The 57,671-nt window shown below is 44.4% G+C and carries 29 protein-coding genes and 2 pseudogenes (1 of these 31 only partly in view); 6 read left to right on the top strand and 25 right to left on the bottom strand.

All coding sequences use genetic code 11. From position 1 onward, the window contains the following. Positions 1–351: 351 nt before the first annotated feature. Together MHI37_RS06735 and lipA are read right to left on the bottom strand one after the other, a co-directional pair. Positions 352–618: pseudogene (locus MHI37_RS06735) on the bottom strand (YutD family protein); the annotation flags it as partial. A gap of 32 nt (positions 619–650) precedes the next feature. Further along, positions 651–1,631: a lipoyl synthase gene (lipA, locus tag MHI37_RS06730; RefSeq protein WP_256709376.1), complete on the bottom strand. Its 981-nt coding sequence runs from the start codon at positions 1,629–1,631 to the stop codon at positions 651–653. Between the two features lie 162 nt (positions 1,632–1,793). Here lipA and MHI37_RS06725 point away from each other — a divergent pair, with 162 nt between their 5' ends. Further along, positions 1,794–2,852, top strand: coding sequence for a M23 family metallopeptidase (locus MHI37_RS06725; RefSeq protein ID WP_256709378.1), 1,059 nt, complete (start codon positions 1,794–1,796; stop codon positions 2,850–2,852). 149 nt (positions 2,853–3,001) lie between these two features. Here MHI37_RS06725 and yunB read toward each other — a convergent pair whose 3' ends face one another. Further along, positions 3,002–4,147, bottom strand: coding sequence for a sporulation protein YunB (yunB, locus tag MHI37_RS06720; RefSeq protein WP_076334509.1), 1,146 nt, complete (start codon positions 4,145–4,147; stop codon positions 3,002–3,004). Positions 4,148–4,305: 158 nt separating this feature from the next. Between yunB and MHI37_RS06715 the strand changes: the two genes are divergently transcribed. The 3 genes and pseudogenes from MHI37_RS06715 (at position 4,306) to MHI37_RS06705 (ending at position 5,210) form a co-directional block, all read left to right on the top strand. Then, positions 4,306–4,521 (top strand): hypothetical protein, encoded by a 216-nt coding sequence (locus MHI37_RS06715; protein ID WP_076334510.1) that lies wholly within the window; start codon positions 4,306–4,308, stop codon positions 4,519–4,521. 188 nt (positions 4,522–4,709) lie between these two features. After that, positions 4,710–4,925: pseudogene (locus MHI37_RS06710) on the top strand (YiaA/YiaB family inner membrane protein); the annotation flags it as partial. Positions 4,926–5,009: 84 nt separating this feature from the next. Next, positions 5,010–5,210, top strand: a complete 201-nt coding sequence (locus tag MHI37_RS06705; RefSeq protein WP_256709430.1) for a YiaA/YiaB family inner membrane protein — start codon at positions 5,010–5,012, stop codon at positions 5,208–5,210. 433 nt (positions 5,211–5,643) lie between these two features. Here MHI37_RS06705 and MHI37_RS06700 read toward each other — a convergent pair whose 3' ends face one another. After that, positions 5,644–6,660 (bottom strand): HD-GYP domain-containing protein, encoded by a 1,017-nt coding sequence (locus MHI37_RS06700; protein WP_076334511.1) that lies wholly within the window; start codon positions 6,658–6,660, stop codon positions 5,644–5,646. Positions 6,661–7,013: 353 nt separating this feature from the next. Here MHI37_RS06700 and MHI37_RS06695 point away from each other — a divergent pair, with 353 nt between their 5' ends. After that, positions 7,014–7,544: a superoxide dismutase family protein gene (locus MHI37_RS06695; RefSeq protein WP_076334512.1), complete on the top strand. Its 531-nt coding sequence runs from the start codon at positions 7,014–7,016 to the stop codon at positions 7,542–7,544. A gap of 155 nt (positions 7,545–7,699) precedes the next feature. On the opposite strand, the gene MHI37_RS06690 is transcribed toward MHI37_RS06695, so the two are convergent. From MHI37_RS06690 to MHI37_RS06630, 13 genes are all read right to left on the bottom strand, one after another. Next, positions 7,700–8,695, bottom strand: a complete 996-nt coding sequence (locus MHI37_RS06690) for an S-layer homology domain-containing protein (RefSeq protein WP_076334513.1) — start codon at positions 8,693–8,695, stop codon at positions 7,700–7,702. A 94-nt stretch (positions 8,696–8,789) separates the two neighbouring features. Then, the gene (locus tag MHI37_RS06685; RefSeq protein ID WP_076334514.1) at positions 8,790–16,025 is read right to left on the bottom strand and encodes a putative Ig domain-containing protein; all 7,236 of its coding nucleotides are present in this window, start codon (positions 16,023–16,025) and stop codon (positions 8,790–8,792) included. Positions 16,026–16,254: 229 nt separating this feature from the next. After that, entirely contained in the window at positions 16,255–22,002 is a 5,748-nt protein-coding gene (locus MHI37_RS06680) for a carbohydrate-binding protein (protein ID WP_076334515.1), read from the bottom strand. A 274-nt stretch (positions 22,003–22,276) separates the two neighbouring features. Further along, positions 22,277–23,890, bottom strand: a complete 1,614-nt coding sequence (locus MHI37_RS06675) for an extracellular solute-binding protein (protein WP_076334516.1) — start codon at positions 23,888–23,890, stop codon at positions 22,277–22,279. 85 nt (positions 23,891–23,975) lie between these two features. Next, a complete protein-coding gene (locus tag MHI37_RS06670) occupies positions 23,976–24,845 on the bottom strand; it encodes a carbohydrate ABC transporter permease (protein WP_076334517.1) in 870 nt (289 codons plus the stop codon). A 28-nt stretch (positions 24,846–24,873) separates the two neighbouring features. Beyond that, on the bottom strand, positions 24,874–25,848 hold the full coding sequence (locus MHI37_RS06665) for an ABC transporter permease subunit (protein ID WP_083675999.1): 975 nt from the start codon (positions 25,846–25,848) through the stop codon (positions 24,874–24,876). Between the two features lie 218 nt (positions 25,849–26,066). After that, complete coding sequence (locus tag MHI37_RS06660; RefSeq protein WP_076334518.1) at positions 26,067–28,280, bottom strand: helix-turn-helix domain-containing protein; 2,214 nt, start codon at positions 28,278–28,280, stop codon at positions 26,067–26,069. A gap of 202 nt (positions 28,281–28,482) precedes the next feature. Beyond that, a complete protein-coding gene (locus MHI37_RS06655; RefSeq protein ID WP_076334519.1) occupies positions 28,483–29,943 on the bottom strand; it encodes a glycosyl hydrolase family 28 protein in 1,461 nt (486 codons plus the stop codon). A gap of 440 nt (positions 29,944–30,383) precedes the next feature. Then, the gene (locus tag MHI37_RS06650; RefSeq protein ID WP_076334520.1) at positions 30,384–31,244 is read right to left on the bottom strand and encodes a hypothetical protein; all 861 of its coding nucleotides are present in this window, start codon (positions 31,242–31,244) and stop codon (positions 30,384–30,386) included. Positions 31,245–31,255: 11 nt separating this feature from the next. Then, positions 31,256–31,951, bottom strand: a complete 696-nt coding sequence (locus MHI37_RS06645) for a hypothetical protein (protein WP_076334521.1) — start codon at positions 31,949–31,951, stop codon at positions 31,256–31,258. An 8-nt stretch (positions 31,952–31,959) separates the two neighbouring features. Continuing rightward, positions 31,960–32,991: a LacI family DNA-binding transcriptional regulator gene (locus MHI37_RS06640; protein ID WP_076334522.1), complete on the bottom strand. Its 1,032-nt coding sequence runs from the start codon at positions 32,989–32,991 to the stop codon at positions 31,960–31,962. 215 nt (positions 32,992–33,206) lie between these two features. Continuing rightward, positions 33,207–37,775, bottom strand: a complete 4,569-nt coding sequence (locus tag MHI37_RS06635; RefSeq protein ID WP_076334523.1) for a beta-L-arabinofuranosidase domain-containing protein — start codon at positions 37,773–37,775, stop codon at positions 33,207–33,209. Positions 37,776–37,808: 33 nt separating this feature from the next. Further along, entirely contained in the window at positions 37,809–42,566 is a 4,758-nt protein-coding gene (locus MHI37_RS06630; protein ID WP_076334524.1) for a LamG-like jellyroll fold domain-containing protein, read from the bottom strand. Between the two features lie 595 nt (positions 42,567–43,161). Between MHI37_RS06630 and MHI37_RS06625 the strand changes: the two genes are divergently transcribed. Then, positions 43,162–45,246, top strand: coding sequence for an RICIN domain-containing protein (locus MHI37_RS06625; protein ID WP_256709389.1), 2,085 nt, complete (start codon positions 43,162–43,164; stop codon positions 45,244–45,246). 616 nt (positions 45,247–45,862) lie between these two features. Here MHI37_RS06625 and MHI37_RS06620 read toward each other — a convergent pair. The 8 genes from MHI37_RS06620 to MHI37_RS06585 form a co-directional block, all read right to left on the bottom strand. Then, positions 45,863–47,956 carry a family 78 glycoside hydrolase catalytic domain gene (locus MHI37_RS06620; protein ID WP_076334526.1) on the bottom strand — a complete coding sequence of 698 codons (2,094 nt, stop codon included), beginning with the start codon at positions 47,954–47,956 and terminating at the stop codon, positions 45,863–45,865. Between the two features lie 329 nt (positions 47,957–48,285). After that, positions 48,286–49,980 carry a cellulase family glycosylhydrolase gene (locus MHI37_RS06615; RefSeq protein ID WP_076334527.1) on the bottom strand — a complete coding sequence of 565 codons (1,695 nt, stop codon included), beginning with the start codon at positions 49,978–49,980 and terminating at the stop codon, positions 48,286–48,288. Between the two features lie 99 nt (positions 49,981–50,079). After that, positions 50,080–51,474, bottom strand: a complete 1,395-nt coding sequence (locus MHI37_RS06610) for a family 43 glycosylhydrolase (RefSeq protein ID WP_076334528.1) — start codon at positions 51,472–51,474, stop codon at positions 50,080–50,082. A gap of 172 nt (positions 51,475–51,646) precedes the next feature. Then, positions 51,647–53,170 (bottom strand): ABC transporter substrate-binding protein, encoded by a 1,524-nt coding sequence (locus MHI37_RS06605; RefSeq protein WP_076334529.1) that lies wholly within the window; start codon positions 53,168–53,170, stop codon positions 51,647–51,649. 62 nt (positions 53,171–53,232) lie between these two features. Then, positions 53,233–54,117: a carbohydrate ABC transporter permease gene (locus MHI37_RS06600; RefSeq protein WP_076334530.1), complete on the bottom strand. Its 885-nt coding sequence runs from the start codon at positions 54,115–54,117 to the stop codon at positions 53,233–53,235. A gap of 14 nt (positions 54,118–54,131) precedes the next feature. Beyond that, a complete protein-coding gene (locus MHI37_RS06595; protein WP_256709393.1) occupies positions 54,132–55,037 on the bottom strand; it encodes an ABC transporter permease subunit in 906 nt (301 codons plus the stop codon). 100 nt (positions 55,038–55,137) lie between these two features. After that, positions 55,138–56,706: a response regulator gene (locus MHI37_RS06590; protein WP_076334532.1), complete on the bottom strand. Its 1,569-nt coding sequence runs from the start codon at positions 56,704–56,706 to the stop codon at positions 55,138–55,140. A 3-nt stretch (positions 56,707–56,709) separates the two neighbouring features. Next, a protein-coding gene (locus MHI37_RS06585) for a histidine kinase (RefSeq protein WP_076334533.1) crosses the window boundary here: on the bottom strand, positions 56,710–57,671 show its 3' portion. 775 nt of this gene lie beyond the right edge of the window; 962 of the gene's 1,737 nt are visible here — the last part of the coding sequence; the start codon falls outside the window, past its right edge — the gene reads right to left on this strand; its stop codon occupies positions 56,710–56,712.

The raw sequence follows: 57,671 nt of genomic DNA, 5'->3' as shown, positions 1-57,671 counted from the left end.
ATTGCCTTTGTAGCCGCCCTTGCGCTGCTGATTATCACGCTTCCCGCCGGCCGGTGGTTCAGTGCTGCGGCTTTCAACGGCGACTTGACTGTCGCTGCTGGTTTTCGTGTTGCTGCGATTGGAGCTTCTATGACGGTTTTCACGAGGCTGATAACGGCTATGCCGGTCACGCTCTGTTGATGGCACAGAAGTATTCTCTTTAGCGCTTGCAACCTCTTCGCCCGCTGCATCTGTGTCACCAGATAATTCGACTAAGCCCGCTGCTGCCGCGAGAAGATCCGCTGCTTCAATACGAGGCCGCTGATCCTCCGCGTCCAAATCGTAATCCTCAGGCTCTCGTTTAGTGCTTAAGGTTTTCTCCAGAATGAAATAAGCACAGCCAAAATTACAGTATTCATTAATGTAATCCGACATACTTGAGAAGTTGCTCTCTTTCGTTGCTTTCTGATGATTATCTCGGAAGAAGCCCTTCAGCCGAAGCTGACTGTAGCCCCAATCGCCAATAATGAAATCATAACGCTCAAGCACTTCACTGTATCGATCACGAAAAGCTTCAGGATTCCAGCCATTTCGATTCTCATGAACAATTTCGTATGATTTTCCGCCGATATGAATCAAAGCCATGTTCTCCACCTCATCTTGAGCGTCAGTTATACGCTGCTCGAGCAAGCACCGGAGGAAACCTCACGGTCAACTACGGTATCTGCAGCAATCGCTGCGTGTGCCGAATCGGTCTGCTCGTGCGCATGATAAGAGCTGCGTACTAGCGGTGCGGATTCCACATGCCGGAAACCGCGCTTCAGCCCTTCTTCTTTTAATTTTGCAAATTCATCTGGGTGGACATAACGTACGATTGGCAAATGCTTAGGTGACGGCTGCAAATATTGACCTAATGTCAAAATATTCACATCATTGGCACGAAGATCATCCATCGTTTGCAAAATCTCGTCCCATTCCTCGCCCACGCCAAGCATAATGCTCGATTTGGTCGGAATTTTCGGTTTCATCTCTTTCGCGCGCTTTAACAATTCCATCGTACGGCTGTATTTCGCCCTCGCACGAACGCGGTCTGATAGCCGCTCCACTGTCTCAACATTATGGTTGAGAATGTCTGGATTAGCATCCATGACGATTTGCAGTGCATCCTTATTGCCTAAGAAATCGGGAATAAGCACTTCGACGCGGCAAAAAGGCATCCGTTTGCGAATGGCGTGAACCGTTGCTGCAAATATCGATGCGCCGCCGTCCTTTAGATCATCGCGAGCTACCGAAGTAACAACACAGTGCTGCAAGCCCATTTGCTCAGCTGCCTCTGCTACGCGTTCTGGTTCATCCAAATCAAGCTCCGTCGGCATGCCTGTCTTAACCGCGCAGAAACGGCACGCGCGGGTACATATATCGCCCAAAATCATAAATGTAGCTGTGCGGTTCGCCCAGCATTCATAAATGTTTGGACAACGTGCTTCCTCGCATACCGTATGTAGTGTTTTAGAACGCATCATATTTTTAATTTCGGCAAAATTGCCGTCTGTAGCTAATTTTATGCGAAGCCAATCTGGCTTTTTGAGTGTTTCTTGTTCTTTCATATGAGGTGACCTGCTTTCAAGTTCATTTATAAATCCTAAACTCATGCGCTTATTATAACATGTTTCAATAAAAAATAGCACTTTCTCAGCATTTCGTTTCAGCTCCAAACGCAAGCAAGCTGATTTTATTACAGCCGTTTTCGAATAAAAACCAATGATTAGCTAATTATAACTTCATAGCCGTATGCTTTTGGAAGGGTGAGACGTTTGAAATTGACTACTACTATTGTTTCAGCTTTAACGACAGCCTTCTTGCTTCTTGCTCTGCCCGCCGATCTGATAACAGCAGCTCCTGCTTTCAGTCGGCAGACAGCAGCAAATGAGCAAGCAGCATCGGAGTCAGATCCGTTCCCTGCCAGAAGAGGCTTATATGAGAAGCTTAGCTTGTTTACTGAAATTCCTTGGTACTGGATCGCAGCCGTTGATCAATATGAGCGTTCTATGTCCAAGGTTCGCCCCAAGGCACGGCCTATGCTCGGCAGCACCGTAGGGGTGTTCATTGATCAAGAGCACTGGGCGGGCCCTCTCAATCCAAATACAGAGGACAGCTCTCCAGCGTCCATTCGTTTCTTTAACGGCATTGGACGTGACGGGGATGGAAATGGGCAAGCCGAGCGTACAAACGATGTTGATCTGCTATATTCCCTTGTAAGCCGTATTGCCGCTTATGGGATAGCTGAAGACGATTTTGCAATCGGGCTCTGGGAATATTATCAGAACAACCGCTCCGTTCAGCGTATTCAACAGTTCGCACGAATTTACGAAACATTTGGCAAGCTAGATTTGTTTGAGCATGCTTTCCCCGTGCCGATTGGCACTAACTATGCCTATAACAGCACGTGGGGAACCGGACGAAGCTGGGGCGGCAGGCGAACGCATGAAGGAACTGATATTTTCGCAAACCACGGTCTTCCTGTACGCAGTACCTGCTATGGGGTCGTTGAGGTCAAAGGGTGGAATCCTTACGGCGGCTGGCGAATCGGGATACGTGATCTCAACAACTTCTACCACTATTACGCTCATCTATCCGGCTATGATAAAACCATTAATATAGGTGATGTCGTTAAGCCGGGTCAGGTTGTAGGCTGGGTTGGGAGCTCTGGCTACGGCAAGCCAGGCACGCAGGGAAAATTCCCGCCTCATTTGCATTACGGCGTATACAGTGATCGCGGCTTAATTGAATGGTCTTTTGATCCCTATCCGATGCTTCGACGGTGGGAGCAGGCAGAACGCAAACAAATGAAGGCCAAGGGGAAACGACTGTAGCCGTTTCATTCCCAGAAATATAGAGAAAGTATAGCGAAAGGGTATACTTCCCTATATTTCGAAAAATAGTATAGCTTTCTCTTATTAAGAAGAAACGACTTTATTATCTTCTGCACATGAAGACTATAAAGTCGTTTTTATGTGAGGTGCTATTTTGTAGCGGCGTTGCCTGCATGGTTGGACGCGTTGCTCTGACCATTGGAATGGTTCGATCCATCCGCAGACGCCTCTGTCGATTCACCTTCATTAGTGGATTCACCATTCCCATTTTGCGGGCTCGAGCTGACTCCTCCTGAAGAACCCTGTCCTAGCGGCACCGAGATGTTCGGCGCTTGTGCTGCAGACTCCCCAACGGGCTTGCCCGTGTTATCGTAATAGTACATCGGCACATCGCCGACCACGAGCAAATAGGAGATCGGAATATCGGTCTCTACGATTTCCGGTTCGGTGTCAAAGGGGATAATAATCGTAACCTCAGCAATAATTCGAATGTACACCTCGACCAAAATCATATTGATGCCTGCGTCCTTCTGGCGTGTACTCAGATCGACCTTCACAGCACCGACAGGCTCGAACTTCACCGGCACTCTTGGACCAAAGGAGGAAATGATCGCGCTATTAAGCGCATGCCCAATTGGAATATGCTCTGGAATGCCCTTCATTTCATTTAATGTATTTTGAACGGTATTAATCGTTTGCGAGGTAATGCTCATATGCTCGGCATAATTGAGCATAAAGCCCGATATTTTCCCGTTGTTGTTCATTTTCCAGTCTATAAGCTTGTCGTTACCTGCTCGCGTCGCTACCTGCTCGGTGATTGCTTTATTGATCGCTTGTGTTGCCATTTGCTTCACTCTTATTTTGGCGATATTCATAAGCGGCGGACGCAAATTTTTCTCTATATACACAAAAGATTGAATCGAAAAAACCATCATGATAAGAAATACGATCAAAAAAATAGTTCGAAGACGAAAGCGCGGCTTCGCAGGCCGTGCTCCCCAGACGCTTCCTGCTCCGCCACTGCTGCCGCCCGGTCGGCTGCTGAATTTCGACGTTGTCCGCTTTGTCTTCCATCTTCCACCGCTGGCGCCGGCGCTCGATTGCGATCCCCATTTCAGTACGGATGAACCGGCTCCCGTTCCCCATTTTTTTGGTGCTGTACGGGGCGCAGTCGAGCTCCCTCGACTGCCCCAGCTGACCGTCTTTATTTTAGAGAATGGACGACCTGACCAGAGCTGCATCCGGCTCCCGCCAAACCCTCGAAACCGCCAGCCCCGTCTCCCCCACTTCGCCAAACCAATCCCCTCCCCTCCCGCAACAAGTTGTCTGCCTTCATTACACATACCTATGCAGAACTCGGCCAAATAAGAAGACGACCTGACTAGCCTTTGCAACACTATCACTCATCGGATAAACTATAATTAATCATTTATCGTATTAAAGGAGCATACCAATGTCCATAAACCGACGGCTTCACACCGATCTGGATTTTGAAGAGGTATTAGAGCAGCAGCTGCGCATTCGTGTTTTCCGTGACAATCTGCTCATCGATTCCAGCTCGCTAATCGTCCGGTTTGACGATAGCATCATTGTGACCCAATCAGGGGTAAGCGATATTGCCTATCATAACCGGAAGGAATGTGAATTTTTTCTGCTTAGAAAGCACTGATCCAAATGAATTCAAAATGGTGTTGTCCTAATCGCCTTCTTGCGAACGGATAACACCATTTTTATTGTTGAAGCTGTCTTCTACACTCGTTTGGAACCAGGTACTATATTAAGTTGGTACTTACATGTTTAGGAATATGTTGTAAACTAAGGACATCAACAACAACTCAGTTCGGGAGGGTTTCACAAATGGATAAAATGGAAACGATGCATGTACGCAAACCTGCAAATTTTTATCGTAGACGCAATACACCTACTTATACTTTTATGGCTTGGGCAGCGTTTATTATCGCCTGCGGCTTTGAGTTTGTTGGCATCTACACGCTTGAGCAGCCCATGTCCGTACAAGGCTATTACGCCGTAACCGGCGTTCTCTTAATCATCACCTCGTTCCTTCTCCAAAAGGTGGCGCGTGATAATGATGAGGATAAATTTCTCAAGGAATACAATCCCAGCTATAGAAACCGCAATACCTCAGCCTTCACATTCATGGCATGGGCAGGCTTTATTCTAGCCGTTCTTGCCCAATACATCGGGATATACGTTCTTGAGGAGCCGCTTTATGTAAAAGGCTATTATGCGATTGCCGGTGCGTTCTTGATTGTCGCTTGCCTTGTTCTTCAGAAAACGATTCGCGACAACGAGGAAGACAGCCTGCATACAAATGCTACTGAGGATTTTGAAGGTTAAAACCACAAAGGAGCTGTTCCAGAAGGCATCCGGCCTTATGGAACAGCTCCTTTCATTCGCCCTATAAAGTCTCCGCTAGATGAAGGAGAAGCGCCTACACTGCACTTTGTACAATGAAAACCTCACATGAGAGCTCTTTCAGACGGCCGCATTGTACTATTGCAGTAGAATGAGCGCCAAACCAACGAATATCACCCTAGAATGGACATTCTATTGCACAAACTTTGGGCGCTGTGCGAGTACAGCCAGATGCTGTGATTTCCTTAGACAGTTAAGGCAAGAATAAGAGCTGCAAAAGCGAACCGTTCGTTTCTCCACAACGATCTTCTCGCTTCGTCTAAACTTCATTTTTTAAAATTCAACTTCTATATATAATATGAAAAAATGCAGCTGATCAACGTGTGTTGGTCAGCTGCATTTTTGTTTATTGCTATTACGCTATAATAGATTTAATTTGTATGTCCCGCGCTTGACTCAAATCCAAAAAATAATCGGCCAGCTTAATTAGAGGTGTCTCAATATTATGCGGGTTAATATAGACAACCTCGCCTTCACGGCCGTCAGTCAGCAGCACCTGCTTCCCCACAAGCCTCTTCATTAAGTTTTCAATAAAAAGCGAGACAATTTGCGGGTTTAGTGCGCCAAATCGTCCTTCACTCATTTGACTAACAATTTCATGAAAAGACAACGGCTCATGATAAGGGCGTCTTGAAGACATCGCATGAAAAATATCTGCCACGGCTACAATCGAGCTAAATAAATCTATATTTTCTTTCTTTAGACCGAGTGGATAACCTTTGCCATCCTCACGCTCATGATGCTGGAGAGCTACGCGGGCAATCCTCATGCTAAGGCCGGTCGTTCCTTTCAGCAGCTCGTAGCCCAAAATCGTATGTTTCTTAATTAATTGAAACTCAACCTCGTTCAGCTTGCCTGGCTTATTCAGCACTTCAAGCGGAAGCTTTACTTTACCAACATCATGCAGCGTTGCAGCCAATGACAAAATCGAGAGCTCAGTGTCATCCAAATTCATCCACCTGCCGATGAGCGTCGATATAATGCCTACTCCTACGTTATGCTGGTAAACATAGTCATCCTTGGCTTTCACTGCTTCAAATAATTCGAAAATATCCGGGTTTTTGGACAGTTGCAAAATCGCTGGAAGCACCCCGTTGCGAATCTCGATCAAAGGAACCTTCCGAGATACAAGTATAGACTCAAATAAGTCCTTCGAAACTGTAACCGTTTGCTGTACGAGTTCACCTATTTGCATGCTGTTCTCTTCGACATGCTTCTTGTCTAGATCAAAATTTAATAATGATAAATCTATCCGATGGTTAATCAATACATTTAAAGATTCACGAGTGAGAATTGCACCAGCCGGAACTATCGTAACGCCGTATGTATTTAAAATATCGTTCTTCATTTTTTTACCGATCAAATGCTCCATCTTCTCACTCCTCGAGCTCGGAACTTCCAATTTCAAGTTTACCATATCCTAGTTAAGAAGTGATCAATTATAATATAAGAAATTACTATACAGTATGTAAAAAAGCTGGAAAGCAGGTGTTGCAATGGAATTATATTTTAAAGATAATTTTTTTAGCGCTGGACAGCTATGAGCTTATTGCAGTCGTGATGGGCGTTCAAAGCATACAGAAGGCGGCAAGAAACGCAGCTAATTAAGATTTTCCCTCCAGTTCTAATTTACACACGAAGTATAAAATATGGAAATAAGAACATCATATGGCTATTGCCGTTTGATTACGCAGTGAATTTAGATAACCATATTGGAGGGATACGATGAATAAAATTGTGATGCTAGTCTGCTTGATGTTTCTGACTCCATTGTATGGCTCCATTATGGCAGAATCAAGCCCTGGGCCTGCTCAATTGCTGATTCCGATCATCAATAGCGAAGGAAAAAATATAGGAGCCGCACAGATTATGCAAAAGGCAGATAAGGTCTATCTGCACATTGAGGCGCAGCAGCTCCCTCCAGGCAAGCATGGTGTCCACTTCCATGCGGTTGGCAAATGCGATACGCCTGACTTCACATCTGCCGGCGCTCATTTTAATCCGCTTAACAAGCTGCATGGTTTTAATAATCCCAAGGGCTACCATAACGGCGATCTACCCAATATCGAAGTGGGCAGCGATGGGAAGGTAAGCGTAGACATCATAAGCACGGATGTTACTCTTATTGAAGGCAAAGCAAACTCTTTGCTAAAGGAAGAGGGTACGGCGCTTGTCATTCATGAGAAAGAGGATGATTATGTAACCGATCCTTCTGGCAACTCCGGCAATCGCATCGCTTGCGGCGTTATTAAATAGCCTCGTCAATAATAGTAATGAGTTGATTCAAAGAAAGGCTGTTAAGCAGAAGGATTTCTGCTTAACAGCCTTTCTTTTCCGTATTAAAACATTTTTATCGGATCGCCAGCCTCAACATCGAAGACCGACCTATCTTTATCTGCAGCTTTGCTGCGCTATTTCTCTTCAAGAAGCTTCAGGATCACGGTAACCGCCTCGGCACGTGTCGCTTTGCCTTGAGGATTAAACCGTCCATTTCCGACGCCTTGAATGATAGATTTTTGTTGAGCCGTCGCTACATAGGTCCTTGCCCAGGACGAAATACTCTTATCATCAGTAAAGGACGTTACAGCTTCAGCAGCCGTGTCAAAGCCTCCAGCACGAACGATCATAGCAGCCATTTCCTCTCGCGTAATGAGTCGATTTGCATAAAATTTTTGATCCTCATACCCGGTAATCCATTTTTTCTTCGCTGAAGCCGCCACATATTCTCTAGCCCAGTCCGGAATAAGTGCTGCATCAGCAAACGCAAACTCCTTTTCCGGTGGGAGCTGCAAGGCACGTGCGAGCATAACAGCGAATTCCGCCCGCGTAACGCTGCGATTGGGAAGGAAGGTTCCGTCCGTATAGCCGTTAACGAATCCTAGCGCAGAAGCCTTGTAAATAGCAGACTCGCCCCAATGTCCCGCGAGATCGCTAAAGAGCTGCAGCTTATGAGTGATGCTTGGCTCATAGGTTTTCATATCCAGAGCAGAATCGACCAGCTGTATACGATTGAGCTTAAGCTCCGCAGCGCCTGCTGTAACTCTTTCAAAGGTCAGCGTAGCAAGCATTAGATCACCGTCTAGACCAGCAACAGGCCCAACCTTCGTATGAGCCATTTGTATTTCGCTGCCGTTGATAATAGGCGCTACAGTAAATCCGGAAAATCCACTAGTTCCTTGCTTAAGCTTCAGCTTCTTCGGATCAAAATTCAAATAAATATGGTAAGCATAAACATCTTTAAGTCCTTTTCCTGTTATCGCAACCGTTGCCTCTTTGCCGGAATATTCAACGTCCATAGCAAAGACAGGAGCTGCTGGGGTTTCTGCTGCTGCAGCCGTGGAAGGCAGCAGTAAAATAACGCATAAGAACAAGAGCAGGGCTGTCGTTTGAATTCGTTTGTTCATCATTTCATGATCTCCTTCTGCATCTGAATAGGCTAAATAGAGTTAGTTATAATTGCAGCAAAGGAAGGCAGCTCTGCCTTCCTTGCTCATTGTGATGTTACTCTGTTGCCCAATCGTCAAGAATCATTCTTGCGACGGCAGCAAGAGTTCGGATATTGATAATCTCGTCACCATAGATATCCGCTCTCTCGATCATATTCCAATTTGCGTCGTTCGCTTTGGTACCGAAGTACTTTGCGATAAACGATAAGTCGCGAATTGTAATTTTGCCTGCACCTTCTACCAAAGCTATAAACTTAGCAGAGAATGCTTGAACAGCAGCATCTAAAGTTTGAGCAGACTGATTCACTAGCGACTGACTCGCCGACGAGTTGTTTTTAACCAATACCGCCGCATCAATTGCGATTTTCAGCGCTGCTTTCGAACCGATAGCATATTGGCCGACTTTGACACCCTCTACCGCTTTATCATACTTTGCTTGAGCGGCAGCAATCGCAGCAATTAATGCTATTTTGTCCGCAGGATTACTGACTTCCGAATTGACGGAATTTCTGAACGTTTGCACGGCTTCGCTTAATGCATGAACAGCCGCGCTCACCTCAGCTTCGCTTGCTCCAGCATAGGACTGTACAGCCTTCGCATCTCCAATTGCGAGTGCTAGAGCTTCCTTGGCGCTGCTCGGATATTGTCCTGGCTGCGAGCCTGCAACGGAAGCTGCATAAAGCTGCCCAGCGCTAACAATCGATTCATTTAATGCTGCTTTATCCGCTAATTTTATTACTGTAGTCAGCGTTGCAGCTTCTGTATTGACCGTATTGAAATTACCGTTCAATGATACGTTAAAATCGCTTAACGATACGTTTGTCGCACCAAGCTCAGCACTCGCCCTCACCCTCGCGCGCAGCTCGAACAAATCTCCGTCCTGCATAATGGCGTTTGGATCAACAACGGCCATAATAATACGAATCTTCCCCTGCTCCGGCACAATCTTAGTTCCAATGACTTGCAATCCTTCTTGAAGCGGTACAATGACATTATCGTCTACGGATAGGAAGACTTCTACATCTTCTGCCTCCCCTGCTTCATCCGATTGCACTGCGAACTCCAGTCTGGAAGGATCATAGCTTACAATTAAATCAAGTGCGTTAAAGCCTTGCAGCAATCCTGCAATTCCGATGCTCATCGCGACTTCTTCCTGAATGACCGCTTGCTCTTGTCCGTTCAGTACGGCAGTTAGCGTCTCCTGAACAGGAGTTATTGTAGTCAATCCAACTAATGCAGCTTGCAAATTCGCTGCCGCCGCATCTACCAGCCTTTGCGGTGCATCTGAAAGAATCGCCATTGCTTCGTCAATTGCTGCAACCAGTCTGGAGTAGCTCTCTTCGGTGTACCTTGCAGCTTCTTTGCCCTCTGCTTCTTCAAGCAGAAGCTCAAGCAGTGTGTTGTCCCGCAATTTTTTGAACAGCTCCAGCTCTGCAACGTTCGCGTTGCCCGTTGGCGAGTAATAGCGGATATAACGGAAGGCAGATACATCCGTAGTATCGACCGTGTACCACTTGCCTTCGGTAATGCCGTTTATGGAATACAAATTCATCCAGTCTGTCTCGTTGTTCGAGCCTTGCAGACTTGATCCGTTGACACGTGCGATATGTTCTGCTTTCGTGTTTCTAGGATAGAAGCGGAAGGCTGCAATGCCTTTGGCATGCCCTTCGCCGAAATCGACGCTAATCCAAGCTGGATTCGTCTTCGCATCCGTAAACGTAGCTGTGTTTCCATCGTAGGCTTGCCATCCGTTCAAAGCTGCGGTTAATTTGTTGTCATAGCTTACAGAAGATGATGTCACCATATCAGAGGTCACAACAATTTTCTCAGAGAGTGTGCTTACTGGAACCAATAGTGCTACTGCTCTTGCAATATCTCCCGCAAGCTGCTCTCTGCTAGCTCCTGGCTTCATCAGTTCAGACTCGATTGGAGTCCATGCCTGATCGAATATATAATAGCTGCCCTTCGTATAAAGTACTGAAGGAATCGTTACGTTCAGCTGCACGGTTTGACTAACCGTAAACCTGCCATTGGTTACATGAAAAATAACAGAATGAATTCCCACATCTTTATTTTCAGGCTTCCATGACAGCTCGCCATTTACAGCATTAAACACAGCGCCCACCGGCAATCCTTCGACCGAATAACTTAGCTTCTCTCCAAGCGGGTCAGTTGCGTTCAGCTTCAGACTGAATGCCGATCCAGAGACAAGCTCTGTCGAAGGAGCTTGTGTAATGATAGGTCCTCCCAATACTGTAATCTTGACGATGCGGGAAGATTGCTTCTCACCGCTGGAGAGAGTAAACGTAATGTTATGCTCGCCACCTTGATGAATGCCAGGCGTCCAACTGAATGATTGCGTCTCGGCGTTAAACACAGCACCGCTCGGCAAGTTTTGCACGCTGAATTGCAGATTCTCCTCTGCTTTTTCCGCTCTTACCAAAAATGAAAGCGTACCTTCAGCCGTAATTGTTTTATTGCCGATCGGTGCGAGAACCGGAACGCCTTCCAAATATTTCAATTCCGCAAAAGCCGTTTGTAATCGATTAGCTGCATCATCCACGGCTGCTTGAAGCGCATCTGCTGCATCGAAAATCAGCTTGGCAGACGCAGCCTCCTGTGCAAGATTAGCTAAGCTTTCTTCCGTATAAATAGAGGCTTCAACCGCCTCAGCTTCATTCAACAAATAAGTAAGCAATGTTCGGTCCATACCCATTTCCAACAGCTCAATTTCCGCATAATTGGAGTAACCGGCATGGTTATCATAAACACGGATATACTGGTAGGCAACGGGACTTGAGACAATGCCCGAATACCACTGATAATCGACGGCACCGGCCATCGTATAAAGATCGGTCCAGTTGATTCCATCTTGTGAGCCTTGAACAATACTGCCATTCACACGGCTAATATAGCCTGTTCTTCCGTGGAAACGAACGGTATCTACGGTCTTCTCGTTACCCATTCCAAAATCAAGCGTGATCCAGCTTTCTGCTAGTCTCGTATTTGTAAAAGTTGAGAGAGTACTATCAAATGAATACCAGCCATTTTGCTCCGCCGATATATTGTCATTGCCGTAACCAAGCGTCGAAGCTTTCACCATCGATTGCTCGACCGGTATTCTGGTCAGCAAGGTTCGATAGGATACGAGCAGGGTATGCGCCTGATAAATATCCAGAATAAGCTGCTCCTCATCGAACTCCGGTTTAGCCATTTCTCCTTTAATACGATCAAGCTCCTGCACGAACAAATAGTAGCTTGCCTTTGTATAATCCTCAGAGGCAAGATTCTCTGCATCCGCCATGACGGTCAATATAGAATCCGCCTGAACCGATACCGTCTCGGAGAACGCACCGTACGTTCCATCACCATATACGGCTCTGACCTTATAATAAAAATTGCCGTATTTCAAGCTTGCTTCCTGGAAAAACGTTTTTGTATTGCCCTTCACAACAGCTGTCCAAGGCGATCCTCCTGCGAGCTCCGAGGTTGTCCCGATAAATACAGGATCAGTCGCGCCTGCAGCAGCATCGTTAGTCCGATACAATTCAAAGGAAGCTGCCTGCTTCGGTTTATTCCAGTAAAGAGCTACATTATCCTTTGCCTTTACGATATAAGGCGCTATGACGCCTCGCTCCGTCTCAACGACCGATACATCGCTAAAGGATGCTTGCTCCGCAGCAGCCACACCTGCGAATAAAGCATGTGCAAACGGCGTGAATAGTTGACGAACGAAGGTCCAGTCTTCCCCATCCTTCGAAACGAAGGCGGTAATAAGATGTGAATCGGCATCGCGCACGAGCCTTAAGTAAGGATAATCGTCCGCTGTTAAGCCTAATGAGCCGGCACTATATGGGCTCGCCGTTAGATTGGACCATTGGTGGCGGCTGTCTCTTGTTCTGTTTTGCAGCGTTAGAATGCCGTCCTCATCCGCTCCGAAATAAATATAGCGGGTATTGGAATCAAGGCTGTCACGCAGCATAATGCCGCTGAATGCCCCACTGTAGCTATTTACTTTAGCTGTTAAGGATACGCTGCCGGCAATTGCTTGATTCACGTAATGAAGCGAATCATTGATGTCGCGGCGCTCAATGATATAATCATCACCGGTGCCAAAGCCCTCGCCGTCTGCTCCTTCTATCGAAATCTCGTTTTCCGCTATAGAAGCCATTCCTGCCGTCACATCACCAATGCGGTCATCGCGCCATTTTGTTGCTGTTTGAGCGGTTATTGGCAAGTTCATGACGACCTCCGCACGATAGGAATCCCAGCCCGGACCATTCTTATTTACCGCAGTAACGATATAATAATAGGTTTTTCCGTTAATTGCCGTCTCGTCCTTGTAGGAGCTGCCCTGCACATCTTCCGCAATAATCGAATAAACTCCATTTTCCGTTTCTGAACGTTTAATCGTGTACGATTCAGCACCGGATGTTCTTTTCCAAGTCACGACTGCATAATTGTTGCCTGCCAATGCTTTGGAGAAATCAACATGAAACGGCTTCCGACCGATTTCGATATCCGATGTAAGCTTCAATACTAGTGCAGACATAGGAGATACAGAAACCTGGCCGTTAACGACTGGAATGTTTTGGCCGGTTACTAGATCTAGAACCTCAGCTCCGGTGTAATCCGCCGGAATTTCCACCTCAAAGGTTTGTTTATTACCATATTCATCCCGAGTCGAATTAAATATCATAAAGTATTGGCCATACCTTGCCGTTAACAAATCAGGATAACCGGCATAGGCATGGTCTACTTCAAAGTTGTCACGAATGACCTCTCCAACACCCGGTTGATACGTAATAGGGGCGATTTCGCCTGCTAATGCTTGCGGAAACCCGCTCGCGTTTGCCGCTTGATCAGACATATAATCAACATCGACATTATCCATCCGAAGATAATAATCCTCGTATTGGAATTTAGCATTCGTTGCAATTTGCACGATATGATCATAATTCCCATTAAGCACATGGAGTCGGCCATTTCCAACGAATCCGCGGTTTAGCTCGTTCAAAGCACCGAAAATCGTAGTGTCTCCATCTCTTAAGGCAACGAACATAGCATCGACGTCTACCCAAGCCAATTGCTCGTAATCAGCTGCTTCAACTTCTAGCGAAGCTAGCTCGTCCTGCGTATAGTAATCAAAATCCGTTAAAGGATGGACAACTCCTGCTGAAACGGAATCAAAACGGTCGTAATTGCTCCGCTCTTCCGTAATGTATCGATACGTATCCTCTACCTGATAATCCACCTTATAGCTTAGGTTTCCAAAATACTGAAAAAATTGATGATCCGCAATTTGCTGCTGCACGAAGCCAACAGCTGCACTCGCATGTTTCCATGCCGCTTCCCACTCTGGCCCGCTATAATTAGCCTCGTTTTGGATCATATATTTCTCTAATGAAGCGAATAGAAGCGCTCTTCCTTCCGAAACCCTAGTAGCATAAGCATATACGCCCTGCAGCCCCGGATTCCGTTCATCAATGACCTGCTCCATTCTCATAATACGTTTCCCATTATCATCAAGCTCTGTATAGCGGGTAAATCCGCGGGCATAAATATTTTTTAGAGCGAGCTTCAATATTTCATCGTTTAATTGCTCGTCACCTTCATGGTTAGCGGTTTTATACACATACTCCGGTAAATAGTTGGCAGCCTCGCCGTAGTTTCCTACGTAATTATTTTCTCTAGTTAAACCGGCATCCGTTATACCCGTGAAAAACTCACCAAACGGTAATCTCCTAACGACATTTCCGTTGTCGTCCAGCTTGCTTTTTGCTAATCCCTTACCGATAATATATACGTAATCATCCGTAAACTGAGCAGTAGCATCATGGTAGAACAACGAATGGTAGACATCCAGCTCCTCTCCATTCGGGCCTACAAGCACCTCTTCACCTAGAAACGGCCTTGCCCCAAGCGCTTCAAGTAATATTTCACGGCTTCTTTGTTTCCCTTCGTAATAGGAGGAATTAATTAAGCGCAAGCCCTCATGTGCCTCCCATGCTCCCTCATAGGTGTAAAGGATCTGATTGTAGATATTGGATAGACGTGAACGGGCAAAATCAAAATTCGCCTTCAGCACTCTCTCCCACGCTTCCCGGCGCGTCAGCTCCCCGCCAGCCCAATCGACTCCCGCCAGAGAGTATGGTCCTTCAACCGTTCCCGTGACGAACGCTTCGTCAAGAAAATCATTAAAGACTTGTTCTCCGTAAATGCCATCGTCTTTAATTAAATTTTCGACAATGTATAAAGCTTCACCAAGCGCGCCGTAGTAGCCTCCCCAGTCTCCTTGGTGGCCGCCACGCAGCACTAGTCTCGTATCGCCATAATAATCCTTTACATGGTTGTCTATTACTTTAAATATTCGTTTGATCGCTGCCTGCTTCAGCTCAGGCGAATTTGCCAGCGACCAGTCATAGCTCAAAGCATTTGCATAAAACCGCAGCTCATCCTGATAACGAACAATGGATAATTTTGCGTTTGAGCTTGCATCAACCTTAGATGAAAACCCATTAAATTGATTGATTTGCCCCTGTGTGTATCCAGCAAGCAGCGCCTGCTTCTCCACTTCCGTCGGTTCCGATGCCAAAATAGCAGCCGGATCACCCGCTGGTTCTTCGCCCTGTACTTCGCTCGACACGTTCAAGCTTGGCTGCGTGTGAGTATAAGCGTTGTAATACCCTCTTGAATCCGCTTCCATTTTACCGAAAATATTAAGCGTCTTAATCGTAATCTCAACCGTATCAAGTCCATTTGTCGACTCTATCGGAAGCATAACGGTGTTATAAAAAAACCTTCCAGGCAATGCTTTGGAATTACCCATATTAATAGCTTGGTAGTCGCCTTTGCGGTAATATCCAACTTGCTCGCCGTTAATATTTACTGTGCTGGTATAACTAGAAGAATCATCGCCCCAGAACTTTAGCGTAAAATAGTTCTGCTCATGCGGATCAACCTTCATCTTGAAAATGAGATCCCCGCCCTGCGCCTCGACAGGAGTCAGCGGCTTGGATACTCTCGCTTTTGCTCCTAAGCCGCCTGTAATAACGACGGTTGAAGCCCCTTTGAACACATGCTCATTCTCAGATGCTGGATTGCCGAATATAAGCTTATCCATATAATTTGCAGATAGATTCCCATCTGCTGCCTCCACATAGGTGCTTTGACCTGGCATCGGTATTAAGAGCGAGATGAATAATACGGCTGCCAGAATACCAGCTGTTAGCTTCTTAACCAGTGCCGATCGATTGCTTTTCTGATTCGTTTCCAATGACATACTGTTCATTTTTGAGAACATCCTCCTAAGTGTACATTTATTTGTAATGTAAACCTTACCATAATGAAAACGCTTAAAATATTGTAATATCATTCATTTTGATTCTAATTTTTTCAATTTGCAGAAACGAGATCAAACATAGAAAGAAGGATTAAAAAAACGCGGCCTAGCGCTTAATAAGAGCTAGGCTGCGTTCTGGTTCTATTCAGAATAAGTTGTGATTCATGGAAGGAAATATCTATTCCTCAATCATCCAATCCGACAAAATCATACGAGCGACCGCTGCAAGCGAACGTATCGTAATTTGATCTTCACCGTAAATATCAGCCTTGCTCACCTTGCTCCAGTCCGCTGTATTCTGGCTCGTTGTCCCGAAGTACTGCGCGATGACCGACAAATCACGAATCGTAATTTGCACGGCTCCCTCTACTAGTGAAACGATCTTTTTAGCATAGCTCTCTACAGCTTGATTCAAGGCAGTCACTGCCAAATCCACTTCACTTTGCGTGGAGGATGGATGATTTCGGATCACGGCAGCAGCGCTAATCGCAGTCTGCAGCACCGCTTTGGAGCCTATCTCGTAATGGCCCACCTTTTCTCCTTCAACTGCACGATCATACTTAGCCTGTGCTGCATTAATCGCAGCAATTAATGCTGTTTTATTAGCTGGATCAACCGGTACGGTCGGATTCACTGCCCTTGTAAATACGCTGATCGCCGAGCTGAGTGCGGCGGCGGCTTCGCTCACCTCTGTCTCATTTGCTCCCGAATCCGCGCTTACCGCTTCCGCTGCTTCGATCGCTTCCTCGAAGGCGTCTTTTACCGTCTGTGAATATTGACCTGCTGCTGTGCCTACCACTGCAGCTTGATACAGCTGCTTGGCTTGAACAATGATGGCGATGAGCTGCGCCTTGTCCGCCACTCTCACCTCTATGGTCAGAGAAGCGCCCAACGTATCCAAGACACTAGCATTTTCGTTAATGGAGACTGTGAAATCGGTTAAAGAAACCGTCATGATGCCCGCTTCAGCATCTGCCTTTATTTTCCCCTTCAGCGTAAACAAAGCTCCTGCCTCGTCCACCGCGTACTGCTCCCCTGCCGCTGCCATAATAATCCGTATTTGCCCTTCAGCCTGCTTCACTCTTGTGCCAATCACCTGTAAGCCGTCTCTATGCGAGATGATTGCTTCATCCGCTAGCGCAACCTCTCCATCCTCCCAGCTTTCAGTTACAAAAGTCAGCTTGGCTGGATCATAATGAACAATGGCATCCATGACCGTAAAAGCATCCACACTGCCTGATAGAGCAGCCGTCAGTTCAATTTCCTCTCCTGTAAGTGCTTGCTCCGTTCCAGTTAACGTTACTGCTGCTGGAGCCGCAGGTTCCTCGACAATCGCTAATCCGGCAATAGCCGTTCCGATCACCGCTGCTGCAGCTTGAATAACGAGATCCGCTGGATCAGCCTCTTGATGTACAGCTTCGGCTTGAGCAACTGCCGCTGCAAGGGCAGCCCAGCTCTCGGCTGTATAGGCCGCTTCGTTCAAAGCCTTCGCTTCTGCCAGCTTTTGCGTTAAGGCGGCTTTGCGATCAATTACCTGACCGTATAGTTTTACTTCACCGAGATTGCCAAACCAAGAACCGTTTGAAGGATTGCTCAGCTTCAAATAACGATAGGTCGTGGAATCCGTCACAGCAAAGCTTTGCCAGCTTGCCATGCTTTGCGCGCCTGCTGTTAAGTTTGTCCAAGTCAAATTGTCATTCGATCCTTGGAAAATAACACCATTCGCACGGACGAGCTGATCCTGCCGCGCAAGCAGCTTAATCATATTCAGCTTCACGCCAAAGCCTGCTTTAAAGTCGAATACGATCCAGCCCGCGCCGTTAGTACCGCCGCTGCCGTTATTTCCCCGGAAATCTGACGTATTCAGTGGATCATTATCAAACAAGGCCTGAACTTGTGAGGCAGACGCTTCCTGCGTTCGGTTAGGCGTTGAGTCGATAAACACTGCTTTGCTCACAACGTCCTTGATGAGTCCGTTTTCTTCGATAAGGGTAACCGCGGATGCATCTGTTGTTTGCGTAACTGGCTTGCCGTTTTTATAAGCAATTGAAAAATTGATCTTTCCTTTCATATAGACCTCTCCAACCACATAATGTGCCTGCCAGTTCAAGCCGTCTGCCGATTCGGCATGGATCACATTGCCGTTAACTGTAGCCGTTACCCCTTCAATGACCTCGTTAGAAACAAAGGACAAGGTTACCGTATCGCCAAGAGCAGCAATAGTGGAATTCGAATGATTAGATGAAATGGAAACCTGTTTAATTTCATCCAGAACAATGATTTCATCATAAATGCCATAAAACCTAATCTCGCCAATATTGCCATACCAGCTGTTTCCGGGATTGCTCATTCGAAGATAACGGTATGTCTCCTGATCCGTTACCGGGAAGCTTTGCCATGCCTCGGTGTTAGCCGCTGCCGTTGTTAGCTGCTTCCAAGTGACCAAGTCATTAGATCCCTCGATTCGAGCCCCATTTATCCGTCCCGCGAAGCCTGTTCTCGCCGCCAGATCCACCTTACTCAAGCGAACCCCGTAGCCCTCCTTGAAATCCAGCACCATCCAGCCTGCACCCGTGCCATTAAGACGCATATCAGGCGAGGTATTCAGATCGTTATCTTCAGCGATAGCAAATGTTGATTTCCCTTCCTTACCGTCAGAGGTCACAATATCGGTAAAGCCTACTATATTAAGAGTGCCGTTTTCTCTTTGAATAGCATCGAGCGACCAAAGAAGATCTACCTTTTCCTTCAAAATAGCCAATGCTTCATAGAAGCTTTCATCCAAGTCTCCCTTTATACTATTTACTAGCGTGAGCGCCATCTGATATGGCTTCAGCGTACGATTCGCATATTTTACAGCCGGATCATAGCCCTCTGTTATTTTGGAAATGACTGCATCCGCATCCTCGAATACATAAAGTTTTCTCTTAACGACCGAAGTGGCTTCACCGTCATTTGCAATAATGTAAATAGATTGTCCTTTGTTCGCTTCTTCGGCTTGCGGCGTCCAGGATAGCGTATTGCTCTCTTGGTTGAATTCAGCGCCTGCCGGTAAATTTTGCACTTGGAACTCAATATGGTCATTCTCTTTGTCTAATGCAGAATAAGTGCTCCGATATTCATTTCCTGCAATAAGATAATCAGTAACCACGCCCTCGCTGTCCGGTGGCAAAGATAAAATCCCGCTTTCAAAGCTTGGATTCTGAATAACAGGAGCATGATTGTCAGCATTAAATTGCATATAATCCAGATCTACTTGCGCTCCGTTAACCGTCACATAAATAACCTGTGTGCCTGTAGGGTTAGCTTGTGATTCGCTCATATCATAAGCAACCGTCGTCCATTCACCTTCTGTGTTTGGAATAAGCAATTTTGCGTACGGCTTAAACACAATCCCATCATTATTTCCAGTTTCATTGGCAATTTCAATCGTTGCTATACCATTGCTTCTAAGCCTAATACTGAAAGTATCAATGCCTTCTCCAAAGCTGTTGTTAAAATAAACTAAAGCAACAGGCTGATTCCCTGCAGCTGTGCGAACAAAAGAAATGCTGCCTTCTGCTTCTTTTGCGGCAAGCCCTTCTCTTAGCGTAGTGTAGCTTTCTGATTGGATTTTCGGAAAGACAGCCGATTGAACTAATCTAAAATTCCGATACGTATCGAGCTCTAAAGCACCTTCTCCTTTGTAGACAAGATAAACATCGTTTTTCCCTAGCAGCTTAATGATATCGTCTGATTCCGTCGCCGCAAGCTGTACTTTTCTAGAAACTCCATTCGTATTTGGAAGACTATACGAGGCTGCCAACGGCCCATCGATGGCGTCTTTTCTAACCTCAAGCACACCCGCGCCTGTTGTTGATAAATTTGCCTCCAGTGCCGCCGTCCCATAATCAAAATCCATCATTTTGTAAGAAATGGCTGATCCGTTTGGCATGATTGCTTTGGCTGAGCTTCTGGTTGCGCCATTGACAAACTCATCCGCAGCTTCCGCCTCATTTGTTTCATGTGCATAGGAACGCGCAAAGCTTATCCAATCCATATTGGTTTGCAAGCCATATACATTGGTCGAGCCTAACATAAGGAGGGCAAACGAATGTGTGCCGCTTAGTTCTTTCAACAGCTTTTCGGACTTGGACGAAAGGGTCGTCCACCAACCAGTTGCTCCAGAGTAGAAATCTGCTACAATTTCACCTTTAGCCAAATCAGCGGCAGTCACATTCGTATAATCAATGCCTTCTACTTGGTCAAGCAGAATCATCTGAACATGAGATCCTGCTTCTGAGTTAGATCCTGAGTTCAGGATGATCGAATTTACCGGTTCATTTCCAAAATCGAAATCTTTGTACCACATGTACTCATTTTTCTTAAAGCCGCTAGTTATTTGGCGCAGCCCATATTCATCCCTATAATCCTCCAAAATACCCTGACCGGATTTCCCGTCAAATTCAGATGCTTGGAAACGGTCGAATCCAGCTATATTATCTAGATAACCCGCTTCTATAATAGGTCTGGGAGCTCCTAAAGGCTCACCCGTTTTTGCTTCAATGGGAGCAAGCAATAAATCTGAATTCGCAATATTGTCCTGTCCTGATATTTCAAGGCCATATAGCTCTTTAGCCTGCTTAATATATTTAAAGTCAGGATCATTCTCATTAACGCCCAGCTTATATTTGTAGTGATAATAAACGACACTCTCCAGGCCTAAGCGATAGCGACCATTTGTCGCAACTACGTTATAAATATCACCACTCGCATTAACCGGATCTTCCCAATTGGTCCAGCCTGCATATACAGGCGTCCAGTCGATAGCATAGCCCAAGTTGTATTTGCTGTACTGATTGGTCGCCTTCATGATTCGCTTGTCTAAAAATTCGAATAAAGTAGTACCATCCTCGGCAATTTCACCATTTTCGTTCACTAAGGTTCCTTGTGCATACGCGATTTGTGCTGCGTTTGACAATCCAGCAACATCGCCCTCCGCATGCGGCTGATCGCGGCCCATCTCAACGAGCTGTACATGTGGCTCAACCGCTTCGCCGGTTGCCGCATTATAAGTGACCATGCGCATTTGATCTTCTATGCTAAAACCGCGTGCTGAGTTTTGGCTGGCAGAGTTAACCGTCGCACGGTCGATTGCCTTCGCATAATCATCAGCATCGTCACGGAATACAGCGCTTGACATGAAGCCCATAAGCGCAACGCTGCCTTGGTTCATAAACTGCTCATCACGGTTGTACATCGGCCATAAATAATCCAGATACTGTGTAAACCCTACTGTATCCTCCTCAGTCCAGCCTGAGCCTGGCGTGTATCGCAATATTTCAGCAGCAAAGCTGAACTTGTTCGTGGACATGCCCGCTGACAGTACATCCGCGCTCCAATCATATCCTTCTGCTTCGGTCACTTGTCTTAGGGAAGTGTACCAAGCACGAATAATTTTTATCGCATTGTCTCTATAGGCACTGTCTCCTGTTACATACCACATAATCGTTTGTGCATATGCAGCATCAGCGTCAAAACGAACAGGCTTCGAGCCTGTGCCTGGCGGCAGAAAATCGATATAGGGGTTGCCGTTCCCATCTTCATTTTGCAGCTTATAATCCTTTTGTGCGCGTGAGTCTCTTCTAAACTGCTCAAAGGCGCTTGCCCATGGCTCGTATCCTTCACGGACCATCTCTTGCATGACATTCAGATTTTCTGCCGTTACATAAATACCTGGATGCGTAAAGCCTTCTTCACTGACGACAGGTACCGCTTGCGGCTTAAAATCAGTGATGATCGTATCAATCTCATGACTGGACGCATCGTTTCCGGCTATACTTTCTTGTGCAAAAATAGTGATTGAAGGAATAGAGGATACGAGTATAAATAGGCTTAACATAATCATGTACAGCATTCTCATTTTTCCGGTCCTAAAACGTTTCATATTTTTTCTCCTTTAAAAAATCAGATTGGCATGACTCTTTTGAAATAAATGTATTGCCTAAAATCAACACTAGCACGTTGAAAACGCTTTATATATTGCAGATTTATTCATTTTCTTCTTCTATTTTTCATTTTCGGCTCAAAATAAAACTTCGATTGGGTTCTCCGCATAGGAGATGGGAGTTACTCTCCTATATGACAAAAATGATCGCCCTGCCTGGTATATCTCTCCAGGCAGGGCGACCATTTAACTAAGATTATTTTTTATTTACTTGTTACAGGTTGCGCTCCTTATATACCTTATTAACCTCGTCTTGTACCTCTTGGCCACCGGATTTCAGCCACTGTGCTTTAAAGTCATCAAAACCTTTGTCCGTATCCACCTCGCCGCTGATCGCTTTAATGAAGAATTGATCCTGCATCGAACGCAAAATTTCATCATACTTCGGCTTCGCTTCCAATACGGCAGGTCCCAGTGCATCAGTGATAACCTTAATTCCCTTCGTATACTTATCGCGGAATGCCATCTTCTCAGGCGAAAGAGTAAATTTATCCATTGCAACAACGCGGCCGTTAAGCGCATTATAGAAGCCGCCTATGCCCAGTTCAGCTCTGACATCTGCATTGCTGTACTTATCTGTCCACACGGCCACATCACCGTTAAAGGTGTAGGAAACCCCTTCTTCACCAAATGCTGTTATTAGATAGCCTTCTTCATTCGTGGCCATAAACTCTAGCATTTGCAAAATACGAGTTCTTTTTTCTTCATCCTCCTCGAGCTGAGCACCGAACAGCATCGGCGCTTGCAGCGCCCCGTTCGACATCGAGTAGCCTTCTCCGCTCGCTCCGATGATTGGAGTTCCTACAACGAGCTTCCGGTTTTGTTCAATTGAAATGAGGCCAAAGTAACCATCATCATACAGGTGATGCCACATGCCCGTATCCAGCATGCCCGTACGTCCGCTTACGAATTTCTCTTGAATCTTACCGTTGTCATCCGTAATGAATTCTGGATCGATAATGCCTTTTTTGTACCAGCTGTTAAGCAGCTTCAACCCTTGACGAGTCTGCTCCGATAGACCGGAATAAGCGAGAGTTCCGTCTTGAGCAACCGCATATTGATAGGGATTAATGCCGAAAGCGGAGAACACAGAGTTGAACATTTGGTTCGTTGCATCCTTGGCTCTGCCTGTCATGCCGTAAGTATCTTTTTTGCCGTTTTTGTCCGGATCCTCGAAAGTGAATTTCGTCAGTACATCCTCAAGCTCTTCCAGGTTTTTTGGCGGCTCTGTATAACCGATCGCTGTGAGCCAGTCCCCATTATACGCTGGTAGAAAGCCTGTTGCGCCATTCCCCCAAACACGCGGAACTCCCCAGTTCTTTCCGTCAATTTTGCCGACTACCCATGCATTTGGAGCAACGGATTCGAAATCAGCCACGTAATTAGGCATATATTTTCTAATATCATCCTCAGAAATACTTGCGATAATCCCTTGTTTAGCCCATTGCACCATATCCGTATCTACTGCGTCACCTGGTAAAATGTCAGGAATATCACCGGAAGCAAGCAATACGTTGATTTGCTCTTTCCAAGTCGCGCGTTCAAATTTCACGTTTTTGATTTTGACGTTGAACTTTTCCTCCAAGTACTTCTGTACAAAATTGTTATCCGCTTTCGGTGGATCAAATGTATTTGCTATCGTAATTTCAATCGTTTTCCCCATCGGATCATCCGATGCTTTGACCTCCGGAGCATTCGTGCTTACGTTCTTTCCACTATTTTCAGTCTTTACGTTATTGCCATTGTTCCCGCTGCATCCTACAACCAGCAGCGACATGGACAACAAGATGCTTGATGCTGTCGTTAACATTTTCTTTCTGTTTTTCACTGTAAATCCTCCCTTTTTCTATTCCATCATATTTATTCAAACAGAAAGCTGCAAGAGCCTCTGAATAAACCAAGCTTACGATTTCTTAGCCTTTGAGCGAGCCTACCATAATGCCTTTAACAAAATATTTTTGCAAGAAAGGATAGAATACTAGAATCGGAAACGCAGTGAACATAATGGTTGCTGCTTTAATGGGCTCCCCATAGCCGATTTCCGACTTCCCGGGGTTGGCAATCATCTGCAATTCCTCGCCGGTAATGACCAATCTTCGCAGGAAGGTTTGCAGCACCAGCTTCGAATTATCCTGCATGTACAGTACTGCATCGAACCATGCGTTCCAGTGACCAACAGCCCCCCACAAAGCAAGCGTAGCCAAGATTGGCTTCGACAATGGGATAACGATGCCAAATAAAATACGCATATCGTTTGCTCCATCGATTTTGGCCGAATCCTCAATCTCATCCGGAATGCTCATAAAGAAGTTCCGCAGGATCAGCATAGAGAAGGTACTAATAAGACCCGGAATAATGTAAACCCAGCGTGAATCGATCAAGCCAAGCCATTTGATCAACAAGTAGGTTGGAATCAAGCCGCCACTGAAAAACATCGTAAAGACGATAAACATCGTATAGAAGCTGCGATGCGGCAAATATTTACGTGACAGCGGATAAGCGACCATCGACATGAACACAAGCGATAACAGCGTGCCGACTATCGTCCGAAAAACCGAATTTCCGAGTCCGATCCATATATTCGAGTTTCCCAGCACTCTCTGCCAAGCATAAAGGGAGGTTTCCAGCGGATAGATGTGAACACCTAAGCGACGTGCTTCGACAGGCGTACTGAACGATATCGATAATACATGAATAAAGGGATAGATCATCGACACGCATAATAAGGATATAAATAGAATAAGAAAAAACTGAAATATTTTGTCGCCCGAACTCATTTTCATCTCAAGCACACTCCTTTCCATAGCTTCATCAGAAGATACCTTCCTGGCCCAGTTTTTTAACAATATAATTGGTCATAAGAACTAAACCAAGCGCAATGACATTTTTGAATAACCCCACAGCCGTCGTCATGCTCAGTTGGAAATTTTGCAAGCCGACCCGATACACGTAGGTGTCTAATATATCCCCGACCTCGTAAACGGCAGGATGATACAAGTTCAGCACCTGATCAAAGCCTGCATCGAGAATACCTCCCATGCGCAAAATCAATAAGATGGTAATAACCGGCAGGATCGAAGGAAGTGTTACATGAAGCATCTGTTTCCAACGGTTTGCGCCGTCTACGGTTGCTGCCTCGTATAAGGTAGGATCGATTCCCGCTAGCGCAGCCAAATAAATGATCATTCCCCAGCCTACCTCTTTCCAAATGCCGGACAAGATAAGGGTGAAACGGAAGTAAGCTTTATCACCCAAGAAATAAATCGGGTCAAGACCCACCAGCTCGATTAAATAATTAACGATGCCGACTGATGGCGACAGCAGCGTAACCAAGATGCCGGACAAAATGACCCAGGAAAAGAAATGCGGCAAATACGTAATCGTTTGGGCGAGCTTCTTAAACCTTGCCAAACGAATTTCATTAAACAATAGCGCCAATATAATTGGGGCTGGAAAACCGAACACAATATGGTACAGGCTGATAATGATCGTGTTCTTCATGATTCTTAGGAAGTCAGGCGATTGAAAAAACAAAAACTTGAAATGCGTCAAGCCTACCCATGGACTATTCCATATCCCTTGACGAATATTAAAGTCTTTGAATGCCAGCTGTACGCCGTATAAAGGTCCATAATGAAAGATCACATACCAGAGTAATACGGGAGCCAGAAGCAAAAATAAGTATTTACTCCTCTTATATTGCTTCCAAGTTTCCTTCAGCTTGGAGCTCCTTTGAATTTCGCCCCCATTCATTGATTTCAGCTTTGAGGCGTTTGCAGGGTTCATGCATGCTTGCTCCTTTCTGTAATAACGATGTTCGTACAGCGCTGCTTGTCATTCGTTTCGATATACCAACCTTACGATGATGAAAGCGCTTTTTCTATTGTAAATTCATTTGAATAACTATGTTTTCTTCAAAATCCTTATATAATTTCTTTCAAGAATAAAAAAACAACCCTCAAGAATTTCTCCTGAGGATTGTTTAGCTAACCTATTTATTCTGATTAGGAAGCTACAATCGGCTTCTTTACCGCATTTCGATATTGCACCGGCGTAATGCCGAAACGCGTCTTGAATTTGTTGTGGAAATACTGTGGATTCCGATAACCGACCAGTGTAGAAATTTCAGCTACAGATAAGCGAACATCGGACCGCAGCATATCCGCCGCTTTATCGAGCCTGCATCTTGTCACGTATTCTGTGAACGATTCCTTCATGACCTCCCCGAATAAAGTGGATATGTAGGCTGGGGCCAAGGATGCCAGCTCGGATAATACGTTCAACGATAAATCCTCATGCAAATGCTCATCAATATATTTCTTCAGACTCATAATAATTTCTGTATGCGCGTGGCTGCTTGATTCCTGAACATGCGTTACCATTTGCTCGGAATGCTTGCGAATGGCCATGACGGTTTCCGAAAGGCTCTCCTTCTTCAGCTCATCGAATAGCCGAGATGGCGGTACCAGCTTCTGGAGCTGCATATCGATGACCGCTTGGTAGAGGGAGGACACAAGCTGGAGCAGACTTAGCTCTATCGATTCAAGCTGCTGGCTTCCAGATTGCATTGCTGCTGCAAACTCGTCAAGGAATCGGTTTACCTTGTTTAGATCCCCTGCTTTCAAAGCGTTCGTATATTGATCGAATGCAAGCAGCTGCGGAGCAGCATTCAGCTCCGTTATATCCCTATGCAAAATAACGGCTTGCGAGCCATAAATGAAGCGGTAGCGATAGGCTTGCAGCGCATATTGATAGGAAATCGGAATTTCGTCGCTGCTGCCAACGAGCGACCCTATCGCAGCTCCGAAACACAATTCATCAACAGACGTTTCCTTAAAGCTGCTCAGATGATCAGCCAACAGTCGCTCAGCCTCGTGCTCCTCTCCTGAATTCACAAAGAAAATGACCGCAGCCTCCTCGTCATTTAAGCAGACGATTTCAACAGGGAAATTCAATGTAGATGCCTCATAAAGCTCTTTAAAGGTTAACATTTCTCCTTCCAGCAAATGAATATGCGCCACTACAAAGCTGGATTCATGCGGCAGGCTCCTCGTATGCTCCAAATTAAGATTTGCCCCTAGCACCAAATTTTTCATCTCGTTCGTTTTGGCGCTGCTCTCCAAGGATACGATTCTTTGCCCCATAACACTTAAGGCATTCCCAATAAATGTGTATTCGTTTCCTTGCACAAGGCCAAGACTCGGCTGATAGGAGGCTCTGACCAATTGAGTAAGCTTCTTCATCGGCATGTAAAACTGCTTGGACAGCAAATAAGCGATAATCAATCCAAATAATAGAACCAGACTGCAGCCGATGAATATGCTGGACTTGAATTCTTGCGTGGATAACGTGAAGGCCTTCATAGGGCGCATAATCGCATAGCTCCAGCCCATATCGTTCTCTTCTGAGGGCAGATAGGACAACACTGCCTTCCCTTGTCCTTCAGCCGACACTTCTTTTACTCTCGTATCCGCATTCATCATTCCGTTTACGAGCTCGATCTCCTTGGCCGTGCTGTCTCCTGTAGCCGCAAGCATCGACCCCGTTTCATCAAATACATAAAGCTTCTCAGAAGGAGAGCTCATAATCTGGGATACCGTTGCAGTCAGAACATCAAGCGTCACGTCTACGAAAATATAGCCCTTGGGCTCGAGGCTTGGCTGATTGTACGGCAGCTTCACGACATAAGTCAGCGCCTTTTGCCCGTCCGGAAGTACGCGGTAGAGCCATTGTTTATGATTTTCCGGCTTTAGCTGCTTAATAAATCGGGCATCCTTGGAGTTGTCTGGATCCATATAAAATGATGCGCTATCGACGACATAATATCCTTTTTTAAAATATACGGTCGTATTGTAAGCGCCTTCATTATCTAAGCCTAAAAATCCGATTCCTTTTCCAAGCAAAGCAATTCGACTTAAATTATTTTCCCAGGAATTATCCAATAAAAAGTTCAAATTAGCGTTATTTTGAGTAAAGCCAGTTGATAACATTATATTTTGAATATGATTCTCATATTTACGCAGCACGGTCTTCTCTACAAAATCCTTCGCCGTTTGCAGCCGACTTTGGCTATCTCTAGCTATTTCGTTAACCATAAGCCCGCTCGCGCGCGAGTACAAATAACCGCCAGCCAGTCCAATTAATACGACAGCCATAACCGTGTATGACAAGATTAAGCGAGTAAAGAAACTATTTTTATATTTATTTTTCGTTTTCATTACTTAGCCCCCCAATACTTTAACTCTTGCGATTTCTATAAAAATTGTAATCGCTAACAAGATATTTTACCAGTGTAATTATGTTAGAAACTTTAAGTTATTGTTAAATGAGTGCCATTATAACGGCAGAAATCCACTCCACGTGCAAAAAATAAGCCGACCTCTAAATCGCAAGGCCGACCTACCATTATGTAGATTAGAATCAACTGAAATGAATACGTTCCGCGTGTTTAACAATAATCAAATTGGCAGTGTCTGCATCATGCGCTTGCTCACCGTTAATCCGCAAATTAACGAATTGAATGCCGTCAACGATCCGTTTCTCATCAAAGCCCTCGATGATGGACGGATTGTCACATAGGCCATTAAAGCTGACGTTTTCAAAACGAATATTTTCGACCCGGTTTCCGGGAGCCGGGTTATACTTCGGGTTATGGAACACTCGGATATCAATTAAGCGGCCTAGCTCAAATTGCTCTACACGAATATTTCGAAAGAGGACGTCGCTGACTGTATTTTTGTCGCCAGCGTTAATCGTCATACAGCCCCAATACCCATCCTGCGGCTCATGATGCTCCAAAATGTCAATATTTTCAAATACGATATTTCTAATCATATCTCCGTTTCGCTCATAATCCCCGTGGGCCCCAATCATAATCGGGTGCGCAACATCCGCCCACAGCACGGAATTTTTGACGGTTATATTTGTTGTATCTCCTTCGTATGCCCAGCGTCTACCGTAAATCGCGATACAATCGTCCGAGGTGCGAAGAAATACATCCTCGATTGAAATATCGGAACAGGACATCATATCGATGCCATCGCACCAGCCCCGAGAGCTGAACGACTTGAAATTTCGGATAGTTACATGCTCCGACTTGCCGAGAAAAATACTGTAATGTGGCGGATCGACCAGTGTAATCCCCTCAACTGTGATGTTGCGAGAAAACTCGATTTCCACACCGCGATAATACGTCATTTTTTCAAACTCTCTCATATACAGCAGCCCGCGTCCTCGAATGATCACATCCTCCACATGGCTGCACACGATAGAGCCTGCAACGACTGCTCCAGCCGCCAAATATACGATCGTTCCGGAAGCGACATAGAGCTGTGGATCATCCAATACGTGCAAGCCAGCTCCAAAATAAAGCACCTCAAACGCCTTTCCTGTCCGCTCTTCTCTCCCTTCCTTTAAGGCTTGCAATCTCTCAAGCAGGTCAACCGATCTATGATTGCCCGGCTGCAGATTCACTGTTTCTTGTCCGTGTAAATCGGGGACATCCTTCTCCAACTCATTGGCGAACAGATGAAGATTGCTGAACCGGTCACCGTTTGCCTCAAGGGACAGCTTCGCTGGACGATCCAGCTTGAAGCAGACCTTGTTGCCTTCATGCCTGAAATCTATCTCCAAGCTGCTCGGCCGAATTTCGACTTGCTCTAAATTGCCTCCCAGCATCATTACCTCGATCTCCACCGTACCGTGAAAATCGAAAGCAACCATCGACGTTTCACGAACATTATGCATATCCACTGGTACGGAATAAACAAACTGCTGCTGCCACTCCCCATACTCCTTGCGAACTCTGACTTTATAAGTCTGATTTTCCAAGATGCCGCAAGGAACTGGATAAGTAACTAAATCCGTTATTTGGTCGATCATTACGCCTGCCTCCTTCTAAATAAACCATGTATAATGGCTACCTTAGCAGAAAGCAAACGTTCATTCTATTGCAATCTTATTCATATAGATGAAGATTCTTTAAATCATATGTCATCATACCTTTTCGTCGGTGAGCGGAACTACACTGCACTGTATACAGTAGATTTGATGCTTCTAGCGTTTCTTCAAACCTACACTGCACTTATTGCAATGGAATCCGATATTCGAGGAAAAAGTCGTTCGATTGAAGCCTTTTCTGTTGTATTTATGCAGTGTAGCCGTTCGAATCAGCTCATATGTGAGGTTCCTATTGTAATAAGTACAACGTAGATTACCTCGTTATCGTTAGTAGCAGCTATGGCGTATTACGGCAGCGCAGCTTTAGCCGAATGATCGAGTAACAGCTATGATAGAACCCCTTTATCCCTATCAAAGTAAAGTTATTCTTTAAAATAAACCTTATTCTCTATATCATCAAAGCTTACCTGCGCTATCGTAATCGTTCCTCCATCCATAATCAGCCCATCATCACCAAATATACAATCCGAGTTCAGTACCACCGTAAAAGAAGGTTTTTTCTCATCTGATTTGATCACAAGCGAGAAAATACCTTGCTGCTCTGTATCATGAGCTTTGTAATAGTAAAGCTCGCCGTCCTTGGCAAAGACCATTTCACCTGCATCATACATCAAGTAGTTCTGAGAGTTCTCCTGCTCGAGCCACTTTCCCGTCAGGCTTACTGCTACCTGCTGATAACTTACGTAATCAGAGCTACGAAAGCTGAAGATCCGCTGCTGCAAAGCACCCTTCTCACTAGCTTGATAAGTCACAATAGCAGTGTCGCCACTAATCCAATTTATTTTAAAAGAATTCTCTTCGATCGTCTTATATGTAGAGCTTCCCGTTAAAGCAGCAGTTTGTTTACCAAAGATAAATCCTCTGCGCTTTAATCTTACCGTCTCATCCTTCATTTTCTTATATTCCTTAAGGATCACTTCATGCTGCCCGTCCTCAGACTTAGATACCACCATATTCACATCACCCATATGATAAAAAAATGTAGTATTGGCAACGAGCAGTGCAAGGCCAAACCCCCATTGCATCCATTTCATAAATTGATTTTTACTGTGCAGCAAGAAAAATAAGAAAGCAATGATTACAAAATTGATCCCATAGAAAATCCAATCGTAAATGAGCTGATATTCCTTTGGAGCTGCGACACCGATGACCAATGCTTGAAAAATGATGAGTAAGACCGCCACTGCAAATAGTGTTATTTTAATGGGTTTATTTTTAATCATACAATCATCTCCTACAATCCGAACTGTGACAGGATTTCACCATAAAACGGGTCTCTGCTATCTACCTCGTCCCAAGTCACTCCTGTATTTATGCTGCGAAAAACCAAAATCTTAGCTTGAACTGATCCTTCGTTACGAATGGCAGCTAGATAACCCGTTCGATCATCATCCACGAAATCAATGTGCAGCTCGTCGTACCCCTTCTGCAAATCATGAGTAGCTGTCTTCGATATACTGCCTATACTCCAATGCTCACCCTTGCTATCTGAGGTCATTATGCTAATATTTTCCGAGCCGCGCCCACCGTATACAATCGTTATTTTTTCATTGGATCGATAAATATTGCTTTGCTGAATCGTATCCACATACTCAGATATACGGGCGTACCCTAGATAATCATCATCTGGAGCCTGTGCCCAGGTCTTACCTTGGTTGCTTGTAACATACAGCTTATTCTCATGTACAACATAGTTTTGATCTGATTTAACAGGCAGTGTTGTCGCTTTTGTCCCCGTAATACTATGCGAAATCATACGATCGATATCCTCCGGATATAACGAATCATCCTGTTTTTTCTCCACGACTAACGGATTTACTTGCACATATTTCAAATTTTGATCATCAATTATACTTTTACTCGCTTTGAACGCTGCAAAAATAATTAGCATGCCAACCAAACCTATTAAAACGGATTTCAGTGCTTTCATAAAGTTTCTTATCGCTTTCGAAACGGGCCGGTGCTTTGACGGATCACAAGCTCAGGCTGCAAAACCATATTCCGTTTTGTTTTATTGCCATTTACGATTTGATGGATGGTCTCTACTGCAAGGCTCCCTAAATCATTCGTATTCTGGGTCACTGTCGTCAGCTCAGGAATGACAGCTGTAGATAAAGGAGAATCATCAAAGCCGACAATAGAAATATCCTGTGGAATGCGCAAGCCATGCTCCAATGCAGCCTTTATGGCTCCAATTGCTGTAAAATCATTCACGCAAAGGACCGCACTCGGCCTTTGCTCTCCCTCCAGCAGTTTACTCATCAAATCGCGGCCCGCCCGAACAGAGAACTCTCCATAAAGCAGCCATTCCTTGCGCAATGATAATTGATACTCCGTTAGTTTTTTTCTTACTGCTTTTACCTTTTGGCTTGTCGTACTCATAAATTCCAATCCACCAATGAATGCGATATCCCGATGTCCAAGATCAATTAAATGCTGCGTAGCAATCGCCGCGCCTTCCGCTTCGTCAGTGTATATTCGATGCAAACCACTTTTAGGCAGGTTGCCGTTTACAAGTACGATTGGTATATGATTATCTACTTCAACTACTTCCTTTTGCAGCTCCGCTGGACAATTTGTTAAATTAATGCGCCCGCCTAAAAAAATGATGCCTTCGACTCGCTTTTCTCTTAAAATACTCAGATATTCCGATTCACGGCTATAATCGCCTGCCGTATTGCACAAGAAAAAAGTATAGCCCTTTTCTCTTGCTTTATTCTCAGCACCCCAGAATACTTCAGGGAAAAAAGGGTTTGTAATATCAGGCAAAATCATCGCTATCGTTCCAGTTTCTTTTTTTGTCAGGCTTCTAGCTAACGCATTTGGCTGAAATTGATGTTTCTCAATAACTTGCATTATTCTCTCTCGCGTACTCACTTTGACTGGCGCTGTTCCATTAAGTACACGCGATACTGTCGATACAGAAACATCCGCTTCCCTTGCAATATCATAAATGGTGATTGTTTTCATTAAGTATCATCCTCGTTATTGTCATTAATAAGTATGATAACAGATGTATCTTATGTATGAAACCCATTTCATCTTGGTAAACATATTATGACCGCTGTTATGAAACAGGAATATTAAATAACGCCCAACCTATGTGCTTAAGCTCAAAAAAAACACAACCCCGGCATTTCCATGCCAAGGCTGTGCTGAAAAATATTGATTGTTTTTATTTTTAATTATTCACCTAAAATCAAACGAGCAATAGCAGCTATATCTTCGATATCTATCTTACCATCCTTATTAAAGTCTGCTGAGTTGAATTTATTCCACTCGGGATCTGATGAGGTCATCCCATAATGCGAAGCTAAGATTGCTAGATCCCCGACTCGAACCACATTGTCTCCATTTAAATCTCCCAGCACTTGAGTATTAACAAGTGATCTAAACAGTTGAACCGCAGTACTTATTCGCTCAGCAGCTTGATTAATTTGTGCTTGGCTAGCAGTACTATCGTTTAATACCTCTTTCGCATCCTGAATAGCTGCAAAAAGCGATGCTTTTGATCCTGCTGGATATTGGCCGGTATGAGTTCCCTCTACCGCAGCATCATAGAGGCTCTGGGCAGCCCCGACTGCGTCATTCAAGGCATCCTTCGTTATACCTGCGATGATTTCAAATAGGTACGGATTTGGATTTGATATTGCACTTTCCATTCCGCTGCCATTAGCAAAAACAATATCTGACATCGTAATGCTGCTTGATTGTGCTTCACTAATTTCCTTTGCCTTAAATTGAAGCTTTAGCACGCTAAACGGGGATTCCGTATTTTTCTCAGGATGAAGATCTACCGTCAACAAACGTACTTTCCCTAACGTTTCCGATTGATCTACAATGATGAAATCCGGCTTAAGTGCTTCTGCTGAAACAAACTCCACTTTACTTGGGTCATAGCTGAAGGTCAAATCTTTCGCAAAAACATCAGCGGTTTCCATATTCAAACTGACCATCACATCAAAGATTTGATTGGATACGACGCTTGCTGCTCCTGAAATGGTGAGCGGATTCGATGCCGCCTCATCACTCTTTACAATATGAATTGCGTATTGCTTGGAGGTCGTATGATCTTCGGCTTTAGCCGTCAACACAATTTCAGTCGAATCGCCCGTCAACGATATATTGCGAGTTACCTTATCATTAATTAATATTTCACCATAATATACCAAGCCAAATTCGTCCATTGGCTGAGCATTCATCGTAATCGATTCCGTTGCGGTCGGAACAGTTAACGTATACTCAGTAACTTCAGGATCAAATTCCTGTGATAAATTGCCTTCTGTGAAGGTCAATGATTTCAAACTCGGATTTGTCTTATAGTCGGTTATTACCCGGAAGATATCGAATAGGCCGCCTACGAGACCTCCGCTGCTTGCAAATTTGACAGTAACATAATGAACTGTTCTTTGTACGGGATTACCGTACTTATCCGACTCTTGTACCGTCTTCGTTCTGCTGCTTTCTACCAATTGTTGCGTGATTTTCCGCGTCTGATTATAGAAATTACCCGGAATACGATTCTCAATGCTTTCAGACACAAGCTTAGTATCATCAATAAAAATATCAAACTTCCTGCCTGCATCGCCGCTATAGTACGTACTGAACAAATAGTTCGCAACACCCGGAGTTACTTCCATATCATAGCTAAACGAACCGTTAGCCAGCGCATCCCTGTACGATTTGCCATTGTATATGCCAACAGTAGATTGATTCGTCTGCCGGTTTGCGGCAAGCTCGTATTGATCATTAGCTACGATGACAAAGCTGACACTAGCAGCTTCAGCTCGGCCTGCTTCCTTCTCAGCAAGCAAAGATTGTTGATAGCTAAGAGAATCGGCAGTAATTAAATCGAAATAAATACCATACCGATCTTCATATCTTGCAAAATGCGGTGAAAAAGTTAGAATGCCATCATCAGCATCTGTGCCCTTCAACGTAAATTCCAGCTTACCATCCGTTTTCACTAGATTTTGAGCCACATTCTCTTTCCATAATTCAATATCATGTCCTAGAATGGTAATGAAATTTTTTGCTGAAGTATCTTTGTTCGGCTTCAAAACATTAACGCCATGGGTTTGGGTCTGCATATCTTTTGTACCTAAGCCAGCACTCAGAACAATTGGGCCATATTTAAAGGCTACCGTGTTTTTCGCATCCGGAAGGTCAAAGCCTATTACTTCCATAGGAAAATCCAATGTAATGGTAGTGCCGTCTGTCCAGTTTTTCGTGAATACAAGGTATCCTCCTTCAATCGCATAATCTTGGGAAACAGCTCCGTTAAGCTTCACACGAGGAGTCGTTTTCGCCCAATCAGGGATTCTGAACCGAAGAGTTGTATTTGTTGGCCCTGTCGTATTAATGGTGAAAGCGACGATTCCGGTTGCTGCATCACCAATTCCGGTATTCGGAAGCTGCGACTGCTGTGTAATTACCAAATTTTTATCGGACAGCTTTACGATTGAAGATAAATACTGATTCACATATACGCTATCTTTGCTTGTAAAATAAATACTATCGTTCAGCTTAGCAAAGTTCTCCATCCCCGTTCCTGTACAGCACCAGAAATGGAAAAACGCGCTGCTGAATACTTTAAAATAGCCTGTATCCATCGGTTGGAAGTACATGGTCATACCCGTTTCCGGATTTTGCGAGGATATGATCGAATTCGTAAATGCATTCTCATAGAAGTCCGCGTATTTTTTGTCCTTTGTAATTTTATAAAGCTCTCTTGTCAGCTTCAGCATGTTGTAAACATTGCAAGTTTCATCATTAACATTCGTAAGCTCCGCTTCCAAAACATCACTATGACCAAAATGCTCATTCTCGCTATTTCCGCCTGTCACATAGGAATGATGCTTCACAACCATTTCCCAGAAATTTTCTGCTACTTGCAGATAGTACTCTTCAATTTCCGATTCATCGAGGACGGTATAACGTTTCAAGGCGCCAATGACCTTAGGAATCGTCGTATTCGCATGCTTGCCATTTAGAATATCAACATTGTTATATAGAGAGTTAAACAAGCTGATCTCATCGAATTTCTCCGCTGCTTTCAAGAAATGATTATTATCCGTCAAGCTGTAAAGATCATACAGACTATCATTCATACCGCCATATTCAACACTAAGTACTCTGGATTTCATCGCTTCATTCCAAGTAGCTGTACGGTTATAAATATACTCCCCAAACTTCTCAGCAATTTGTAAAGCCTTTGGGTTGTCACCAAACTCAGCTGCACTAACCAAACCAGCCAAAATTTTATGAATGGTATACCATGGAACCCAAACAGCTTGACCATTCTCCACTTTATCTAGGAATGAAGTAGGAAATGCAGATATATAGCCGTTGCCATTCGCATCCTGGCAAGCTGCTAATTCATCAATGATGTAATCCATCCGTTCTTTAAGTCGAGCTTTATCAGCACCGGTCGCATTTACATAAGCCGTTGAAATAGCCGAAAGGTAATGCCCTAACGTATGACCACGAATTTCCGTGTTTTCCCAGCCATCATAAACTGCTGCTTTTGGATTGAGACCGCTAGTGGTTCGAAAGGCACTTAGCAATCTATCCGCCTCCAGCGATAATAAGTAATCAACCTCTTTTTTAAAGGCATTAGCATAGTAGCTGTCTGTTAGCGTAACATCAGCCATCGGTACAGCTTCCAAGGAATCTGAAGAGGACTTCATTGCTGGTACGATGACTATAAAATCTCTTGTAACGCTCTTACTTCCGAAAGAAACGTTAGCAGTTAAGATAACAGAAGCATCACTTTCACCAGCTGCGGGTCTTTGAACGCCACCGAGTAAATCGATCACGTCTACATTGCTGGATACCCATGAAATAGTGGATTCAGATTTCCCGATTAACGGAAGAGCGATATCACTGCTTGCTTTCTCGGGTAAAACGATGGCCTCAGCATCCGACCTAGCAACTAGTTCATAATCAAATGACGTTCCTGACTTATCTTCGTACAAAGCGACTATAGCCTCGTAGCTGGCAGCTGTACTGTATACGAAATAATCGTCTAACGAGTACTTAGCATAAGCCCCATTATATTGTGGGCCATTGTAGCCAAGTGATTTGGATGTCGTATCGTCCGATTTAATAACTCCATCAGCTCCGCTAACGCCAGTTGGATTTTCTATAGTTATTGTTTGTAAAATACCATTCCGATAAATTTTGACCGCTTTTGTCAGATTATTATAAGTAATAGCTACATGAGTCCAAGCATCTATCGGAAAAAAGTTATTTCTCGAACCCGTAATATTGACTTTGTAAGGCTGTCTATTCGCTTCCGAGGAGCCGAGTGAAATAGCAAGCGGCTTACTATCGCTTTCAGAAGTGAGATACCATCCATCACTATAATAAGAAGTCTTATTCCACATCAGCATTTGCTCGCCCGTCATCGTTTCATTAGGTTTGATCCAGAAGGACACGGTTAAATCAGCTGGCTGAAGTGTTCCGCTTTTTCCAAGATCAACAAATGTGCTGCCGCTGAGCTTTAACGCTTTTCCCCCGTCAACGTCAGGCACATAGGAATAATTAACACCGCTGATCGTTCCATTATTGCCTTTCGCTGAACTGTCCTGCACATTGTCCTCAAACTTAAGTGAAAGTACCTTAGAGGCATCCAATAGTGCCAAAGTATTTGAATTCACATTTGCTGCAAATAAAGTCTGTCCAGCTAATAAATTACTCGATAGCATGACCACAGTTAGCGCCCATATTCCTAGCTTTCGTTGATATTTCATGTTCTTTCCTCCTGATTATACTTTTGTAATCCATTATCCTAAAATCAATCTCGCGATCGTTGCCAGATCGATAATATCGATCTTGCCGTCATTGTTCATATCGATTTTCTTGTAAGCATCCCAATTCGCAGATGCGGATGTTAAGCCATACCCAAGTCCAGCCATACCCAAATCTCCGATACTGTAGCGGGAATCACCGTTGAGGTCTCCAATAATCGAAGTGTTAATCTTATTACGGAATGCTTGTATCGCAGCGCTTAATTGATCGATAGCAACCGTTATATCCTGCTGCGTTGCATCGTCTTTTTCGACAACCGCTTGAGCAGCAGCAATAGCTCCGTTAAGAGTTGTTCTGGTGCCTATTGGATATTGACCAACTTGATAGCCTTCCGTAGACGTGTTGTATAGGGACTGCGCGTCAGAAACCATCTGGGCAAGTGCTGCTTTATCAACAACCGTATGATTGATTTGCACTTGTAAAGTATTTCCGCTGCTCAACGTAGTTTCGATACCTTGACTATCTGCGACAATTACATCGCTCAGATATACTTTGCTCGTTATAGACTTGTCGCTTATTACAGCTGTGAACTTCAGCTTCAACAAATCCGCCGTTCCCTTGACCGCATTCGATTCCCCTTGGCTGGATAGCAGAATACGTACTTTTCCCTCAGAAACGGATTTAGTAGATGCCACTACCGATATGCCCTCGCGCAAAGCCTCCACAGTATTGAACTGCAGTTCTGCTGGATTAAAGTGAATGGTCAAGTCATTGGCGTACATCGTTGTCAACAAATTAGTCAATCCATACGTCACTTCATAGGTTTGACCACTATTCACATTTGAAGCTCCTTTGAGGATTGCTGTATTTGAATGAGCCTCCGGCTCATCCTCTCCTGCAATTTCAGACGCGGAGAGTGCGCGGTTATACACCTTAACATTATCGAAATAACCTTTGAAATAAGCGTCTCCTGCATAAAACGATTTGCCTAAGTAAGCTAATAAATTGCTGCCTAGCTCTGAAATCGCTATGCCTACATTGTTATTCTCTGCGATCAATACGCCGTCCTTATAAATTTTCATACTTGTAGGTGTAAGGATCAGCTTGATATTCATCCACTTGCTCTTAATAGATTGCGTTGTCGCTTTCGCTTCTTGCTCAGTAGAATAACTGCCTTTCGTAATCGCATTGCGAATTTCGGTGTCTCTCGTGCGAAGGAACATGTATCTGGAGTCATTTTGTCCTAGCGTAAAGGTGAAGAAATTACCAGAAACCGTTTCCGCTTTCATATCCATAGAGATCGATACCGTGCTTCTGCCATCAAAGAAGCCTGTTGGGAACGCAGCATACGTATTAGTCGTACCGTCTAAGTAGAGTACTTTGGAGTTCTTGTCAGCATCCGTCACATACGTCGCATTTCCGAACAATGTGCCATCGCGTTGGTTGCCCGATGCATCTTGGATCTTACCATTCGTGCTAGTTTCATCGAAGTTGTATTCCAGAACCGGATTTTTTTGTTCCTCTTCATCTGGTGCTTGCACAACCTTATAATATTTAGCCATAATTGCGTCGTATTCTTTTTGTGTGATGCTGAGAATTGAACCATGACGCTTCTTCGCCGAGTCTAACGAATATTCTGAAGCATCCAATTTTCTAAATGCTCCCGTTGATAGATCGGAAGTTACGATCGGCAGATAACCTTTACCAGTCGCATACTGATCGACAAGGATTGCCCATTCCTCTCTATCATTGAATTTAAAGATTTCCGGCCCCTCAACATTACTGCCGGTTAACCCCACTTCTTGGAGAGTTCGAGTCTTCTTCCATGTACCCAGAAGCTGATCGCTCTCCTCGAACGTAATCTGACCATCAGCCGAAGCCCGATAATACTTGTTGTTTGCTTTAATCACCGTCGTATCAATGATGCTTTGATTGTCCCGATCGATCCATTCTACAGCTGGCGTAAACGTATAAAAATCTCTTGTTTTAGCATAAAAGATTTTAGGCTCCGAGGCTTTTCCTGCCGGTTCTACATTAGAAGCCCAGAATACGATATATTCGCCGGTCATCTCGTCGTAGATTGCCTCTGGCGCCCACGCCATCCCTGCATTAGATGGTGCTACCTCCACGCTTCTTGGTTCAGTCCAGTTGACCAAATCCGTTGATTCCCAAATGATGAGCGACTTGCTTCCGTTTGTTTGTGTCCCGCTCCATCCGCCTCTATGATAAATACTCAAATCGGTTGCCAAGAGGTAGAACCTATCACCCTCCGGGGTACGCAGCAGGTACATATCACGAACACCTTGTTCTCCTATATTAGACGTCAGTACAGGTGAGCCATCATTCAAATCTTTCCAGTGCAAACCATCTAGGCTGCTTGCAAAATAAACCTGCTCTCCATTGTTGCCTTCACCAACAAAGTGGTCGAATAAATACGCTTTGTAAACCAATTCCTCTGGTTTGGCTTTAACTATAATCGGAATATCCTTTGTCTGACTTGCTGTCCCATAAGTAACGGTTGCCTTTAAGGTCACCTGTGTATCCGCAGCCTGCCTCGTTACAATCCCTCCAGGCATATCGTCGTAATTCTGATTAACGACTGGATTGACACTAACCACATCTGGTCTGTTCGTACTCCAAGCAATGCTCGCACCTTCTGGGCTGCTGGTTGGCAAGGTTAGATTGCCACGAACGTCATTCGCATTCTGAATTTTCAATTCAGCTATTGCACGGTCCACCTTTTCTGCATCACCAGGAACCGTTACTGGCTGATTATATACCTGACTAATCTGCGTATCTGTCAGCGCCCTGTTATAGACACGAACATTGTCATAAGAGCCCTTAAAGTAAGGGTCTGCGTAGAACGATTTGCCTAAATAAGCTTTAAGATTACTTCCGAGTGTAGACAGGTTGGCAACTAGATCGGTCACTTGATTAATAAGCACACCATCTTTATAGAGCTTCATCGTACTGTGCTTGCCATCTTCATTGCGCTGTAATACAATCGCGACATTCGTCCAAACATTTTTCATGGAAGTGCTTAGAGGCGCCGTAATTTTTTGTTCTTTCCCATTCGATTGGAAGGTTAACGCCGAATATAGTTCACTAGCCCTTGTGCGGAGGAATAAGTATTTGAAGTTGTCTTGCCCGATTGCTAATGTGAAGAAAAATTGACTGTCCATTTGAGAATGGACATCCATAATAATCGATACATTGTCTTTACCATCGAAATAGCCTTCTGGGAAAGCGAGATACGGGCTGTTCGTATTCGCATTTCCACCGCCAAGGCTGAGCACATTCCCTTTATCAGCATCCGTCTTATAAGCTGCACCATTATAAAGAGCTCCGTTATTAGCTGCACCTGAAGCCCCTGTATTGACTACAGTTGTTCCTTGGAGGATTTCGTCAAACTTATATTGCAGGTCGGGTACGATGACATCGCTTGTATCTGGCGTTACTGGCTGAACGACATCTTTTCCCCATTTCGCCATAACAGCGTCGTATTCTTTCTGAGTAACAGGCAGAATACCACCGTGCTTCGCACCAGTTGGCATTCTATATTCCGTACCTGCTAGTCTTGTAAAGTTACCCGCAGCTAAATCAGCTTCGCTATTCGCAATTAACGGGAAGAAGCCAACACCTGAATTGCTGCCCGTATATCCGTCTAATAACAATTGCCATTTTTCTTGCCCGTTGAGCTTGAAGATTGCTGGCCCTTCAACACCGCCTTGCCCTCCGACAGTCTCTTTCACTAATTGGAAATTACCAAGCGCAGAATCACTTTTTTCCAAAAATACAGTATTATCTTTTTCTTTTTTCGTGAATCGATAATATTTTCCGTTGTACTCGGTCATCGCCGTATCAATATAAGTAGAATCGCTTGTTTTGGCTTTATAAACGGCAGCGCTCGTAAAATTGTAAAAATCACGTGTTTTCACATAAAAAATTTGATGTCCCACTCCTGCTACATTGGATGCAAAGTATATGATATACTCTCCGGTTGAAGAATCATAAATCGCCTCTGGCGCCCACATATTCCCGGCCTCTGCCGGGGCGATCTCGATCATCCGCTCATCCGACCAATTAACTAAGTCATCTGATTCCCAGATCATCATCGATTTGCTTCCCTTGCTGCTGTAATCGCCCCATTGTCCCCCGTTAGCATCTAAATCCGTTGCAATAAGATAAAATCTATCATTCTCTGGGGAACGGATGAGAAAAGAATCTCGAGCGCCTTTCGTCCCTAATGTAGATGTAAGTATCGGTTCGTTCTTATTCAGATCATCCCAGAACAAAGCGTCTTTGCTTGACGCAAGGTGGATCTGCTGGCTCTCGCCTGTTCCATACAGGTTTGAACGGAAATAAGTATAAATATAGCCTTTTAACTCATCAAGCTGTGCCGCTTTCTTTACAGTTAAACCTAAAACCTTCTGTACCGTCTCACCGTTATATTCGAGTGTTGCGGTTAAGCTAATCTGCTGGTCTTCAGATTGCCGTTTGACGACTCCAGAGGGAATTTCTCCTTTACTGCCTGTTGCTTTGTCTGTAATAATCTCCTTGTTTGAAGACTCCCATGTCATATTCACCTTGTTGCCATCTACATCGATCTGGGCGGGTAATGTAATATTGCCTCGGATATTCTCGGAGTTAGGGATAGATAACTTCGAAGCAGCTGAAGTAAGTATTGGATTTACTAAAGTGGCTGCATTCGCGATTGTACTTTCACCAAAAATATTGACCATACTTCCGAGTGCTAATGTAAGGACTAAGAGACATATTAAACTTCGCTTCATTGGCTCATCTTCCTACCCTTCTCAACTTTAATTGAAATCGCTTACAACAATACTGAAACCATATTCTCTAATGATCTTCCCTTTCTATATTGGTATTTTCACTTCGTTAACACCACCTCCTATCCGTTTCCATCCCTCTTGTATGAAGAGCAAGGTTATTTATATTTAGCATAGAAATTTCGAACCTTAAACTCAATGGAATAATTGGTTACAAAAGTTGATTTTTTAATTGAGCGTTACTTTAAATAAAAGAGAGTGCCTCTTGGAGGCACTCTCTATCAACCCGATTCCTGATTAGAAGCTCAAACCCCATAAAAATCTAAAATATTTACACTCGCCTTAAAGGTTTAGCAATTTATTTCAAACTAAAAATCATTTAAAATACAAATGAAAACGTTTTCATTTATGTTCTCGAGTCCTCTAACTTCCGTTTTCTACAGTTGCTCCTTCTAACCAAGCTGAATGTCTATAAAGTGAGTTTGTGCATTAGAAAAAAGGGAGGTGGTGTATCCGAATTGAGAGCTAGAGATATTAAACCATAATACGGAGGTGAACAAACAGTTTTCCTATCAAAAATTAAGGAGACGATTAAATAATGAAGAAAGCTATTGCATATTCAATTATTTTAAGCCTTTGGGTGAGTATGATTGGGTTTGTTATGGATGATAATTCAGCAGCAGCAGCAGCAACCACCTTTGCGCATCCTGGCCTCTTGCATACACAGACAGATTTCGACCGCATGAAACTAATGGTAGACACGGGAACGCAACCGTATTTGAACGGTTGGACTCAATTGGTTAACAGTCCGCTTTCACAATCCGGTTGGAACCCGCGTGCAACTGCTACGATCTCTCGTGGCGGCACTGGAGACAATGTGGCTTTGTTGTTCAACGATATTGCCCGTGCTTACCAGAATGCCTTGCTATGGAAGATCGGCGGCAACACAGCTAATGGTGATACCGCCCGCGACATTCTGAACGCATGGTCGTCTACACTTACGACCATTACCGGTAATGCCGACCGCTATTTGGCTTCAGGACTTTATGGGTATCAAATGGCTAACGCGGCCGAGATTATGCGCGGCTATCCCGGGTTTAATGTGACCCAGATGCAAACCATGTTGTTGAATGTATTCTACAAGCCTCTTAACGAGCGCTTCCTTATCGGTAATGAATATGGCGGGGACCACAATGACGCATACATCCAAAATTACTGGGCGAACTGGGATCTGAGCAATATGGCTGCGACAGTTGCGATTGGGATTTTTTGCGACCGCCGAGATATCTACAATATCGGTATTGAATATTTTAAAAATGGCTCCGGAAATGGCTCCATCTATAATGCGATTCCATTTCTGCACCCAAATGGGCTTGCTCAGTGGCAGGAGTCTGGACGTGATCAGGCGCACACACAACTAGGCATTGGATTGATGGCCTCGATAAATGAAATGGCTTGGAATCAAGGCGATGACTTGTATGGATGGGCAAACAATCGCTTCATGCGCGCTGCTGAATACGTTGCCAAATATAACAATGGAGATAACAACGTACCGTTTGCTACGTACGAGTGGGGATCTGGCACTAACGGCGCGGTTCAAACACAAACCGTAGTTTCCGACGCCAGCCGTAATGAATTACGTCCAGTCTGGGAAATGATTTATAACCACTATGCAAACCGGAAGGGCCTGTCTGTACCAAACATTGCAGCACGCGCCAGCCTGATGAGACCTGAAGGCGGTCCCAACACTCAATATCCTTCGACCTTCGACCAGCTCGGATTCGGAACACTTCTTTATACTCGTCCCGCTGGCAGCGGAGGAACTGCAACTCTTCCTGGCGGAAATATTCCAGACGGCACTTATCGTTTCATTGTGCGCTTAGATGGCAAGGCAATGGATGCAGTCGGTACATCAAATGGTGCAAAAGTACAAAAATCATCATATCTTGGAGGGGCTAATCAGCAGTGGAATGTAACCCATCTTGGCGGGGGGCAATACAGCATCAAAAATGTGCAGAATGGACTAGCTCTGGATGTAGCAAGTGGGTCTCTGGATCATGGAGCAAAATTTCAATTGTGGAGCTATAATGGCGGGGACAATCAAAAATTCGCATTTATCCCTACAGGTGGCGGTTATCACCGTATCACCCCTGTACATTCGAACAAACCAGCTGACGTCGTAGATGTCTCCACCGCAGATGGAGCACTCATACAGCAATGGCGATACCTTCTTGCCAGCAACCAGCAGTGGAGACTAGAGCCATTGGCAGTCAGCGCTCGCTTGCAATCGTACAACTATCCGGACCGTTATATTCGACATAGCAACTATCGCCTACAGATAGATGCCAATATTACGCTAGCTCAAGACTCACAGTTCAAGATCGTTTCCGGATTGACCGATTTGAACGGAGTCTCGTTCGAGTCCATCAATTTCCCTGGCCGCTTCCTGCGTGTCCGCTCCAATGGAGAGGTATGGCTGGATCAGAACGATAGCACGACAGCTTTCAAAAATGATGCAACCTTCCGTCGTACCGCAGGATTGGCAGATCCTCAAAAATCTTCCTACCAAATGTGGACGGATTCGACCAAATATCTCCGCCACTACAATTATCTGATGTATGCTCAGTCCGGCTCAGGCTCCGCGTTTAATGCCGATGCGACATTCACTGAAGCAGCTCCGTAAGGATATATGGAAGTAATTTAAAATGATAGCGGGATGGCCAAGCATCTATTCAAAGTAAAGGAGAGAGCAGTATCGCTGGCTCTCTCCTCTTATGGGAATCATGATTAGAAGGCTATTTGGAGACATGGCCTGAGCAAATCGGCAATCAGCATCCACTCTTTGGTGGTTTAGGGACAGTTATTTAGGTTCGTGGACAGGTGTGAGTTATAATTCATCCTGTCACAAATCATGTTTATATCAGTCTCAACGCGACAGATTGGTAATAATTACAAATTTCTTTACTACAGCTGCCACTTTCCAACTAACTTTCCTCGACAGTTCAATCTCCTATCCAATCATCGATTTCGCTAACATATTCATCTGATTCCTATACATTATCCGTTAACTCTATCAACAGCCCAGAATTATCGTTTGGTTCTTTATATAATGGAATTCGCACTTTGAGTCAGTCTGTTGCTTATACTTCGCCTTCAACATTTCCTTGTTTCCAATTGCAGGCGTATATTGCATCCCGTTCTGCTGGAATCACAGCTCAATTTACTACAAGAATCGAACAAAATCTCTGTCCATCTCTCAAGATTAATGGCACTTTTTTTGGAGAATTTGAACCGATAACTTATTTAGTTGGTTGATAAGAGATATGATATTTTTTTCCGGCCTCGATGGTTAATTCATAAGAACCGTTAACGATTTCTCGAGGCTCTCCTTCGTTACACTTAGGGCATTCGGAACTGAAGAACGCAAGAATTCCCGTACCAGTCGTACTTTCGACGCAAATTGTGTTTAAGTCCATCTCCACCGATACTTGTCCCGTTCCTGTCGGTACCTTCCCCTTCATATATTCGAGACCGCCGAGGTTAGGAGCGATCCGGTACGATTCATATCCTGGTGATGTTGGTGTGACACCAAGAAAGTATTTACCGAGTAAATAGATTGGTCCGGCACCCCAAGCATGGCATAAGCTCTTTCCGAATTTCATTCCATACATACCGTAGTGATCATCATCCGCTAAAGAAGGATCGTACTCCTCCCAAAACGTCGTTGCGCCAAGGTCGATCATTCCTCCCCAGTATGAAAGCAGCTCCTTGCGAACGTAATCATGTTCCCCACTTTCGCATAGAACCGCTAACTCATGAAACCGCATATATGGCGTCCTAATCTTAGGCACATCAGGATTCAACATGACATTGCGGACAACCGAATCACGTTGTTCCGGCGATAAGTAACCATAGGTCATCGCGAACATACTTGCATGCTTGGTCAGCGTCGGTTTAGTCTCGCCTTCAACTCGGTGATGAAGCAATCCACCTTTACCCTCATCCCAAAAGAGACGAAGCGTCGTAGATTTTATCTCTTCAGCCAAAGATCCATAACTGCCAGATGCGGAATCGTCACCCATCAAAGCGGCAAATCTAGACATTGCCTCCAGACTGCGCGCGAGCAGAATCTGTTCCGTACTGACGGCACCCTCGTTATTGAAGTCCGCCCAATCTACGAATACCCAATCCTGCTTTCTACCTTCCACCAAGCCCTCTTCGTTTAGCTGTTTCAAACAGAAATCCATTAGACTAACGGCACGATCGTAATACTGCCGGATAAACTCAAAATCGCCCGTATAAAGATGGTAGTCGTAAAGTGAGATAAACCAATACAATGTGTAGTCCAAAATTGTGTTTATGTGCATGGTGATCGGGTCTTTACCCCGCAAAGCAACCAACGTTCTGCGTGTCACGTCTAGGTCGAAAAAACTGTAATAATTCATCAGGAATGCTTGATACGCATCTCCACCCCATACCCAGCGGTCTCTCTTGATCCCATCCAGAAAAAATTCTCTAGTGTTTAACTGTAGCGTATACAATGATATGTCGTAAATTTCATTCAGCTTGGGATCTGAACACTCGAACGAGCTACGGTATTCTACCGGCACATACTCGTATAACATACTTACGCTCTCCCAACTTACATCAGGATCACCCTGTATCCATACATAACGGAAGGCTTTTGCTTCATTCAACGTAAAGATTCCATTTATTCTTTGCTCAATCGCTTCAAGAGCCTCGAATCGATCTAAATTGACACAATCTTCAGTAGAAAGTGCCTCAGCTATCGACTCTCCGTAGTATACTCGTACAGCTCCATTGCCTTTTATGTTGTGGAATCGCAAGTAACCGAACGTTTCACGGCCAAAATCCACCATTGGGTAACCGTCTCGCAGCGTTATTTTTACCGGCTCATGAGGAGTAGTAGGTAATCTGAAACGCGAAGGAGGATTTACTGTCGAGTCGAACGACCAGGATCCTGCTTGCTTCCAGTCATTTTGATATGAGGTGACCTCCCATGACGAATCGGTCCGTACCGTTGGACCGTCGATAAACAATGCCGGCACTTCGACATCGTTGAAAACGCTTATGCTTATCTCATGCCGACCAGCCGGCAACGTGATGAGTGAGTCAGATGAGCGATAGTTATCCATACCGTCAAGGTAGAAAGAAAAAGTTCCATCTGCTATGATCTGGATTTGCTCATCTTGTTCCAATTCATACGAATAACGAAATTTAATATTGGAATAATGCCGATCCAACCTCCAATAAGCCGGATACATGACACCTCGAGCCCGTCTGGCGACTGACATCTTCTCATGTAATCGAATTTCAAATTCACCGGGATACCAAATCCAAGTTGCCACTTGTCTATTCATCTGTTTTTCCATATTGAGGTTAGCCCCTTTCAGATCATATAACTAATTGTATAATAAGCAGATAGGTTAAAATACAGGAAGAAATGACAAATATATAAGGGAAATACGCCTAAATATAGAATGATCTCACCATGGCTGCGGCACGAGCATCGGTCCAAGATTTTAGAACTTTAAAATGAAAATATAGTCGAACAAGTGATTCAGAACGGTAAATCCAATTCGTATTTCTAAAAATAACGATTCAATTTCAATGCAAAAGGGACTCAGAATATTGTCATTCTAAGCCCCTTTTGTTATCATTCTGAAAAGACTACTCTTAAGAGTAGTCTTTTCACCGTGAATTAGCGATTCTCAAATACAAGCCTTTTGAGTACGATCGTTCCGTCGGTCACAGCTAGTTTAATTGAGGCTGCTTCAGAAGCAGGAATCTGCCCAATTTCCACTGTATGCTTCCCAGTTTCTGTCGTTACCGTCAACGTGCCGACTATTTTTCCGTCCGCCTCCGCAAAGAGACTAGCTGCTCCCGCCGCGAAATATTCCAATATGAGCTGGCAACTCTCGTTTACGTTCCGAATAGTGTAAGTGACAAACTCCCCTTGCCTAAGCTCGAGACTCAAATTATGCCAATCCTGCCCGGCGGGATCCATCACGTGCTTATCGCCGAAGACGACGGCTTGAGGGCTCTTGTCCGGCGCTTGTTGATCTGGATCATATATGATCTTCATCTCATCTGCGAGACGGAAATCCAACAAATTGGAATAATGATATTGGCCATAAAAGGACTTGCCGCGACCTGGGAGCGCGTTATAAGAAACCGCGGGAAGCGTAGACGAGGGCTTGCGGTTATAAAAGCGATGTACGGAATCATCTAAAATGCAGTTCTCGAACTTAATATTTTCCAACACCTCGTCCCAGATTTGGCGGCTTTTCTCGTACCCGGGCTTCGTTCCTCCGGTGTAATAATCGCGCACCAACTGCCAATCCTTAGGCAACTTATAGGTGCAGGGACTAGGGAAGTCGCCCATGGCCGCTTTCCATGCCCACAGGTTGGTTCCGATATGGTATTCCGCCGCCAGTTCCGAGAAAGTGGAAATCCACTCGGGACTGCCTCCCCCTTCTCCCATCCACATCGGTACGTTCAGCTCGATGCTCTTGCTGACGTATTGGTGGATTGTTTTCGGTTCAGGAGAGCCGCCATACCGATGGAAAGCAATGAACCAGTTCGAACACTCCGGATCAAAGTTTTTATTGAATAAATCTACCGCCCAATTAAACCGGTTCCCACCTAGCACAATCGCGTGCTGCTTATCGATTTTCCGGATCCGCGCAATACATTCCTCGTAAAATCTTAACAACTCCGGAATCAGATGATCCCAGCGCGGCACCGAGATCGGCTCGTTTAGCAACTCATAAGCGGCTACAATCCAGCGATCCTTATATCGTCTCGCAAATTCCTCCCAAAGAATGAGCGTACGTTCCCAGTTTTCCTCGTCCAGAAACATATGTGGAATGTTGTCGATCCCGTCGTCGCAAGACAAGCCCGATTGCCCGCCAGGTGCGCCGTGCATGTCCAAAACCGCGTAGATTTTATGCTTTTCGCAATAGCCGAGAATTTCATCCAGCATTTGAAATGAATCTTCGTTAAAACGGAAACCTGGCTCTTCGTACAGGAACGTCCGTGCGCTGACAGGCAGTCGAACGGAGTTATATCCGTACTCGGCCATGGCCTGAATATCCCTTTCACCCAAATGGTTGCGGAACCATCTAGGCCAAAATTTCTCGGCATATTCAGGGCCGCACATTTCAATGATGGTTTGATTCATCGTACGGCCTCTGTCCATCGGCGCCGCAATATAATGGCCTGACTTCGCAGCTGCAAAGTTGATCGGCGGGCCTCCGATCATGAAGCCTTCCGGATTGTTCCAACTGCCCGCACCCCAGCCCCGAAGCAGGATTTCCTCGTTGTCTCCGTTCATCAGGATTCTACCTTTCGTTTTCAAAAACCCTTTGACTCTTTGATTGGAAAATAGGTCCATACTTGCAACTCCTTTTTAAGTATCCAGTTTAATGAACGGATAGTCGTTTGACCAATGAATAGGGCGAAAAAAACGTCACGCCATTTCTTCCCTGCGCCATTATCCGTAATGTTCGGTTATCAAAAATAACTGATTATGAGCACCGTTCCAAGCATGAAAATGGGACTCTGACTGCAAAAAAGGATCATACTGTGATGTATACAAATAACTTTGTTCCTTTGAATTTAGCGTTAAAACTTGCTCATTTCCCCGATTTCGAATGATTCGCCTTCCCTTCCCGCCATCTATCAATTTCCATTGCTGCCATTTATCATCCGAACGGTCTGCCATTATCACTTCCTCACTTGTTTCCAAAGCTTCCAAAAATAGATTTGTCGAACGGTTCTTAATGCGAATGTAACCTGCGAAATCCGGCTCTATTATCCATGAAAGAGAAGGGGAGGAATACGAAAGTATTTGTGTACAAACCCTTTCCTTACCTTCGCTTTTAGTGGATAAATACCGATTGAAACCATTACGGATGCGAACCATTGTACGGTCTCCCCGTTCTGTTACGACGTTACCACTATCCAAACGAACCTCTACAAGATCCGCCCAATGAAGCTCTAACGTGCAATTTGTCGGAAATGAAAGGGGCAAGATTGCATAGGAGGAGCTATGATAATCACTCGGATCCCACCTGTCGCCAATGTACAGATAGGTCGTTTTTTCGCTGCCTTGTACAGGCAATATAAACATAGGTTGCGTATCGAAGGTAGTCGAACCGCCAAAATCATGCAATTGGGACCAGTTCCCGTCTATATTGCTCGAATATGCGTATTTTCCTTGATTTGGCTCCCATCCCGTGCAGCCTGAGGTAAGCAGAAAATAGACGCCCTCCCTCTTCATTAAGATCGGTGCCTCTCGTAATTGTCCTGGCCATAACGTCTTAACATGCTCGTCGATTGAAAGATAGTCTTCACTTAGTCGGTAAATGTGCAAATCTGCGTTCTCACGTGCAGAAGAGATGAAGTAGGCAGTTCCGTCATCGTCAATAAACAAGGTGCAATCCCTCGATTGATGACCAATTGGGTTAAAGCTACCGTGGTAAACGTAAACCCCGTCGACAGTATCGCACGTGGCTACCGCACAACGGCCGGCTTCGTAATTCTCATCGTTCTCCCAGTGCATCCACATCACATACTTATTGTCTCGTCGATTATAAATGACTTTCGGTCTTTCAATAATCGCACCTTTTTCCATTTCATTGTTAGTTTTAAGCGTTGGGTCTGTCATCATATTTATCGGCTGGAATGGTGAATTCAGCGTAAGTACGTTGCCTTGAAATTCCCAATCCACCAGATTCGAAGATCGATAGCAAGAAACACGATTCTCGCCCTGCCTGTCCTCCCCGAACCAGTACACATATTCTCCTACTCGAAGCATCCCCCCGCCATGAGCTTGTATGGGATTGCCTGCAACATCCGTCCATAAGGAACCATTTTTTATAAACATGATTGCCTCCAGTATTTATTTTATAATCTCTATACGAGATGTGTGTCTCGTTACTGCTGTGACTTCATCCCGTAGATTTTTTTAAAGAAGTTGTTCAAAAAGTCCACTTGTCCACTTTGGATCAAGAAGTATACCCCAACAAAGGAGACTACTGTTTCAAATTACAACTAGCCTATTTCGTAGCAGCCCATGCATCCAACTGCTTCTGCTTTTCAGCAATAATCTTATCCAGGCCAGCCGTTTTCAGCTTACTGTTGAACTCGTTCAATTTTGATGGATCGACAACACCATTTTCCAAGCCAGCACGATACGAATTTAATACGTTGGTCGCAGCAGCGATTTCCGTTTTTACCGGTGTTGGGTCGAAAGTGAATCCAAATGTAGACGGCTTGACCGCCAATGAATCGAACTCCTTAATCTTTGCCCAGATTTCCGGGTCTGACCCTTCTGTAGGATATACCATTGCATTGTTGCCTTGCTGCCAGTTATTGAACATATAAGTTGGAGGGCCTTCCGCCGGCACAATTGTATCTCCTTCTTTCTTCACATAGTGCTTGCCTTCAATTCCAAGGGCAAGGAGATTCATGATCTCCTTGTCCGTATACAGCAGGTTTAAGAATTCCATTGCTTTCTCTGGATTCTTACTGTTCTTGGCTATCGATGTCATAAAGCCAGAGGCATTATTCGTAAAGCTTATCGGCTGAGACAATTGAATAACTATACTCGGATATCCATATTGTTCGGTTGTAGCGGCCTCAACACCGGGGAATATCGTTCCGAACGAACCAAATGCTTGTCCTGCTTCCACTACACTATTGCCCTCGATCTGTGATGTAGCCAAATCTTTTTGGATATACCCTGCCTTGTACCATCCATGTACAAGGGCAATGGCGTCACGGTAATCCTCTGTCTCAAATAGGTTTATCACTTCTAATTTATTGTTTCGAATATCCATTACACCCAGTGAGTCACCAAACACATCAAATTTATCGCTAATTGTTGCAATAGCTGGAGTCATCGCACCTTTCGTAACTGGAATTATTTTCGGATCATTATCTTTAATCGCTTGAAATACAGATCCCAAATCTGACCAGATTTTCACTTGAGTCATATCGATCTGGTACTGATCGATCAAGTCTTGGCGGCCAAGGAAGCCGAAGGCAACGGACAGACCTCCTACCCTAGGAATACCGTATAGTTTTCCGTCAATCCGCGTAGCATCGATAACGTCTTTTTCAAGCACTTCTTGAATTCCCTGTCCGTACTGAACAAGCAGATCGTCTATCGCAATAATCTGTCCTCTCGAAACTTGACCGCTATAATGGTTGATGTAGGCATTCGTCATGATCAGGTCCAATTTTTCATTCCCGGAGAGCATCAGATTGGTCTGTTGTGTCCATTGCGAACCACCAATAAATTCAAGCTTCACCGTTACGTTGATCTTTTCTTTCGTAATTTTACTGATCTCTTCCTCGACTAGTTTCGCATCATCGGTCGGACCAGTTGACATTACCGCATAAGTTAATTCATAGGGTTCGGCCGTGGTCGATGAAACATTCGTACCCAATCCTTTTTCATTTGCCGAGCCTTCGTTAGTAACAGATTTTTCAGAAGCACCACTGCAAGCTGAAAGAATTAAAGATAAAACAAGTATGACGGAAGCGATGCCTGTGAAGCGTTTCCTTGTGTTCTTCATTTGTTTTCCCCCTATATTTTAAAGATTATTTATGCTAACCGATGCGAACACCGGAGAAGCAACTAGCCCTTTACAGCTCCGATTGTCAGACCCCCGATGAGATATTTCTGAAAGAACGGATAGGCGATTATCAATGGAAGCATTCCGACCACTCCCATCGCTAGGCGAACGGATTCAAGCGGTACGTTACTGGTAAGAGCCACATTTTGGCCGCCAAGACTGTTACTTTGGAAAAACTGGGCATCACTTAGCATCCGATTGAGCAAATTCTGAATTCCGAATAGTTGTGGATCTGTGAGATAGATTAAGCCGTTATTCCAATCATTCCAATAAACGATGGCAACAGTTATGGCTGATGTCGCCATGATTGGTAAGGAAAGCGGCAAAACGATTTTTCGAAAAATCAAACCTTCTCCTGCTCCGTCAATATACGCCGATTCTATTACTGGAATTGGTACAGACGTAGTAAAGAAAGTCCGTATCAAAAAAATCAGAAATCCATTCGTCAGAAGATTCGGAAGCAGCAATGCGAGAAGCGTATTCTTAATGTGAAAAATCTCTGTGTATACGAGATACGCGGACACCAAGCCACCATTGAACAACATGGAGAAAAAGACAAGAAATGCAATAATCTTGCGGAACGGCATATCTTGCCGCGACAAAGGATACGCGATCAAAGCGGAAATAATAACTCCTGCAATGGTACCTACAACGGTTATGAGCGTCGAAATGCCGAAGGCGCTGAAAATAGTGGTACCTTGATTCCACAAGTACTGATAAGCTTCAAAATCAATATTTTTGGGAAACAAGGAATAGCCATCGACAATAAGTGAATCCGAGCTCGTCAGGGATGCCATAATGAGGAGCACAACCGGAAACAAACAAGACACTGCAGCCAAAATGAAAATAGAATGGACGATATAAGGATTCAATCTTTTCTGTGGCATATCATAACCCCTTCCTAGAACAATGCTTGATCTTTGCTTCGTTTTGAAACTACATAATTAGCAAGGACAACGAGAATGAATCCGACGAACGACTGATAGAGCGCTGCAGCAGAGGCCATTCCGAAATCGCCGAGTGTCATCAACGCACGGAATACATAGGTATCGAGCACATCGGTCGTTGACTGGAGTGCGCCGGAGTTCAAAGGCACCTGGTAAAACAGTCCGAAATCCGAATAGAAAATGCGACCGATTGACAACAGTACCAAAACGGTAATTATCGGCATAATCAACGGAATCGTTATTTTGAGAATCTGCTGCCAGCGACTTGCACCGTCAATGGTCGCGGCTTCATAATATTCATGATCTATGCCGATGACTGCCGCGAAGTAGATTATGGAGCTGTACCCTACGGATTTCCACATGTTTATGATCGTCAGGATATAGGGCCAATATTTCGGCTCACCGTACCAAGAGATCGGTTCTATACCCAGTAGCGGAAGAATCTGTCGATTCAAAAATCCATTTTCCACATCCAGCATCGCAATCCCTAGGTAGGCGACGATGACCATAGATATGAGAAATGGCATTAGAATTATGCTCTGATAGAATCTTGACATCAGTTTTTGTTTCACTTCATTAAGAAGAATGGCGGCCCCTACAGAGAGAATGGTCCCGAGGACAATGAACACGGTATTATAGAGCAGCGTATTACGGGTAATCAGAAAGGCGTCCGCTGTTCGAAATAAATATTCAAAATTGGCGAACCCCACCCAATCGCTCCCCCATATTCCTTTAGAAAAATTAAGATCCTTAAAAGCAATTATGATACCGAACATAGGCAAATAGTTATTAATCAATAAATAAATCAAAGCGGGCATAGTCATAAGTAACAGAGTCCGATAACGCTTCAGATTCTTCATCGTCTTCCTTCTTTCTTGTGCAATTTCATCATCTGCCATTATCATAAACTTTTAAGCATGAACGAATACGACCTTTTCCTACCGCATTAACGACATCTCTTTATTTCCGACGATTGTCTCGAAAGTCGCTTGGAGTCTTGCCATGATATTTTTGAAATACTTTTGTGAAATGAGAAATTGTGACATAGCCCACTTTACGCGCGACGGCTTTGACCGTCATATCCGTTTGAGTTAATAATTTCTCAGCAAGTTTCATTCTTTCCATCAAGATATAGTTAGAAATAAGCAGACCTGTCTCTTTCTTTATAAGTCTGGTTAAGTAATCTGGATTTAAATAAACATGATTTGCTATATCTTCTCTAGTAATATTTCTCTCTAAATTAGCTTGTATATATCGTTTGACTTTATCGACGATAGAGTCAGATTCCTCAGTTAGGTATTCCACTGTTCTAGAGGTCACATGCTGAATCCAACCAATCATATCTGTAACTGACCGTACGGCACTTTGGAATATTTCCCTTGAAGTCACATCTTGGAATAGTTGGTTGGCTAATATGCCTTTCTCTCGCAACAAGGAGTACATCATTTGCAGGAAATCGTGATGAAACCGATGAAGTAATTCAGCCGTGGTGCCTGGTGCGCGGGATAATTCGTCTAAATAATGAGTTGCCTCTCCCAACATCACATCAGTCTTACCATCCGTTATCAATGCAGACCAGATCCTCATATCAGGGATCGATGGTATGAGGGTCCCTGCCTTCTTCTCTTCTACGGTAAACACTTTATTATCGTAGGCTACATTCCTGTTTTCCTGCTCGGAAAGCATATCGAACTGCACCGAAATCGAACTAAAAGTGGAACTCTCGCCGATGTAACAGCATAAATCACAATAGAAATATCGGTGACAAGCACTCACATAATCCTGCAATGTAGCATACAGAAGACCGCTTTCCACCAAATTGGAAGATGATAATACGATAGCCGCCAATGTCCCCTTCTCCAGTCCAATTATGGAGACTTCACCAGCGATCAAAACCTCTTCTACCGCGTTGCGCAACGCATACTCCATAACTCGTTCATCCCGAGTAGTCAGTGGCTTCAACCAACGTTTCACCTTAATTAGAATCGGTACCATCTTTGACTCCTGAATGACCAGATTTCTTTCTCTTGCAGCCCTGCGTATAGTTTCATCATCCGATGGAATCCTTCGTTGAATGACATCTAACCAAAATTTTTCCTTGATGTGCGTTTGATTGCGCATCCAGCTTTGATTGATTTGCTGAAGATGAACTTCCCTGCTAATTTTATCCATCGCTTTCAAAATGACTACTTCCAATTCTTCTTTTGGAACAGGCTTTAGCAGGTAGTCAAGAGATCCTAACTGAATAGCTTTTTGTGAAAAGTGAAAATCCGCGTGACAAGTCAAAAACACACATTCAGTGGATGAGTGAAAATGCCTTACCCATTCCAACAGTTGGAGTCCAGAACCTCTTGGCATTTCGATGTCACTAAGCATAATATCGACGGTATGCTTACTGAAGACCGCTTGAGCTTGCTTCATGCTTTGTGCTGTGAAAATCTCCGTAATCCCATACTTGCTCCATTCTAAGGCCCCCTGTACAGCCCTAATCGCAGTAGTTTCATCATCGACAATCAATAAACTGGTCATATTTTATCGCCCTCCATCTCTTTCTGGTTGAATTGGTAATTCGATTTCCACGACTGCTCCATGCATATCGGCGTTCCGATATCGGAGTTGCGCCCGTTCCCCGTATAGTATTTGCAATCGGCTGTGTATATTTCTTAGCCCTGTTTGCTTTCCATCCGCAAGTTCAGGCAGTCCTCCGTCTTGGAGTAAATGCAGAACCTCAGAGGTAAATCCTTCACCGTTATCCTCGATTTTGATTTTCATGCAAGGCTCATTGCCATCAATGTCTGTTTCGATCTGAATGAAAAGTCGGATATACTCGTCCGGAGAAACTGCGTACTTGATTGTATTCTCAACAAATGTCTGGATTACCAAAGGCGGAACCGACGTATGCAGCAAGATAGAAGGGACGTCGACAATACATTCAAAACTGTCCGGATATCTGAGCTCCTGAATACGAATATAGTTTCGAACATGTTCCAGTTCGTCTTTTAAGGGAACGAATGCAAGATTATTTCGGAACATATAACGGAAATAATGAATTAAGCTTAGCGACATCTCCTGAATAAGATCGAAATTTTTTTCCTGGGCAAAATTATAAATAATGTTAAGCGAGTTCAAGAAAAAATGAGGATTCAATTGAAGCTGGAGATGTTGAAGCTCTGTCTTTTGCTTGCTTAGTCTTTCTTCATAAATATCAATTTTTAAAGCTTCGATCTGAGACATCATACTGTTAAACCTTTGATTGACGATCTCGAATTCTTCCGATGTTTGATATTCAGGAATTCTCAAATTCACATTCCCATCCCCGATTTTTTTCATAATGGTTACGATTCGGTTAATAGGTTTAAGGAAAGTATTTCGGAGAAACACCAAAAAAAACGGAATCATCAATATGAAACATCCCAAAATGAGATACACAATCTGAGTTAAATACGGCAGGTTCTCTAGAATCGTCCGTTCTGGAATAACCGCTACCAATGAAA

This window comes from Paenibacillus sp. FSL H8-0548 (assembly GCF_038630985.1).
Taxonomy (GTDB): domain Bacteria; phylum Bacillota; class Bacilli; order Paenibacillales; family Paenibacillaceae; genus Pristimantibacillus.
This window is presented reverse-complemented; position numbering and strand designations above follow the sequence as displayed.

Bases quoted from the DNA above. Each gene is read 5' to 3' on its own strand.
- lipA (WP_256709376.1), bottom strand. From the start codon at position 1,631: ATGAGTTTAGGATTTATAAATGAACTTGAAAGCAGGTCACCTCATATG.
- MHI37_RS06715 (WP_076334510.1), top strand. From the start codon at position 4,306: ATGTCCATAAACCGACGGCTTCACACCGATCTGGATTTTGAAGAGGTA.
- MHI37_RS06705 (WP_256709430.1), top strand. From the start codon at position 5,010: ATGGCATGGGCAGGCTTTATTCTAGCCGTTCTTGCCCAATACATCGGG.
- MHI37_RS06700 (WP_076334511.1), bottom strand. From the start codon at position 6,660: ATGGAGCATTTGATCGGTAAAAAAATGAAGAACGATATTTTAAATACA.
- MHI37_RS06695 (WP_076334512.1), top strand. From the start codon at position 7,014: ATGAATAAAATTGTGATGCTAGTCTGCTTGATGTTTCTGACTCCATTG.
- MHI37_RS06690 (WP_076334513.1), bottom strand. From the start codon at position 8,695: ATGATGAACAAACGAATTCAAACGACAGCCCTGCTCTTGTTCTTATGC.
- MHI37_RS06685 (WP_076334514.1), bottom strand. From the start codon at position 16,025: ATGAACAGTATGTCATTGGAAACGAATCAGAAAAGCAATCGATCGGCA.
- MHI37_RS06680 (WP_076334515.1), bottom strand. From the start codon at position 22,002: ATGAAACGTTTTAGGACCGGAAAAATGAGAATGCTGTACATGATTATG.
- MHI37_RS06670 (WP_076334517.1), bottom strand. From the start codon at position 24,845: ATGAAAATGAGTTCGGGCGACAAAATATTTCAGTTTTTTCTTATTCTA.
- MHI37_RS06665 (WP_083675999.1), bottom strand. From the start codon at position 25,848: ATGAACCCTGCAAACGCCTCAAAGCTGAAATCAATGAATGGGGGCGAA.
- MHI37_RS06660 (WP_076334518.1), bottom strand. From the start codon at position 28,280: ATGAAAACGAAAAATAAATATAAAAATAGTTTCTTTACTCGCTTAATC.
- MHI37_RS06655 (WP_076334519.1), bottom strand. From the start codon at position 29,943: ATGATCGACCAAATAACGGATTTAGTTACTTATCCAGTTCCTTGCGGC.
- MHI37_RS06650 (WP_076334520.1), bottom strand. From the start codon at position 31,244: ATGATTAAAAATAAACCCATTAAAATAACACTATTTGCAGTGGCGGTC.
- MHI37_RS06645 (WP_076334521.1), bottom strand. From the start codon at position 31,951: ATGAAAGCACTGAAATCCGTTTTAATAGGTTTGGTTGGCATGCTAATT.
- MHI37_RS06640 (WP_076334522.1), bottom strand. From the start codon at position 32,991: ATGAAAACAATCACCATTTATGATATTGCAAGGGAAGCGGATGTTTCT.
- MHI37_RS06635 (WP_076334523.1), bottom strand. From the start codon at position 37,775: ATGAAATATCAACGAAAGCTAGGAATATGGGCGCTAACTGTGGTCATG.
- MHI37_RS06630 (WP_076334524.1), bottom strand. From the start codon at position 42,566: ATGAAGCGAAGTTTAATATGTCTCTTAGTCCTTACATTAGCACTCGGA.
- MHI37_RS06625 (WP_256709389.1), top strand. From the start codon at position 43,162: ATGAAGAAAGCTATTGCATATTCAATTATTTTAAGCCTTTGGGTGAGT.
- MHI37_RS06620 (WP_076334526.1), bottom strand. From the start codon at position 47,956: ATGGAAAAACAGATGAATAGACAAGTGGCAACTTGGATTTGGTATCCC.
- MHI37_RS06615 (WP_076334527.1), bottom strand. From the start codon at position 49,980: ATGGACCTATTTTCCAATCAAAGAGTCAAAGGGTTTTTGAAAACGAAA.
- MHI37_RS06610 (WP_076334528.1), bottom strand. From the start codon at position 51,474: ATGTTTATAAAAAATGGTTCCTTATGGACGGATGTTGCAGGCAATCCC.
- MHI37_RS06605 (WP_076334529.1), bottom strand. From the start codon at position 53,170: ATGAAGAACACAAGGAAACGCTTCACAGGCATCGCTTCCGTCATACTT.
- MHI37_RS06600 (WP_076334530.1), bottom strand. From the start codon at position 54,117: ATGCCACAGAAAAGATTGAATCCTTATATCGTCCATTCTATTTTCATT.
- MHI37_RS06595 (WP_256709393.1), bottom strand. From the start codon at position 55,037: ATGAAGAATCTGAAGCGTTATCGGACTCTGTTACTTATGACTATGCCC.
- MHI37_RS06590 (WP_076334532.1), bottom strand. From the start codon at position 56,706: ATGACCAGTTTATTGATTGTCGATGATGAAACTACTGCGATTAGGGCT.